General features: G+C 44.1%; 50 protein-coding genes (2 of these 50 only partly in view). 19 read left to right on the forward strand and 31 right to left on the reverse strand.

The genetic code is table 11. From position 1 onward, the window contains the following. A protein-coding gene (smrA, locus tag ACYX4N_RS16545) for a DNA endonuclease SmrA (RefSeq protein WP_474808304.1) crosses the window boundary here: on the forward strand, window positions 1-488 show its 3' portion. The gene continues 100 nt to the left of window position 1, outside the view; only the last 488 of its 588 coding nucleotides appear in the window; the start codon falls outside the window, past its left edge; the stop codon is at window positions 486-488. A 170-nt stretch (window positions 489-658) separates the two neighbouring features. Here the strand turns inward: smrA and ACYX4N_RS16550 are convergent, their stop codons facing one another. Together ACYX4N_RS16550 and purL are read right to left on the reverse strand one after the other, a co-directional pair. After that, on the reverse strand, window positions 659-799 hold the full coding sequence (locus ACYX4N_RS16550; protein WP_162889815.1) for a hypothetical protein: 141 nt from the start codon (window positions 797-799) through the stop codon (window positions 659-661). Window positions 800-1,056: 257 nt separating this feature from the next. After that, window positions 1,057-4,944, reverse strand: a complete 3,888-nt coding sequence (gene purL / locus ACYX4N_RS16555) for a phosphoribosylformylglycinamidine synthase (protein ID WP_476054787.1) — start codon at window positions 4,942-4,944, stop codon at window positions 1,057-1,059. Between the two features lie 176 nt (window positions 4,945-5,120). On the opposite strand from purL, the gene mltF reads away from it, so the two are divergent. Then, window positions 5,121-6,524, forward strand: a complete 1,404-nt coding sequence (gene mltF / locus ACYX4N_RS16560; protein ID WP_476054789.1) for a membrane-bound lytic murein transglycosylase MltF — start codon at window positions 5,121-5,123, stop codon at window positions 6,522-6,524. Window positions 6,525-7,048: 524 nt separating this feature from the next. Here mltF and tadA read toward each other — a convergent pair. Then, on the reverse strand, window positions 7,049-7,588 hold the full coding sequence (gene tadA, locus ACYX4N_RS16565; protein WP_476056463.1) for a tRNA adenosine(34) deaminase TadA: 540 nt from the start codon (window positions 7,586-7,588) through the stop codon (window positions 7,049-7,051). 580 nt (window positions 7,589-8,168) lie between these two features. Between tadA and ACYX4N_RS16570 the strand changes: the two genes are divergently transcribed. Further along, window positions 8,169-8,396 (forward strand): hypothetical protein, encoded by a 228-nt coding sequence (locus tag ACYX4N_RS16570; RefSeq protein WP_476056464.1) that lies wholly within the window; start codon window positions 8,169-8,171, stop codon window positions 8,394-8,396. Between the two features lie 70 nt (window positions 8,397-8,466). Here ACYX4N_RS16570 and ACYX4N_RS16575 read toward each other — a convergent pair whose 3' ends face one another. Further along, entirely contained in the window at window positions 8,467-10,434 is a 1,968-nt protein-coding gene (locus ACYX4N_RS16575; RefSeq protein ID WP_476054791.1) for a monovalent cation:proton antiporter family protein, read from the reverse strand. Between the two features lie 268 nt (window positions 10,435-10,702). Between ACYX4N_RS16575 and ACYX4N_RS16580 the strand changes: the two genes are divergently transcribed. Then, window positions 10,703-11,602 carry a GGDEF domain-containing protein gene (locus ACYX4N_RS16580; protein ID WP_474808311.1) on the forward strand — a complete coding sequence of 300 codons (900 nt, stop codon included), beginning with the start codon at window positions 10,703-10,705 and terminating at the stop codon, window positions 11,600-11,602. Between the two features lie 169 nt (window positions 11,603-11,771). On the opposite strand, the gene tilS is transcribed toward ACYX4N_RS16580, so the two are convergent. The 17 genes from tilS to rpsB all read right to left on the reverse strand — a co-directional run bounded on the left by tilS (window position 11,772) and on the right by rpsB (window position 31,676). After that, window positions 11,772-13,097, reverse strand: coding sequence for a tRNA lysidine(34) synthetase TilS (gene tilS, locus ACYX4N_RS16585; protein WP_476054792.1), 1,326 nt, complete (start codon window positions 13,095-13,097; stop codon window positions 11,772-11,774). Between the two features lie 273 nt (window positions 13,098-13,370). Beyond that, window positions 13,371-14,327 carry an acetyl-CoA carboxylase carboxyl transferase subunit alpha gene (gene accA / locus ACYX4N_RS16590; RefSeq protein WP_012517579.1) on the reverse strand — a complete coding sequence of 319 codons (957 nt, stop codon included), beginning with the start codon at window positions 14,325-14,327 and terminating at the stop codon, window positions 13,371-13,373. Window positions 14,328-14,395: 68 nt separating this feature from the next. Next, on the reverse strand, window positions 14,396-17,860 hold the full coding sequence (gene dnaE, locus ACYX4N_RS16595) for a DNA polymerase III subunit alpha (RefSeq protein ID WP_474808315.1): 3,465 nt from the start codon (window positions 17,858-17,860) through the stop codon (window positions 14,396-14,398). Window positions 17,861-17,864: 4 nt separating this feature from the next. After that, window positions 17,865-18,437: a ribonuclease HII gene (gene rnhB / locus ACYX4N_RS16600; RefSeq protein ID WP_474830434.1), complete on the reverse strand. Its 573-nt coding sequence runs from the start codon at window positions 18,435-18,437 to the stop codon at window positions 17,865-17,867. Continuing rightward, window positions 18,430-19,578 carry a lipid-A-disaccharide synthase gene (gene lpxB / locus ACYX4N_RS16605; RefSeq protein ID WP_476054795.1) on the reverse strand — a complete coding sequence of 383 codons (1,149 nt, stop codon included), beginning with the start codon at window positions 19,576-19,578 and terminating at the stop codon, window positions 18,430-18,432. The genes rnhB and lpxB overlap by 8 nt, the downstream gene beginning before the upstream one ends. Before the next feature lie 2 nt (window positions 19,579-19,580). Beyond that, on the reverse strand, window positions 19,581-20,351 hold the full coding sequence (gene lpxA / locus ACYX4N_RS16610; protein WP_269915916.1) for an acyl-ACP--UDP-N-acetylglucosamine O-acyltransferase: 771 nt from the start codon (window positions 20,349-20,351) through the stop codon (window positions 19,581-19,583). A 1-nt stretch (window position 20,352) separates the two neighbouring features. Further along, on the reverse strand, window positions 20,353-20,802 hold the full coding sequence (fabZ, locus tag ACYX4N_RS16615; RefSeq protein WP_118490056.1) for a 3-hydroxyacyl-ACP dehydratase FabZ: 450 nt from the start codon (window positions 20,800-20,802) through the stop codon (window positions 20,353-20,355). 235 nt (window positions 20,803-21,037) lie between these two features. Beyond that, window positions 21,038-21,553 (reverse strand): OmpH family outer membrane protein, encoded by a 516-nt coding sequence (locus ACYX4N_RS16620; RefSeq protein ID WP_474808322.1) that lies wholly within the window; start codon window positions 21,551-21,553, stop codon window positions 21,038-21,040. Between the two features lie 61 nt (window positions 21,554-21,614). Then, the gene (gene bamA / locus ACYX4N_RS16625) at window positions 21,615-24,092 is read right to left on the reverse strand and encodes an outer membrane protein assembly factor BamA (RefSeq protein ID WP_476054796.1); all 2,478 of its coding nucleotides are present in this window, start codon (window positions 24,090-24,092) and stop codon (window positions 21,615-21,617) included. A gap of 58 nt (window positions 24,093-24,150) precedes the next feature. Continuing rightward, window positions 24,151-25,503 carry a sigma E protease regulator RseP gene (gene rseP, locus ACYX4N_RS16630; RefSeq protein ID WP_476054797.1) on the reverse strand — a complete coding sequence of 451 codons (1,353 nt, stop codon included), beginning with the start codon at window positions 25,501-25,503 and terminating at the stop codon, window positions 24,151-24,153. After that, a complete protein-coding gene (ispC, locus tag ACYX4N_RS16635; protein WP_476054798.1) occupies window positions 25,497-26,684 on the reverse strand; it encodes a 1-deoxy-D-xylulose-5-phosphate reductoisomerase in 1,188 nt (395 codons plus the stop codon). Before ispC ends, rseP begins: the two co-directional genes overlap by 7 nt. Then, window positions 26,684-27,547 carry a phosphatidate cytidylyltransferase gene (locus ACYX4N_RS16640; RefSeq protein ID WP_179982600.1) on the reverse strand — a complete coding sequence of 288 codons (864 nt, stop codon included), beginning with the start codon at window positions 27,545-27,547 and terminating at the stop codon, window positions 26,684-26,686. Before ACYX4N_RS16640 ends, ispC begins: the two co-directional genes overlap by 1 nt. Window positions 27,548-27,601: 54 nt before the next feature. Further along, window positions 27,602-28,384 (reverse strand): polyprenyl diphosphate synthase, encoded by a 783-nt coding sequence (uppS, locus tag ACYX4N_RS16645; protein ID WP_474830419.1) that lies wholly within the window; start codon window positions 28,382-28,384, stop codon window positions 27,602-27,604. A gap of 9 nt (window positions 28,385-28,393) precedes the next feature. Further along, window positions 28,394-28,951 (reverse strand): ribosome recycling factor, encoded by a 558-nt coding sequence (gene frr / locus ACYX4N_RS16650; RefSeq protein WP_476054800.1) that lies wholly within the window; start codon window positions 28,949-28,951, stop codon window positions 28,394-28,396. A 23-nt stretch (window positions 28,952-28,974) separates the two neighbouring features. Then, window positions 28,975-29,712, reverse strand: a complete 738-nt coding sequence (pyrH, locus tag ACYX4N_RS16655) for a UMP kinase (RefSeq protein ID WP_069943865.1) — start codon at window positions 29,710-29,712, stop codon at window positions 28,975-28,977. A 238-nt stretch (window positions 29,713-29,950) separates the two neighbouring features. Next, window positions 29,951-30,823 carry a translation elongation factor Ts gene (gene tsf, locus ACYX4N_RS16660; protein WP_012517564.1) on the reverse strand — a complete coding sequence of 291 codons (873 nt, stop codon included), beginning with the start codon at window positions 30,821-30,823 and terminating at the stop codon, window positions 29,951-29,953. Window positions 30,824-30,944: 121 nt separating this feature from the next. Next, entirely contained in the window at window positions 30,945-31,676 is a 732-nt protein-coding gene (gene rpsB, locus ACYX4N_RS16665) for a 30S ribosomal protein S2 (protein WP_015066407.1), read from the reverse strand. Window positions 31,677-32,087: 411 nt separating this feature from the next. On the opposite strand from rpsB, the gene map reads away from it, so the two are divergent. The 3 genes from map to dapD all read left to right on the forward strand — a co-directional run bounded on the left by map (window position 32,088) and on the right by dapD (window position 36,604). Beyond that, the gene (gene map / locus ACYX4N_RS16670) at window positions 32,088-32,882 is read left to right on the forward strand and encodes a type I methionyl aminopeptidase (protein WP_476054802.1); all 795 of its coding nucleotides are present in this window, start codon (window positions 32,088-32,090) and stop codon (window positions 32,880-32,882) included. A 249-nt stretch (window positions 32,883-33,131) separates the two neighbouring features. After that, window positions 33,132-35,783, forward strand: a complete 2,652-nt coding sequence (gene glnD, locus ACYX4N_RS16675; RefSeq protein ID WP_476054803.1) for a [protein-PII] uridylyltransferase — start codon at window positions 33,132-33,134, stop codon at window positions 35,781-35,783. Next, on the forward strand, window positions 35,780-36,604 hold the full coding sequence (dapD, locus tag ACYX4N_RS16680) for a 2,3,4,5-tetrahydropyridine-2,6-dicarboxylate N-succinyltransferase (RefSeq protein WP_118490066.1): 825 nt from the start codon (window positions 35,780-35,782) through the stop codon (window positions 36,602-36,604). The genes glnD and dapD overlap by 4 nt, the downstream gene beginning before the upstream one ends. 96 nt (window positions 36,605-36,700) lie before the next feature. On the opposite strand, the gene ACYX4N_RS16685 is transcribed toward dapD, so the two are convergent. The 3 genes from ACYX4N_RS16685 to ACYX4N_RS16695 are packed head-to-tail and all read right to left on the reverse strand — an operon-like array spanning window position 36,701 to window position 38,401. After that, window positions 36,701-37,150 carry a flavodoxin domain-containing protein gene (locus ACYX4N_RS16685; protein WP_476054806.1) on the reverse strand — a complete coding sequence of 150 codons (450 nt, stop codon included), beginning with the start codon at window positions 37,148-37,150 and terminating at the stop codon, window positions 36,701-36,703. Window positions 37,151-37,203: 53 nt separating this feature from the next. Continuing rightward, window positions 37,204-38,064, reverse strand: coding sequence for a tRNA pseudouridine(65) synthase TruC (gene truC, locus ACYX4N_RS16690; protein ID WP_476056465.1), 861 nt, complete (start codon window positions 38,062-38,064; stop codon window positions 37,204-37,206). After that, the gene (locus ACYX4N_RS16695; protein WP_476054807.1) at window positions 38,057-38,401 is read right to left on the reverse strand and encodes a YqcC family protein; all 345 of its coding nucleotides are present in this window, start codon (window positions 38,399-38,401) and stop codon (window positions 38,057-38,059) included. The genes truC and ACYX4N_RS16695 overlap by 8 nt, the downstream gene beginning before the upstream one ends. 238 nt (window positions 38,402-38,639) lie before the next feature. Between ACYX4N_RS16695 and ACYX4N_RS16700 the strand changes: the two genes are divergently transcribed. Together ACYX4N_RS16700 and ACYX4N_RS16705 are read left to right on the forward strand one after the other, a co-directional pair. Beyond that, window positions 38,640-39,689 (forward strand): DUF3549 family protein, encoded by a 1,050-nt coding sequence (locus ACYX4N_RS16700; RefSeq protein WP_476054808.1) that lies wholly within the window; start codon window positions 38,640-38,642, stop codon window positions 39,687-39,689. After that, a complete protein-coding gene (locus tag ACYX4N_RS16705; protein WP_474808346.1) occupies window positions 39,690-39,992 on the forward strand; it encodes a DUF3301 domain-containing protein in 303 nt (100 codons plus the stop codon). A gap of 982 nt (window positions 39,993-40,974) precedes the next feature. Here the strand turns inward: ACYX4N_RS16705 and ACYX4N_RS16710 are convergent. Beyond that, a complete protein-coding gene (locus ACYX4N_RS16710; RefSeq protein WP_474808347.1) occupies window positions 40,975-41,622 on the reverse strand; it encodes a GNAT family N-acetyltransferase in 648 nt (215 codons plus the stop codon). Window positions 41,623-41,837: 215 nt separating this feature from the next. Beyond that, a complete protein-coding gene (locus ACYX4N_RS16715; RefSeq protein ID WP_476054811.1) occupies window positions 41,838-42,203 on the reverse strand; it encodes a DUF3192 domain-containing protein in 366 nt (121 codons plus the stop codon). Between the two features lie 374 nt (window positions 42,204-42,577). Here ACYX4N_RS16715 and ACYX4N_RS16720 point away from each other — a divergent pair, with 374 nt between their 5' ends. Next, window positions 42,578-42,889 carry a hypothetical protein gene (locus ACYX4N_RS16720; RefSeq protein ID WP_476054812.1) on the forward strand — a complete coding sequence of 104 codons (312 nt, stop codon included), beginning with the start codon at window positions 42,578-42,580 and terminating at the stop codon, window positions 42,887-42,889. A 62-nt stretch (window positions 42,890-42,951) separates the two neighbouring features. On the opposite strand, the gene syd is transcribed toward ACYX4N_RS16720, so the two are convergent. Next, window positions 42,952-43,494, reverse strand: a complete 543-nt coding sequence (syd, locus tag ACYX4N_RS16725; protein ID WP_476054813.1) for a SecY-interacting protein — start codon at window positions 43,492-43,494, stop codon at window positions 42,952-42,954. 162 nt (window positions 43,495-43,656) lie between these two features. Here syd and queF point away from each other — a divergent pair, with 162 nt between their 5' ends. The 7 genes from queF (at window position 43,657) to ACYX4N_RS16760 (ending at window position 51,739) form a co-directional block, all read left to right on the forward strand. Next, a complete protein-coding gene (gene queF, locus ACYX4N_RS16730; protein ID WP_476054815.1) occupies window positions 43,657-44,517 on the forward strand; it encodes an NADPH-dependent 7-cyano-7-deazaguanine reductase QueF in 861 nt (286 codons plus the stop codon). A 74-nt stretch (window positions 44,518-44,591) separates the two neighbouring features. Beyond that, window positions 44,592-46,148 carry a GGDEF domain-containing protein gene (locus ACYX4N_RS16735; RefSeq protein ID WP_476054817.1) on the forward strand — a complete coding sequence of 519 codons (1,557 nt, stop codon included), beginning with the start codon at window positions 44,592-44,594 and terminating at the stop codon, window positions 46,146-46,148. 10 nt (window positions 46,149-46,158) lie between these two features. Then, window positions 46,159-47,520, forward strand: a complete 1,362-nt coding sequence (ppnN, locus tag ACYX4N_RS16740) for a nucleotide 5'-monophosphate nucleosidase PpnN (protein WP_474853943.1) — start codon at window positions 46,159-46,161, stop codon at window positions 47,518-47,520. Between the two features lie 197 nt (window positions 47,521-47,717). Next, window positions 47,718-48,092 carry a DUF3192 domain-containing protein gene (locus ACYX4N_RS16745; RefSeq protein WP_269918820.1) on the forward strand — a complete coding sequence of 125 codons (375 nt, stop codon included), beginning with the start codon at window positions 47,718-47,720 and terminating at the stop codon, window positions 48,090-48,092. Between the two features lie 11 nt (window positions 48,093-48,103). Then, the gene (locus ACYX4N_RS16750; RefSeq protein WP_474808361.1) at window positions 48,104-49,714 is read left to right on the forward strand and encodes a histidine kinase; all 1,611 of its coding nucleotides are present in this window, start codon (window positions 48,104-48,106) and stop codon (window positions 49,712-49,714) included. Between the two features lie 373 nt (window positions 49,715-50,087). Next, window positions 50,088-51,095 carry an isocitrate dehydrogenase gene (locus tag ACYX4N_RS16755; RefSeq protein WP_012517475.1) on the forward strand — a complete coding sequence of 336 codons (1,008 nt, stop codon included), beginning with the start codon at window positions 50,088-50,090 and terminating at the stop codon, window positions 51,093-51,095. A 332-nt stretch (window positions 51,096-51,427) separates the two neighbouring features. Further along, window positions 51,428-51,739, forward strand: coding sequence for a ComEA family DNA-binding protein (locus tag ACYX4N_RS16760; protein WP_476054819.1), 312 nt, complete (start codon window positions 51,428-51,430; stop codon window positions 51,737-51,739). 133 nt (window positions 51,740-51,872) lie between these two features. On the opposite strand, the gene galU is transcribed toward ACYX4N_RS16760, so the two are convergent. The 4 genes from galU to wecA form a co-directional block, all read right to left on the reverse strand. After that, window positions 51,873-52,766, reverse strand: a complete 894-nt coding sequence (galU, locus tag ACYX4N_RS16765; RefSeq protein ID WP_474853937.1) for a UTP--glucose-1-phosphate uridylyltransferase GalU — start codon at window positions 52,764-52,766, stop codon at window positions 51,873-51,875. 296 nt (window positions 52,767-53,062) lie between these two features. Then, window positions 53,063-53,935 carry a glycosyltransferase family 2 protein gene (locus ACYX4N_RS16770; protein WP_476054821.1) on the reverse strand — a complete coding sequence of 291 codons (873 nt, stop codon included), beginning with the start codon at window positions 53,933-53,935 and terminating at the stop codon, window positions 53,063-53,065. Further along, on the reverse strand, window positions 53,932-54,819 hold the full coding sequence (locus ACYX4N_RS16775) for a glycosyltransferase (protein ID WP_476054822.1): 888 nt from the start codon (window positions 54,817-54,819) through the stop codon (window positions 53,932-53,934). The genes ACYX4N_RS16770 and ACYX4N_RS16775 overlap by 4 nt, the downstream gene beginning before the upstream one ends. Before the next feature lie 113 nt (window positions 54,820-54,932). Further along, window positions 54,933-55,994, reverse strand: a complete 1,062-nt coding sequence (gene wecA / locus ACYX4N_RS16780; protein WP_476054824.1) for a UDP-N-acetylglucosamine--undecaprenyl-phosphate N-acetylglucosaminephosphotransferase — start codon at window positions 55,992-55,994, stop codon at window positions 54,933-54,935. A gap of 519 nt (window positions 55,995-56,513) precedes the next feature. On the opposite strand from wecA, the gene ACYX4N_RS16785 reads away from it, so the two are divergent. Together ACYX4N_RS16785 and ACYX4N_RS16790 are read left to right on the forward strand one after the other, a co-directional pair. Next, window positions 56,514-56,912, forward strand: a complete 399-nt coding sequence (locus ACYX4N_RS16785; RefSeq protein WP_474853929.1) for a hypothetical protein — start codon at window positions 56,514-56,516, stop codon at window positions 56,910-56,912. A gap of 4 nt (window positions 56,913-56,916) precedes the next feature. Further along, window positions 56,917-57,671, forward strand: the 5' portion of a protein-coding gene (locus tag ACYX4N_RS16790) for a polysaccharide biosynthesis/export family protein (protein ID WP_476054826.1). 1,075 nt of this gene lie beyond the right edge of the window; only the first 755 of its 1,830 coding nucleotides appear in the window; it begins with the start codon at window positions 56,917-56,919; its stop codon lies beyond the right edge, outside the window.

Here is a 57,671-nt window from a genome sequence, read left to right on the forward strand (position 1 = left end):
AAAAGGCGCTCGCCGAAAAGCAAAAACGAGCAGCCTTGAAGGTAAGTGTTCGCGACAAGCTTGCTAACCCGTTAAGCATGGAAGGTGTGAAGCCGGTACCGCCTGATGATTTTATACATTTCCAGCAGCCAGGCATACAAGACGGTGTGTTTAAAAAACTGCGTCTTGGCAAATATCCGTTGGAAACCAATGTCACATTATCAGGAAAAAACCTAGAACAAAGCCGCGACCTAATTTATAGCACCATTAAATCAAGTCACGAACGTGGGGTTCGTGCCCTGCTCATTAAACATGGAACGGGTGAAAATAGTAAGCCATTTCCTGCGCTGAAAAAAAGCTACGTAAATCATTGGCTACGTGAACTTGATGAGGTGATTGCCTATCATACAGCACAGCCTATGCACGGCGGATTTGGCGCTACCTATGTGTTGTTGAAAAAGCACCCTCAGCAAAAACTAATAAACAGAGAAAAAAATAAGAAAGGATAAAATGAGAGGCAAGAACTCGTTGAGTCAGCTTTGCTTTTTTGGGCTTCTCTTTAGATATAGCTTTTAGGCTTTTCTCATGAAGCGCTATATGCTGAACGTTTTTATTGTCCCCCAATGATTAACGCCCGTATCAAGTAACTTGATACGGGCGTTAGAATTTTTCTTTCAGACTACTTAACTGAAGACTGCACACTTAGCGTTGTTGGAGCTTCGGCAGATTTCGCAGATGTGCTAAAAACAGCAGTTACGAACATCAGCACTACAGCTACAGCCACTCCGGTTAAGCCAAACCCTTTTGAAGAACGATTCATTGGTCGTCTCTTATTATTAAAACCAGTAAGCGATTGCTAAACACTGGTACAACCCTAACTCAACTCCTGTAACCTAATTGCAATCCTTGCTTGCACTACAATAGATCAGTGACAAACTGATGACAAGGGCAAAAATCAGATTTTTGACACTTTGCCAAAGCTTTGACACCTATTTAAGGTATGCGCATTTATTAAACAGTATTTTTATAGAAAATAAACAGGGGTTTCCCCCTGTTTATCAAGGTCACACTGAAAATTTAACCAACAAACTTACGGGCATTTCTAAAGATACGCATCCACGCACCATCTTCTTGCCAATCGTCCGGGCACCATGAGTTTGCAACGGCTCTAAATACACGTTCAGGGTGAGGCATCATAATAGTGCTGCGCCCATCTACAGACGTTAAACCAGTAATACCTTGCGGTGAACCGTTCGGGTTAGCCGGGTATTGCATTGTTGGCTTGCCATAGTTGTCTACATAACGCATGGCTACCTGACCGCTTACCTGCGATAGCGCGTTTTCATTTGCAAATTCAGCCTGACCTTCCCCGTGCGATACAGCAATCGGCATACGCGAGCCTGCCATACCATCTAGCAGCACAGACTTGGATTCCATCACTTCAACCATTGCAACGCGAGCTTCAAAGCGCGCTGACTGGTTAGTGACAAAGTGCGGCCAGTGCTCAGTGCCAGGAATCAATGATTTTAGGTTCGATAGCATCTGACAACCGTTACACACACCTAAACTGAACGTGTCGTTGCGGTTAAAGAAGCCTTCGAACTGATCACGAGCTATACTATTGAACAATATAGACTTCGCCCAACCTTCACCTGCACCTAATACGTCGCCGTAAGAGAAACCGCCACAAGCAGCAAGACCCGCAAACTGTTCAAGGGTAATGCGACCCGCCAGCACGTCACTCATGTGTACGTCGATAGCATCGAAACCTGCACGTGTAAATGCTGCCGCCATTTCTAGATGTGAATTAACGCCCTGCTCTCTTAAAATCGCCACTTTTGGCTTAACGCCTTTGGCAATATAGGGCGCTGCTACGTCTTCGTTTACATCATAAGACAACGCAGCATGCAAACCTGGGTCGGCAGCATCTTGCTTCGCTGCGTGTTCTTGTTCAGCGCACTCAGGATTATCGCGAAGCTTTTGCATTTCAAAAGTAGTTTGCGCCCAAGTCGTACGCATTGATACACGGCTATCCGCAAGTACAGCTACACCATCGCGATTAAACTCAATCATATCTGTGCTATTGAGCGTACCGATATCGTGAGTCAACTCAGTTAAATTGAACTTAGCCAGTACCGCGTTGACGGCGTCTAGGTCGCTTTCAAGTACTTGAATAACACCGCCTAATTCTTCATTGAATAGTACAGCAATGTCATTACCTTTAAGGCTATCAAGGTTAACGCTCACACCTGTTTTACCGGTAAAGGCCATTTCTGCCACTGTCGTAAATAGGCCGCCGTCTGAACGGTCGTGATAAGCATGCACCAAACCTTTTTCGATAAGCGTTTGCATAGCGTCAAAGAAGGCTTTAAGGCGGGTAGCAGAAACCACATCGGCTGGACTATCGCCAAGCTGTGTATAAACTTGCGCTAAACAGCTAGCGCCTAAGCGATTTTTACCTTCGCCCAAATCTAGTAGCAACAAGCGGCTTGAACCTTTGTCTGTACGTAGCTGAGGCGTTAGCGTTTTGCGAATATCTTTTACTGCACCAAACGCAGAAATAACCAGTGACAGCGGAGAGGTTACTGCTTTATCTTCACCGTTTTCATTCCATGCGGTTTTCATCGACATAGAGTCTTTACCTACAGGAATGGTTAAACCCAGCTCTGGGCATAGCTCCTCACCCACGGCTTTCACCGCTTCGTAAAGACCTGCGTCTTCACCTGGATGTCCAGCTGCTGCCATCCAGTTAGCAGACAGTTTAATACGTTTAATATCACCAATGTTTGCCGCGGCAATGTTGGTTAGCGCTTCACCTACCGCAAGGCGCGCAGACGCACCGTGAGATAAAAGTGCCACCGGGGTGCGCTCACCCATAGTCATCGCTTCACCGTGATAAGTGTCAAATGCCGAAGCGGTTACTGCTACATCAGCCACGGGCACTTGCCATGGCCCAACCATTTGGTCGCGACTTACAAGACCAGTTACCGAGCGATCGCCTATAGTGATAAGAAATGTTTTCTCTGCCACAGTAGGCAATGACAGAATACGCGTCGCTGCATCACTTAAAGTAATGCCTGCGTCGTCTAATGCGGGTGAGCTTACCTTGGTTGAGCTCACGTCGCGATGCATTTTAGGCGGCTTGCCTAAAAGTACATCTAGCGGCATATCAATAGGTTTGTTCTCAAACTGACTGTCATTTAGATTTAGATGCTGTTCGGCTGTCGCTTCCCCCACTACCGCGAATGGCGCGCGTTCGCGGGCGCAAATTGCTTCAAATACCGGCATATTTTCCGGTGCCACAGACATAACATATCGTTCTTGCGATTCGTTACACCAAAGCTCCAGCGGTGTCATACCAGGCTCATCAGACAGCACTTTTCTAAGTTCAAAGTTACCGCCTCGGCCACCATCGTTAACTAGCTCAGGCAACGCGTTTGAAAGACCACCTGCGCCCACATCGTGGATAAACTGAATCGGGTTGTTGTCCCCTAACTGCCAACATGCATCAATCACTTCTTGACAGCGACGCTCCATTTCAGGGTTGTCACGCTGCACTGAAGCAAAGTCTAAATCTTCGTTTGACTGACCAGATGCCATTGATGAGGCTGCACCGCCGCCAAGACCTATGTTCATTGCAGGGCCGCCAAGAACAATAAGCTTAGCGCCTACTGTGATTTCGCCTTTTTCAATATGGTCACGGCGGATGTTGCCTAAACCACCAGCTAGCATAATAGGCTTGTGATAGCCTCTCACCTCTACGCCGTTAAAACTCTTAACTTCTTGCTCGTACGTACGGAAATAACCAAGTAGCGCTGGGCGACCAAATTCGTTATTGAACGCAGCGCCACCTAAAGGGCCTTCAAGCATAATATCTAGAGCGCTCACGATGCGCTGTGGCTTGCCATATTCGGCTTCCCATGGCTGCTCAGCACCAGGAATACGTAAGTTAGATACGGTAAAACCAACTAAACCTGCCTTAGGTTTTGAGCCACGACCTGTAGCACCTTCATCACGAATTTCACCGCCAGAGCCTGTTGCTGCGCCAGGGAACGGTGAAATTGCCGTTGGGTGGTTGTGGGTTTCTACCTTCATTAAAATATCGATATTTTCATGATGGTATTCGTATTGATGGGACTGAGGGTTCGGGAAGAAGCGCCCTGCTTCCCAGCCTTCCATTACCGCTGCGTTATCTTTGTAAGCTGAGTAAACGTGATCAGGTAATAACTCGTAAGTGTTTTTGATCATTTTGAACAGCGATTTTTCTTGTTCTTCGCCGTCAATGGTCCAGCTTGCGTTGAAAATCTTATGGCGACAATGTTCAGAGTTTGCTTGTGCAAACATATAAAGCTCAACGTCGGTCGGGTTTCTGCCTAGCTTGGTAAAGCTATCAAACAGGTAGTCAATCTCATCATCAGCTAATGCAAGGCCTAACGACACGTTTGCATTAACCAGTGCTTCTTTGCCTTCCCCTAATACATCTACACTAGTGAAAGTATTCGCTTCGGTTTGAGCAAATAGCACCGCTGCATCATCAGTATCGGTAAACACTGATTCAGTCATTCTATCGTGTAAGAAGCTAGCGATAAGTGCAAAATCATCGTCACTTATTGTATCTTCTGTTTCGATATAAAACGCGCATCCACGCTCTATACGATTGATACTTTTTAAACTACAGTTGTGAGCGATGTCGGTGGCTTTAGAAGACCAGGGAGAGATAGTGCCGGGGCGAGGAGTAATAAGGAAGAGGGTTCCAGAAGGTGTTTGTGCTTGCCTCGCGGGGCCGTAAGTGAGCAGCTTCTCGAGTATTTCTATTTGCTGCTTAGATAAGTCACCTTGGGAATCGACTAGGTGAACATATTCGCTATATAGGTTTTTAACCCTAACGCCGGATTGACCCAGCTTTGCAATCAGTTTAGTTTGGTTAAACTCTGATAGTGCAGGAGCGCCTCGAAGGACCAACATATTGATTTACCTGGTTTGTTAGAAACAACGACCACCAATGCGACGCGTTGCCTCTTGGATTGATGAGTATTTCGGCGCGGATTATAGAGCAATTATGCACAGTAAGTAACCTCATAACGCGCTAACATGAACTTTTTTTTAAACTTAGACGGTTTAATAACAACAAGTAAAGGTCTATGCAGTCACAAGACTATAAAAAACGATTAAAACTCCAGCTAATAATCATTTTATCTATTGCTGTTATGAGCTGTGGCGTTCCTTCCGTTCCCACTGCCCTTTCCTCATTATTAGAACGAGAAACCATCCGCGTAGGAACCGTATACGGTGCAGGAACCTTTTATAACGGCGCTGAAGGGCCCCAGGGGTTTGAGTATGAGTTGCTGGCAGGGTTCGCCGATTACCTTGGCGTCACTCTCGATTTGTACCCTTTTTACAGCTATGAAGTCATGCTCGAACAATTAGAAGAAGGTAACCTGGACATTGTCGCCACGGGCGATGCGGTGACACCTTCACTAAAAAACCGCTTCACTTATGGCCCTGCTTATCAACATGTCAAACAGCAGCTAGTATTTCAAGCAGGCACATCTAGACCTAGAGACCTTTTAGACCTCGATTCCCCTATAATTGCAGTAGCAGAAAGCAGCCAAGCTCACTTACTTTCTGATCTTTTAAGCGATTTAGGTGACGAAGCAACTGATACTGAAAAAGTAGCGATAAAGACCGAGTTAGTTACCACCGAAGATTCAGATTCTGAAGAACTGTTGCAACAGGTTGCTAATGGTGACATTGCTTATACGGTGGCCGACAGCAATCGCCTAGCGTTACAACGTAGACGCTACCCTAACCTCGCCGTAGCCAAAACACTTAGCGAAGATATGCCGATGGCATGGGCCCTTCCTTTAGATCAAGACGATTCAGTGAAAGCAGCGCTCATTGAGTATTTTGGAACCGTACATCAATCAGGCTGGTTTACGGTGTTAGAAGACAAGTACTTTGGACATATTCGCCAGTTCGATTACGTTGACAGTCGCGCATTTAACTACGCAGCTGAAAGTGCATTAGCTCAATATAAACCGTTGTTCCAACAATATGCCGGTGATTTAGACTGGCGACTACTTGCCGCAATGAGCTACCAAGAAAGCCACTGGGACAGTGATGCTATTTCAAGAACCGGGGTTCGCGGCCTAATGATGTTAACACTGGATACAGCAAGTGATTGGGATGTGGATGACAGAACCAATCCAGAGCAAAGTATTCGCGGGGGCTCACGTTATTTTGCCAGTTTGCTAAGTCGCATACCTGCACGAATCAGCGAGCCAGATAGAACCTGGATGGCTATGGCATCATATAATATTGGGATGGGGCACTTGGAAGATGCAAGGGTGCTTACCGAGCAACAAGGGGGAAACCCTGATTTGTGGGTAGATGTTAAACGACGCTTGCCACAGCTAAGGCAAAAAAAGTATTACCGTACCACCCGCTATGGCTACGCGAGAGGTGATGAGGCTTTGCAATACGTAGAAAATATTCGCCGCTACTACGACAGCCTAGTCTGGTTAGATGAACAAGGAAAAATTTAATCTCGTTCGCTTTGCTTCTCTCTTGAAAACTGTCATTTCGGTGTCATCTTTACTCTGTACCCTTTGAACGAGTTAGTGATTAACTAACTCGCTTTCTCAGAACCTTAATTTTTCTAAAAGATTATTAACTCTAAAAGAACAGTGACTCTCGGAAAATGAGCGCTTAGTTCAAACGACAGAGCACTTTTCTTAATTGGAAGAATGGTCACAACGAGGGGAAAAATAGCCTCGCTGTGAGAAAGGAGAATAAATGAAAAAAAATCGCTTTATGAAAAAAGGAATAAAATTGAAAAACAACAACAGACGCAGACTTATGCTTAAGCGTTGCCACCAGAAAGTACTTCAACGTCGTAAGCTATTTGTAACGAGCGACATGTTCACTCAGTTGACTCGCAAGCCTAGCTAGAATACATATAAGCTGGTTGCTTTTATTGATAGGCATCAATTTATTGAGAACTCTCTTTGCAACCCAGCAAACCAAATAGGCGAATAAAACACCCCCCTTCAAGCCAGCAAAATAAGCATTAGCTTGAAGCATCCCCCTCTAGATGTTTTTTCGCCTTTTTGGCTGCCTTAATCTCTTTCCTGCGCTTGCGAAAAAAATCTGACAGTTTGTTAGCACACTCGTCTGCTAGCACATTAGAACCAATCTCAACCTGATGATTTAGCGCAGGATGTTGTAATAGATTCATAACCGAACCCACAGCACCTGTTTTCGCATCTTTAGCACCAAACACCACCCGCTTTACTCGTGCATGCACAAGCATACCTGCACACATAGAGCAGGGCTCTAAAGTGACATACAAGGTAGCGTCAATAAGCCGGTAGTTTCGCACTTTAGAAGCGGCCTCTTTGACAGCGCGCAACTCTGCATGGGCAGACGGGTCGTTATCCGATATTGGCGTATTGTAGCCTTCTCCGATAAGCTCACCGTTTAATACTACGCAGGCACCTACCGGCACTTCCCCTATGGATTCTGCTTTGTCCGCCAGGGTTAATGCATGCTTCATCCACATCACGTCTTCTTGAGTAACCGTTTCATTAATAAGATTTTCCTGGCTAATGCCCTCTTTAAGAGGGTTCTCTTTGCCTCGGCTCTCTTTAATTGAGTTCTCTTTAATTGCGTTCTCTTGGGGAATGCTTTCTTTTGAAAGGCTTACTTTCGCAAGCTCGTCGGCAGCGGTTAGCACTTTAGGCGCTAACGTTTGCGCTGCGACATGTTCGGTGTTTTGCTCCAGAGCCTGTGTTTTTTCAGTGTCGATCTTTGATGCCAGATGGTCGCTATTTTGGTCACTCATTAGTCAATTTTGCTACTTTATTTAGTGAAATTAGTTAACAACAATTCTGCATAAACCTAGGTAAACATTCTAACTTACTAGAAAGTAATGACTTTTGTCACTTGGCAACCTACTTGCAATTTTTCATTATAACACTGCTGGTGTTAAGGGCTTAACTGGTTACACTTTTTATAGAAAACTTAGCGTAATAACCGTTATAGTACTCCAAGCGCAGCAGTTATTTTACTAATAAGTATTTAGCCTCTGTTTATTAGATGTGGAAACTAAATACTGGGTGAATTAGGCAACTGACCACATTTTCACCTAAACTCTTTTTAAACCATTTGTGAGGGATACCACCGTGGACATGACAGCGATTGCAATAGTAGCTATTTGTGCTTGGGCGTTAGTTACCATTGTCGAAAGTGCGAAAGACAAAAGCAAAAAGAAGCTTAGTAACAAAGAAACTGAAGCGTATAAACAAGAAATTGCAAATTTGAAAGAGCGCGTATCTGTACTCGAAAAAATTGTAACTGATGAACGCTACGACCTAAAAAAGCAGTTTGCCGATTTAGAGAAAGACCGCGTTGCTTAAGTTTAGTGAACTTAATTCCTCTGCCAGCGCAACCTATGCCTAAAGCTTAACCTGCGCTGGCAGTTAAACATCAACTCCCTTCTAAGAGTTTGCGTTCAGCCCGCTCTACTCGTCGGGGTTTACCTGCGATTACTAGTACATCATGGGCCTGTAGAATAGCGTCTTGGTCTGGGTCTTTCACTTCATTACCGTTACGTCTTAAACCTTTAATAGCGACACGCATTCTTGTGAAGTCGATATCTTTTATTGCTTTTCCAATGCAAGAGGCGCGTTCAGATAATACTACTGCATGAATAAACTCTAGCTTATCTTCCGTCCCGTAAGTGATTTCTGTCGTTTCTCCCGGGTAAAAGCCGTGCATATGATCATAACGGCCTTTTCGCTCGGCCCGCACCCGCTTTAAAATACGTGACATAGGTACACCGGCGTAATGCAACACTTGCGAGACCAGCATCAAACTGCCTTCTTGTAGCTCGGGCACCACTTGGTTTGCTCCTGCGCTGTACAGGCTTTCTAACTGGTAGTCGCGTTTGGTACGTACCATAACATCTGTAGTGCTCGTTATACTTCGTGTCTGCGTTATCACTTGTTTCGCCTTATCGACCTGATCAAATGTTACAAGCACAAGCTTCGCATTTTCTACATTAGCACTGCTCAGAATATCTTTTTGACTGGCATCGCCGAATATTACGGGTTCACCCGCATTTCGGCTTTCATGCACCCTGACAGGGTCCATATCTATAGCGACAAAATGAATACCTTCCATTTTGAGCATGCGCGCTACCGACTGTCCCACCCGTCCAAATCCACAAATAATGACATGGTTAGTCAGCTGCCCGACATTGCCAAAGCTAGCGTTATCATCAAAGGAGATATCATTATTCACAATGCGTTTAGCGATAGTCACACTGTTGTTCATAAGCCAAGGCGTTAACGCCATACTTATCACACCCATACACACTATTAGCGATGATTGCTCGGTGGTTAATACGCCATGCGTTGTGGCAAGCGCTGCGATAACGAAACTAAACTCCCCTATTTGGCAAAGTTTTACGCCTGCGGACCAGCCGTCAATGGCGTCAGTTTTGACCAACATGGATGCGGCTCTTACCAAGATAACTTTAACTATCATTAACGCAAAAACGCCAAATACGATTTCAAACAAGCTGTTCCAGAGCACGGTAAGTTCCAACTGCATACCTACGGTCACAAAGAACAAGCCCATTAAAATATCGCGAAACGGGCGGATGTCGGCTTCAAGTTGATATTTGTATTGGCTTTCTCCTAACATCATCCCAGCTAAGAAGGCACCTAGCGCCATGGACAGCCCGAAGTAATAAGTTAACCCTCCGGCCAATAGGGCTATTAAAATAGTGGTCAGAACAAACAGCTCATCAGTCCTTGTTCTTGCGATTTCTCTAAACACCCAAGGTAGTAACCACTTACCTACTGACATAAGAAATGCAATAACAAACACACCTTTTAGCAATGCTTCGCCTAAAGCCAGCGCGATACTTACCTCGCCAGTCTGGGCTAAAAGAGGAATAGCGATAAGAAACGGGACCACGGCTAAGTCTTGAAAGAGCAAGATACTGATGGCGAGTTGTGTACGCCTGTTATTGAGAATACCCATTTCGGTTGCTTGCTTTATAACAATAGCGGTAGAGCTTAGCGCCAGCGTACCGCCAATAATAATTGATGCACTAATCGGGATCCCCAAAAAAAGCGGTACGCAGGTAAATATCGCTGTTGTAAACGCCATTTGCCCTAATCCCACACCAAACACCAAAGAGCGCATAGCCAACAATTTAGGAAGGGAGAATTCTAGTCCAAGGGAAAAGAGTAGAAAAACAATCCCCACTTCGGCCAATAAGTGCATTTCTTCGGGGTGAGCAAACACAGATAGCAGCTGTGGGCCAGCGAGTACACCGGCAAAGAGATAAGCAAGGATAGGTGGAAGATGAATTCGTTTAAATAGGGCGACTGCGCATACCGATATGAACATCAATATCACGATATTTAAAAAACTCGTCCCCACATAACCTCCTAGAGCAACATCAACTTACGATTGTTAAATAAGCACAGTAATCAACTCTGCTTAACACTTAAACTAAAGACTAATGCGACAGATATCTTGTTGGCATTCAGTTTGCAAAATCCCCTATGTAAATGCAGATCCGGCAAGTTTTGCCGCTGTGATCGTCATAAATTTCGCGAAAATGCGATTATGACCACAGAAACGTCAGAGCTTTGACACTGGTTTCATTTCTGCGGCATATCAACGCATTTTGTATAGGGGCACTACTGTGGATTTTTCAACGTCAGTCTACGATAGCACACAACACAACAATTTTTATCCTGCTGAGAGCACAGGTAAATCACTTTCTTTTAGTGAATTATCGGGCTTTGTAACACAGCTCCTGACTACGCTTGAACTTCAAGAGTTAGGAGGCGTGTATTTTCAGCAGCTTAATATGCTATTGCCTGTTGTCGGATTCAGTTTATCTGACTTCGACTCTCGTTGGGTCTACGGTAACGCAAAGATATCGTCAACGCTGATTGATTTACCACTACAAGGGGCGCGCTCTGTTAATGGCGAGCAAGCCCATGTCTATTATTACATTAGTTCACCCTTGTCGTTATCGCAACGGGAGAGCCTATTCCAACTTCATGATTTATTTGGAAAACAAGTAAAACACGCGTTATCTTTAATGCGTGTTCAGCAAATGGCAACCAAAGACGTGTTGACGAGTTTAGGCAATCGTGCGGGATTTCAGCAGTCTATGACAAGACAACTGGGGTGGGCGCAACGACACGATGAACCATTTGCACTTTTAGTTATCGACCTAGACAACTTCAAATATGTGAACGATAACTTTGGGCACGGTGAGGGCGACAAAGTACTGGTTCACGTGGCAACACATCTTGAAAATGTACTGCGCGATGAAGACGAAGCATTTCGCTATGGCGGAGATGAATTCTGCTGTTTACTAGACTGCCAAACACAGCAGCAATTAGCATGTGCTGCTCAGCGAATTCAGATGAGTATAAATAGCTCTGCTTACTTATCACGATTAGGTGTATCGGCAAGTCTCGGTGGCGCGATTTATCGAGACGGTGACAGTGTTGATAGTTTATTTAACCGCGCTGATAACGCGCTATATCGGGTGAAAAACTCAGGCAAAAACAGCTATGACGCTGCCTAACTAATCCCTTTTACTTGTTTCCAAAAAAAGCGGCAATTCGATGCCGCTTTATCAATACATTCTGCCGAAAAAAATTGAAAACTCTAATGACTGGCTTTTCTACGCCGACTGATAAAGTGTTTTTGGCACTTTAAATCTTGTACATAGTAATGGTAAGACTAATTAGCGATTAAATTGGTTTAAAGGCTATATTGATACGCTCAACTTTTGGTTGTAGATAAACAACTTTCTCATCAATGATGATTGCCACAGGTGTTTCATTTAAAAAGATAGTAGGTACGCCATTTCGTTTCCATCTAGGTACACGCCATACTTTAAACCACTCTTTCAATAGCTTTGATACATTGGCGCCTTCAGGTTTCATTCGCAAATTACGCGCATTGGTTTGCAAAGAGACTGTATCGTTATTTTCTTCTTTCGTTACTGTTACCCTCACCTGCCCGTGTAACCAAGGAAGAGAATTGTACTGGTCTAACACTAACGCAAGACGATCTGGGATCTCGCACGTATCATTAACAACCCAGTAAAGGTCGTGGTCAAAACGTATAACCCTGCCCCACTTAAAGTTTACTTCAGGGGTAGCATCATGTTTCGCCCCCAGCATAGCAAGTACTTGGTCTGTCTGCGCTTTTGAAGGTGCAAGCTGTCCCTGCGCTTTGAACCAGGCGCGAATTACCATAGCCTGCCAAGGGATAGACAATGCAGCAAGCTTTTGTCCATCTAACCTGATATCAGCACGTTTACAGTCTTCGAAGTATTGCTGTGCAGATTCGCTGACTAGCTCACTTTGCTCTGCACAAAGCTCAGCGCTTCGCCCCACTGTCTTAGTTAACTGGGGCCACCGCTCAAGCAAATGAGGTATTATCTCGTTTCTCAAGAAATTCCTGTCAAAGCTGTTTTGCTGGTTAGATTCATCCTCGACCCACTGCAACATTTCCTCTTCGGCATAAGCGATAATGTCGCTTTTCTCAAGAGCTAGCATAGGTCGCATTATTAACGTATCGCCGCGGTACTGCACTTCGCCCATACCCGCTAATCCCTGAGGGCCAGCACCGCGTTTGAGCTGAAGCAATACAGTTTCAAGCTGATCTTCGGCATGTTGCCCCAAAAGCAGTACACCGCCAATTTGTTCGCACACTTCTAATAGTGCGCTGTATCGAACTTTACGCGCCTCAGCTTCTAAGCTCTTTCTAGAGCTGGTATCAACGGCAACACGATATTGATGAAACTCAACATCTTCAAGACGGCACTGCAGTTCACAGTGGCGGGCCCAGTCATCCGCATTTTCGCTTAAACCGTGATGTACATGTACAGCATGTATCGGGCTATCAAACTGCTCCCTATACGCGACGACGGCTTGAAGCAGTACGGTGGAGTCCACGCCACCGCTGTAAGCAACGACGAGTGGCGTTTGAAGTGGTTGCTTTACATTAGTCAGTGACGTGGCTATGCGGTTGACGATATGTTCAATAGTGGGGGATTGTAGAGGGGTCACAGACCAGTAATACCTTATTGTTTCAACTTTATGTTTTATTAGGGTTCAGCTTTGTATCTGCTGGTTACTCGTTTTCTAATAACGCAAAAGGGTTGGTTACCAATGGTAAACAACCCCCTTGAACTAATCTGAATCGACATGCACTAAGCGAAGACTTAATAAACTTTTACAACAAGCATTTTTGCTAATCGTACACCGCTTCGCCTAATCGTACACCGCTTCGTATCATGACGTGACTATTCGCAGTTTTCGAACTCGTAGCCCTAACTAGAATTAGCAATACCCGAACGACATTAAACGCTCGTAGCGTTCTTCCATTAGCTTTGTTTTATCAAGCTCTTTAAGTTGATTAAGCTGCTGCTTAATAACGGCTTTCAAATTAGCCGCCATGCCGTTGTGATCGCGATGCGCACCGCCTAATGGCTCTTCAACAATGCTGTTAATTAGACCCAGTTCTTTAATTTGTGGCGCACTTACGCCCATCGCTTCAGCAGCTAATGGGGCTTTTTCTGCACTTTTCCACAAAATAGACGCACAACCTTCCGGTGAAATAACCGAGTAGGTAGAATATTGAAGCATATTAACGCGGTCGCCAACACCAATAGCTAATGCACCACCTGAACCACCTTCACCAATTACGGTACACACGATTGGAACAGTAAGCTCAGCCATTTCGAATAAATTTTTCGCGATTGCTTCACTTTGGCCGCGCTCTTCAGCGCCCACACCTGGGTATGCTCCTGGCGTGTCGATAAAGGTAATAATAGGCATGTTAAAGCGCTCAGCCATCTTCATAAGACGCAAGGCTTTACGGTAGCCTTCTGGTTTAGGCATACCGAAGTTACGCTTAATTTTTTCGTTAGTGTCTCGGCCTTTTTGATGACCTATAATCATCACAGGCTGATCGTCTAGCATCGCTGGACCACCAACAATTGCCTTATCGTCTGCAAACGCGCGGTCGCCAGCAAGCTCGTCGAATTCTGTAAAAATACGAGGAATGTAATCTAGCGTGTATGGACGCATTGGGTGACGTGCAAGTTGAGAAACTTGCCATGCGCCAAGATCAGAAAAGATCTTTTTAGTTAGCTCCGCGCTTTTGCCGCGAAGCTTATTGATTTCTTCTTCAATACCAACGTCAAACTCGCCACCTTGATTCACCAACCTAAGCTCTTCAATTTTTGCTTCTAGTTCGGCTATTGGCTGTTCAAAGTCCAAAAACTGTATACTCATTTCATGTCCTATTCGTACTACGCTCGTCTATGCAAACGCGAGATGTCCAATCTATCGAACTCTTAACCCTAATGGTAGAGAATTGAAACGGCTTTGTCTCCCAAACATTGCTTGAGATCGTGTAAAAGTTGGTCTTCAGGGGTAACGTACCATCTTGCGCCACACGCCAAAGTTACTTCAGCGTCTGGATGGGTTACCGCTAACTGAACAGGACAACTTCCACCGTTAAATGCCTGCAGGATAGATTGCATCTGACTCATTTTCTTCGGTTCAAGCAACTGGGTATCAATATTAAGTGCCAGCGCTCTCGCGTTTTTCTCTCGTGCCTGAACAATGTCCATTACATCACGGGCGGTGATTGTATTGCCCCCAGAGAAATCATCAAAGCTGACCTGTCCCTTTATAAGCAATATTCTGTCAGTTTCTAACACACTTTCGAACTGTTCGTACATATCGGGGAAGAAACGTACGTCTATTCTGGCACTCTTATCATCCAGTGTCACTATAGCCCAGCGGCGCCCACGTTTATTCGTCATAACACGCACGCCAAGCACCAATCCTACTGCACTGGCCATTTGATCTTTGTTCGTTGGTTTTAAATCAACTAAACGCCCGTCAGTATAGTAACGTAGTTCTTCAGCGTACTGATTGATGGGGTGACCTGTTAAATACAAGCCTAGGGTATCTTTTTCACCTTCTAGCCACACTTTCTCAGGCCATTCAGGCACGTCAGCAAATGCTTGCTTCACGTCTTCAGGCTCGGTAGTCAGTAGGCCAAACATATCTGACTGACCAAATGACTCAGCTTTTGCGTGCTGCCCAGCGGCGGCAAGGGCTTCGGGTAAACTCGCCATAAGGCTAGCGCGATGCGGACCTAAATTGTCCATTGCACCCGCTAACACTAGCTTTTCAAGTACCCGTTTGTTTACGCGCTTAATGTCTATCTTGGCGCAGAAATCAAAAAGATCTTTAAATGCACCCTGGGTCTCCCGCGCTTCAATAATCGCTTCAATTGGGCCTTCACCTACCCCTTTAATCGCACCGATACCGTAAACAATGCGACCTTCGCTATCGACGGTAAATTTGTATTTACCCGCATTTAAATCTGGCGGCAGTATTTCGATGCCCATGCGCTCACATTCATCGACAAGCGTCACGATTTTATCGGTGTTGTCCATATCCGCCGACATTACCGCAGCCATGAATTCCGCTGGATAATGTACTTTCAGCCAAAGGGTTTGGTAAGACACCAAGGCATAGGCTGCCGAGTGAGATTTGTTAAAGCCGTAGCCTGCGAACTTTTCCACCAAATCGAAGATTTTCATCGCAAGGTCCGGGTCAATATTATTGCCCTTCGCACCCTCAGCAAAGGTACCGCGCTGCTTCGCCATTTCTTCAGGCTTTTTCTTACCCATCGCACGACGTAGTAAGTCAGCGCCACCTAGCGAGTAACCTGCCATTTCCTGAGCAATCTGCATTACCTGTTCCTGATACAAGATAATGCCGTAGGTAGGCTCTAGTATTTCTTTCAAACACTCATGCTGGTATTCAGCGTCTGGGTAGGAAATTTCTTCACGTCCGTGCTTACGGTCGATAAAGTTATCTACCATGCCTGACTGCAATGGACCTGGGCGGAATAGGGCCACCAGTGCGATGATATCTTCAAAACAGTCTGGTTTAAGGCGTTTAATCAGCTCTTTCATGCCGCGAGATTCCAGCTGGAATACAGCAGTTGTCTCGGCGTTTTGAAGGGTTCTGAAACTCTTAGGATCTTCAAGAGGAATAGCGCTGATATCGACATCAACGTTCTTCCCTTCCTTGATCATATCTATCGCCCACTGAATGATCGTCAGCGTACGAAGACCTAGGAAGTCAAATTTTACAAGCCCAGCGGTTTCAACGTCGTTTTTGTCAAACTGTGTTACCGGGTTATTACCTTCGTCATCACAATACAGCGGCGAGAAATCAGTAATAGTGGTTGGCGCAATAACAACACCACCGGCGTGTTTACCCGCATTTCGGGTGACCCCTTCAAGAATACGCGCCATATCGATAAGGTCTTTCACTTCCTCATCGCTTTCATAAACTTCTGGCAGCTGAGGTTCGGCTTTAAACGCCTTTTCTAACGTCATGCCAGGGTCAGGTGGTATTAGCTTTGAAATTCTGTCTACAAAACCGTAGGGGTGACCAAGTACTCGACCCACGTCACGTACTACCGCTTTTGCCGCCATAGTTCCGAAGGTAATGATCTGAGATACCGCTTGTCGCCCGTAGAGCTCTGCAACGTGATCAATTACCTCATCTCGTCTATCCATACAGAAGTCGACGTCGAAATCGGGCATTGATACACGTTCTGGGTTCAGGAAACGTTCGAATAGCAAGTCGAATTCAAGCGGATCTAGGTCGGTAATTTTTAAGGCATAGGCCACCAGTGAGCCCGCACCTGAACCACGCCCTGGCCCTACCGGAATTCCGTTATCTTTACTCCACTGGATAAACTCCATAACGATAAGGAAATAGCCCGGGAACCCCATTTGGTTGATAACTTCAAGCTCAATGCGAAGTCGGTCATCGTACTCTGGGCGTTTTGCCTTGCGCACTTCCTCATCGGGGAATAGAAACTCTAGACGTTCTTCCAAGCCTTCCTCAGACACCTTAACCAAGAAGTCTTCGGTGGTCATACCGCCGGTTGGAAACTGAGGCAAGAAATATTCATTTAGCCGGACAGTAACGTTACAGCGCTTGGCTATTTCAACCGTATTTTCTATGGCTTCGGGGATATCGCTAAATAACTCAACCATTTCCTCGGCAGTGCGTAGATATTGCTGATCGCTGTAGCGCTTAGGGCGACGGTTATCATCTAAGGTATAGCCATCGTGAATACACACACGAATTTCGTGCGCGTCGAAACCCTCTTGGTCAATAAAGCATACTTCATTAGTGGCAACCACGGGTAAACCGCGCTGCTCAGCAAGCTCTACGGCATGGTGTAAATAATCTTCTTCGCCTTGTCTACCGGTTCTAATCAGCTCTAAATAAAAACGGTCGGGAAAATGGGTTTGATAAAACTCAAGCGCATCTTCAAGAAGCTTGGCGTTATTTTTCATTAAACCTACGCCGATATCGCCGTGCTGTGCGCCCGATAAAACAATAACGCCTTCGCTATGCTCTGCTAACCATGCTTGATCAATGACTGCGCGGTGCGCCAAGTGTCCGCGAAGGTAAGCCTTGGAGATAAGAATAGTAATATTCTTATACCCTTCGTTGTTCATCGCAATGAGGGTAAGTCTGAAAGGTTCATCGCCAAAAGCTTCATTAGTCACCCAAAAATCGGTGCCAATTATGGGCTTGATACCTAAATTATGTGCCTCCGAATAGAATTTTACCAAGCCACACATATTCATTTGATCTGTGATTGCCACGGCAGGCATGCCAAGCGCGGCCACTTTACCTAAAATAGGCTTAACCTTATTCAGGCCGTCCATCATCGAAAAGTCGCTGTGAACACGTAAATGAATAAATGGCGATGACATGATGTTATTTCTCTTCGAGTAGCGCTTTTACGGGTTTAAAACTTTTGCGATAGCAATCTAAGATGCCATATTCGGCGATAGCTTCAAAGTGTGCTTTTGTGGGGTAACCTTTGTGCCCGGCAAAGTTATATTGTGGGTAGGCCTCATGCAACGAAATCATATCGTTATCTCGCTCTACTTTGGCAATGATTGATGCTGCTGAAATTTCAGCGTGTAGGCTGTCACCTTTCACTACCGCTTCAGAGTCAAAATTCCAAGCTGGGACGCGGTTGCCGTCTACACGCACAAAGTCAGGTTTTACAGGTAAACCTTCCACTGCGCGGATCATAGCGAGCATGGTAGCGTGCAGTATATTAAGCTTGTCTATTTCTTCAGGGCTTGCTCTACCGATATTCCAGTAAAGCGCCTTCTCACGAATCTCTTGCGCGAGGGCTACGCGCTTTTTTTCACTCAGTTTTTTAGAGTCGGTTAGCCCTTCAATAGGGTTTTCTGGGTCTAGTATAACCGCAGCAGTAACCACATCTCCAACTAAAGGGCCACGCCCTACTTCATCAACACCGGCAATTAACTTATGCAAACAATTCCTCCACGACAGCTTTTGCTGCTGTTTTATCAGCATTGCATTTTAGCGTATGGTGGAGATCGGTGAAACGGGAAATAAGCGCTGAATTATCACTTTCGAAAAAGTTAAGTAGCTGATTGCTCATATTCTCTGCGTTTACCTCTTCTTGGAGTAACTCAGGAATAATTGCCTCGTTAGCCAAGAGGTTTGGCAACGTAAAGTAAGGCGCTTTGTACAAGCGCTGCATGATTTTGTAGGTAAGCGGCGCGAGTAAATAAGCGGCTACCATTGGGCGCTTACACAACATAGCTTCTAACGTCGCTGTACCTGATGCGAGCAAGATAACATCGCTTGCTATCATGGCATCACGAGAAGTGCCTTGGGTGACCTGAATGGGTAAGCGTGCTTCAGCATTATCAGCTTCAAGCAAGAGTGCTTTAATTTGCGCAAGACGATGCTCATTTGCCGCAGGGATAAGAAATTGAATGTCGCTGCGTTTAGCATGAATAGCTTCTATGGTCTTCAGAAACACGGGAAGCAACGTATCCACTTCGCCTCTTCTTGAGCCGGGTAGTACAGCCAGTATGGGAGCATTGCAATCTACACCTAATGCCTGCCTTGCCGCATTTTGGTCGGGCTCAATGGCTATAGCGTCAGCCATAGTATGCCCCACAAAGGTGTAGGGAACGTTATATTTATCGTAAACCTGCTGTTCGAAAGGGAACAACCCCAGTACGCGATTAGCCGCTTTCGCTATCTTATGAATGCGTTTCTCACGCCACGCCCACACCGTAGGACTTACATAGTGCATGGTTTTGATACCGCGGGCTTTGAGGGCTTTCTCTACTCTCAAATTAAAATCAGGCGCGTCAATGCCTACGAAAATATCTGGCGGATTTTGCTCAAAATGAGCAAGAAGCTGCTTTTTAACTTTTAAGATGGCTGGAAGGTGGGATAGGACTTCCACAAGCCCCATAACCGACAAGGTTTCCATATCGAATAGACTATGGAAACCCGCTTTTATCATGTTTGGACCACCAATACCTTCGATAATAGCATCTGGGTATTGGCGTTTTAACTCGGCAACCATTCCAGCGGCAAGGATATCACCAGAGGGCTCTCCGGCAACCATGCCGATACGAATTGGTTTAGACATAATTAGCGAATAATGCCTCGCTTGGAGTCTTGTAAGAATTGAACCATTAGCGCCACACCATCAAACTTTTGTGCTGGTTCAGCAAGCTTGTCGACTGCTTCGTCAATAGTATTACCTTCACGATAAATCGCTTTATAGGCGCGCTTGATTTCAAGCACTTCTTCTTTTGAGAAACCACGGCGTTTCAAGCCTTCAGAGTTGATCCCCTGAGGAATATTCTTCTGACCACTCACCATAACAAAAGGCGGGACGTCGCGCAGAATAATACCGCCTGCCCCTAAAAATGCATGAGCGCCGATTTTGCAGAACTGGTGGATACCTGTAGCACCGCCAATAATAACGAAATCATCAATATGAACATGGCCAGCCACAGCCACATTGTTGGCAATTATGATGTCATCGCCAAGAACGCAGTCATGGGCAACGTGTGCATTAGCCATAAATAAACCACGAGAACCGATAATTGTTATGCCGTTGTCTTGTACCGTGCCACGATGAACGGTTACCCCTTCTCTAAACTCATTATCATCTCCGATAACGAGTTCGGTAGGCTCACCCGCATATTTTTTATCTTGGCAGTCTTCACCAATTGAAGAAAACTGATAAAACTTGTTGTTTTTACCGATACGCGTCGGGCCGCGTACCACCACATGTGATTTCAGAATACAGCCGTCGCCTATGGTGACGTTGTCGTCTACCACACAAAATGGACCTATGGTGACATTTTCACCAATCGTTGCACTTTCTGAAATTACCGCAGTAGGATGGATCACGTTACGCTATCTCTCTCATCGCACACATAAACTCTGCACTACAAGCAATATCGCCATCGACACTTGCAGTACCTTTAAATTTCCAAATCCCTCTGCGCTCTTTTACCAGAGCAACATCAAACTCAAGCTTATCACCCGGAACAACTGGACGTTTAAAGCGTGCGTTATCAATCCCTGCATACAAGTATAACTTATCATTGTTGCCCATGGTCTTAAAACCTAAAACACCGGCAGCTTGCGCCATGGCTTCTAGAATTAAAACACCCGGAAAAATTGGCTGTCCAGGGAAATGCCCCATGAAACATGGCTCATTGATCGTAATATTTTTGTAAGCCTTTACAGACTCACCCAGTACATAATCAGTAACACGATCAACAAGTAGGAAAGGATATCTGTGTGGTAGCAGTTCCAATATTTCCTGGATTTCGATGGTATTTAGTGAATTGGCCAAAAACTTTCTCCTGTATACAAGCATGACCTTTAGCTATTTCATACCAATACAGATGATACATTGGTACTTGGGTCAAACTCGCCGTAAAAACTAAAAACGGCGGCAACCATACGCTGTTAAGCGCGAAAAACAAATCAGACCAACACCTTTAGAGGGGTTGGTCTGACAAATTTTATAACTGACCAGCGCCTGCTGAACTTTGATGAACAGCGAAGGCCGACAGGTCTTAAGTTAATTAGTTAGTTTTGCTTACTTGCTGAAGTACCTGCTCAGATAAGTCGTGCTCTTCTTTAGCAAAAGCAACTGCACCCGCATTAAGTACTAAGTCGTAACCTTGCTTTGATGCAACAGAGTCGATAGCTTGCTTGATAAGGCCAAGCAGCTTGTTACGCTCTTCGTTGCTACGACGCTGAATGTTTTGTTGTAAAGGCTGACCTTTCTTAGATAGCTCTTCACGAACTGACAAGATTTTTTGTTCTAGTTCTTTCTTCTCGGTATCGCTCATTGTAGCTGCATCACGCTGAAGACGCTCTGCGTAGAACTGACCGTCACGCTGCAGTTGATTCACTTCTTCAAGCTGGTCTTTAAACTCAGCTTGAATAGCATTTTGAATCTCAGCCGCTTGAGGCATCGCTTGAAAAATACCTTGCACATCAACAACAGCCACTTTCTGTTCTGCCATTACAGATGTACTTACTAAAGCGCTACCCAACATTGCTCCTGCAACGATATGTTTAACCAACTGTTTCAAAGGGAACTCCTTTTGTGAATCTTATTATAGAGCGCGGTTAAAACGCGCTCGTTTTAATGTCTTAGAAAGTTTGACCAATATTGAAAGTGAAGAATCTAGCATCATCACCATCACGTTGCTGTATCGCTTTCGAGAAGCTAAATACCATCGGCCCCATTGGTGAAATCCACTGAACCGATATACCTGCCGAACTACGATACAGACTCCAGTCAGAATAGTCCAATAGCTCACCATTTTGAGTAGATGCTATATCAAACTGACGGTAGTAGTCATAATCAAACTCAGTATCCCATACGTTACCCACATCCACAAACAAACTTGTGCGAACAGAGTTATCCATTTCTTCTTCAACAAACGGCGTAGGAACGATTAGCTCAATACCACCGAGTGCCATGGCATTACCACCTAGGCTTCGCGTTGACCAAGAAAGTGCAGCGTCAGCTGGGTCCGCCGGGAATAATTCCCCATCAGGGCCTGAAATGGTGCCAGTGTTACCGAGGAAAATACCTCGAGGGCCAACCGTATTATTCTCAAACCCACGCAGTGAATCTGAACCACCTGCGGTAAAGTTCTCAGTGAACGGCAATATTTGTTCGTTGCCATTGATATCACCGTAACCGTTACCGTATCCGAGACGAATTCGCGTTAGGAACGACCAGCGTTGGTCACGTGATAATGGGAAATACCATTTACCATCGAATACGGTTTTAAAGTAGTTGACGTCTGAGTTTGGCGTAGTAATGCTAAAGGATGCACGTTGAGACGAGCCCGCCGTAGGGAATAGACCACGGTTTAGCGTGCTTCTACTCCAGCTTACGCTTGCTAGATAGCTATCGTATTTAATAGCAGCATCCGGATCTTCGCCATTGGTAAACTGGTTATAGAACTGCTCTGTTTGCTCATAATAACCACGGTTAAATAGCTCTACATTGCTATAGGTTAAACCGAAGTTGATACGATTAAACTCGTTAATTGGATAACCGATGTTCGCACCAATTGACCAACGTTTAGAGTTGTACTGGATTACATTAAAGTCAGAGCCGTCGAACTCGCTATAACCAATGCTTCCACCCAAGCTGATACCATCAATAGTAAAGTAAGGGTCGTTATAGGTGATTTGCGCACTGCGCTGATACGAAACCGTACTTAGGTTAAGACCAACGCGTTTACCTGTACCCAAGAAATTATCTTGTTGGATACCCGCCTGTAAGCTTAATTTGGTTCTGTCACCGTAACCGATACCTGCGTTAAACGAGCCCGAAGGCTGCTCTTTAACATTATAGTTAACATCAACCTTATCTTCAGAGCCTGGAATACGTACAGTTTCAAACTCTACTTCTTCCATGTAGGTAAGACGAGAAAGCTGATTTTTTGAAGACTCTAGCAAATTATTAGACAACCAGGTGCCTTCCATCTGACTTACGTTTTGACGAAGTACACTGTCGGCGGTTACCACGTTACCGTTAAACTTAATACGGTTAACGTAAATACGCTTACCCGGGTCTACAGATAGCGTCAGCTTAACCGTTTTATCTTCGTCATTAATTTCAGGTACTGTGGTTACCGTTGGATAAGCATAGCCGAAGCGACCTAGATATTTACTAATAAACTCTTCTGTGTAGGTGACTTCCGCTTGGTTGTATAGCTCGCCTTCTGTTAGCGGCAGTACGCGCTCGATGTATTCTTCATGGCCAAGTACATCACCTACGAGTTCTACTTCAGAAATGGTGTATTGCTCACCTTCTGATACGTTCATAGCAATGTAGATACCGGACTTTTCAGGGGTCATCGACACTTGAGTAGAGTCAACGTTAAATCGTAGGTAACCACGATTTAAATAGTGGTTACGCAAGGTTTCCATGTCACCTTGTAACGTTTGTTGCTGATAGCGAGTCTCTGATAGAAAGTCCCACCAAGGCGTATCGTATTGTAGCTCAAACGCTTCCATCAGCTCTTCGTCTGAGAAAATTTCGTTACCTACAATATTAATTTGCTCGATTTCAGCGGCATCGCCTTCTTCAAAAAGTAGCTTCAAATCGACACGGTTACGCGGTAACGGCGTAATAATAGCCGTTACGTCAGCATTGTACTTACCTATGCTGTAAAAGAAGTCTTTAAGGCCATTCTCAATAGAGGTTAGTACGGTCTTATCAAGTGGCTCACCGATGCGAACACCATTGCCATCCAAACTTTCTTGAAGCTGCTCATCTTTAATATCATCATTGCCGTCAAAAATAATATTACTGATGGTTGGACGCTCCGCCACACGAACCACAAGGGTATTGCCGTCGCGAAGAATTTCTACATTTTCAAAGTGAGTTGAAGAGTAAAGCGAGCGAATAAGCTGCGTTACCCTGAATGTATTAAGCTCGTCGCCAACTTGAACGGGCAAGTAGGTTAAGGCTGCACCAAGTGCAACACGTTGCAAACCCTCTACGCGAATGTCTTCAACAACAAATTCACTGTCTTGCGCCGCAGCATTGGCAAAGCTAGCACTGGAAAAAATGGCTCCGGCTGCTACTAACTGTTTTAACTTCATCTATTTTTCTTTTCCTGGCCGCGTTTTGTATTAGCTGTTTTGTACTTCCTGATTTGTATCAGGTTATGCGAGCGATATCGTTAAAAATTGCGATACCCATGATCATAAACAGAAGCACGCCACCTATTTTGTAACCCCATTCTTGCACCGCTTCAGGCACAGGCTTACCAGTGATCCACTCCACAATGAAAAACATGAGGTGGCCACCGTCAAGCATGGGCAAGGGTAATAAATTTATTATGCCTAAATTTACGCTTATTAAGGCAAGAAAACTCAAAAAGTACGCAAGTCCATACCCAGCACTTGTTCCCGCACCTTGAGCAATTGAGATAGGACCGCTCAAATTCTTCACCGATACATCGCCGGTGATAAGCTTTCCTATCATTTCGACACTCAGTGTCATTAGACGCCACGTTTTGTCTAGCGCCTTCCCAATAGCCTCTATAATGCCATATTGATGAGTAAACACATACCCTTCAGGCCAAGGCTCGAATGTTGGGCTCACACCTAAATAACCACTTTGCCCTTGTGGTGTATCGCGGCGCGCTATCGTGGCATTTAACGTTAGTTGCTGTCCATCCCTTTGTATATCAAGAGAGATACTTTCACCGGGGCTTTCAACAATAACGTCAACCAAACCTTCCCACGACGTCAATTTAGCGCCATTTAGTGCGACAAGTTCATCACCGGGTTTCAACCCTGCTTCCTGCGCCGCACTTCCCTCACCAACAAACCCAACAGTTAACGTTGCATCCGGTCGGTATGGGGTTAGGCCTAAGCTGCTTAATGGAGACTCGCTATCTGGGTCAAAGTTCCAAGAACCCAGTGTAAATGTCAGTTCTTTTTCGATATTTGATGCATTTTTAACCGTAACAGTGGTTTTTTCTGACCCTATGTTAGAGACAACTTCTAAATTAACCGCTTCCCAGTCCGGTGTAATTCTGTCGCCGACCTTAATGATTTCATCACCAGGTTGAACGCCTGCTACAGCTGCAACACTTTGTGGCTCGACAGCTTTAACAACGGGTTTAACGGTTTCTAAACCGACAAGGTACATTAGCCAAAGTGCAAAAAATGCGAATATGAAGTTTACGCCAGGGCCCGCTGCAATTACCGCCATGCGCTGCAATACAGGTTTTTTATTGAAGGCTTTATCTTCTAACTCAGGCGGTACGTCATCAATACGCCCATCGAGCATGCGAACGTAACCACCAAGGGGAATCATAGCGATAACATATTCTGTACCGGACTTACTTAACTTTCGCCAAATTGGCTTGCCAAATCCAATTGAGAAACGCTCTACCTGTACACCGCATTTGCGAGCAACGTAAAAGTGCCCCCATTCATGTACGGCTACCAAAATACCTAAGGCGACAATGAATGCCCCAAGGCTCCATAAAAATGCTAGCACTGAAATTTACCTCGAATAATCTCGTTAGCTTTGGTTCTTGCTAGTGCGTCTTGTTCTAATATTTGTTGAATAGAACTTACCGATACGTGCGGCATAGCATTGAGCGTAGCGTCGTTTACTTTAGCAATATCACAAAATTGAATTTTGCCCTCTAAAAAAGCTTCTACAGCCACTTCATTTGACGCATTGACTCTTGTCGTTGCGCATTGCCCTTCCTTACATGCATCAATAGCCAACTTCAAATTAGGGTAACGCTCAAAACAAGGGGTCTGGAAACTGAAATTAGCCATATCCGAAAAGTCGAGGGGCTTCACACCTGCTTCAATTCGATCTGGGTGAGCCAAACCATATGCAATAGGTGTTCGCATATCTGGGTTACCCATTTGCGCTATTACAGAGCCATCAATGTACTGCACCATAGAATGGATTATGCTTTGTGGATGTATAACAACATCAATGTCTTCTGCGCCGGCACCAAATAACCAACAGGCTTCTATGAACTCTAACCCCTTGTTCATCATAGTTGCCGAATCAATTGTTATTTTTCGGCCCATTGACCAGTTAGGGTGAGTACTGGCCTCATCGATGGTAATTGACGAAAAGCTATTAAGTGGCCTTTCTCTGAAGGGGCCGCCAGAACCCGTTAATAAGATTTTGCGAATACCTGAAGCAGTAAAGTTTCCATATTCGTAATCGTGCGGGAGACACTGGAATATGGCGTTGTGTTCGCTGTCGATAGGAAGGATTTCAGCGCCGCTTTGGTTCGCAGCCTCTATAAATAAAGCGCCAGACATAACCAAGGCTTCTTTATTAGCAAGCAAAACTCGTTTTCCTGCCTTAACCGCCGCCATTGTAGGCAAAAGACCTGCTGCCCCTACAATTGCAGCCATGACAGCGTCAACTTCAGGTGCGCTTGATACCTCTTCCAATGCTTTGGTGCCTGAAAGAATTTCAGCATCTACACCGTATTGAGAAGCTAACTCGCAGGCGGCTTTATAGTGAGCATCGTTGGCGATCACTACATAACGGGGCGCGCATTTTTGCGCTTGCTCCATAAGCAGTTCAAGCTGAGAGTTACCAGTAATAGCAAAAACGCGGTATTTGTCTGGGTGGCGATTTATAACGTCGAGTGTATTACAACCAATGGAGCCTGTGGCCCCTAACACTGTTACTGTTTGCATTACGCCATCCAAGTTACATAGCAGAAGGCAAATACTGGAAATGCTGCAGTTAGGCTATCAATTCTATCTAGCACACCACCATGGCCCGGTAGTATCTTACCACTGTCTTTAATACCAGCGCAGCGCTTCAGCATGCTCTCGTTCAAATCACCAAGCGCAGAAACAGCAACGGTTATACCGCCAATTGCAAGGTGTAGCCAAATGCGCGACGGCTCAACCTGATAGTGCAGTGCAGCAAAAGCAATAATAGCGAACGAGGCAGCAATACCGCCTAACAAACCTTCTAAACTTTTACCTGGAGATACGTTAGGGCGTAACTTGTGTCGACCAAATTTAACGCCTACGAAGAATGCGCCTATATCAGCTGCCCAAACGATACCCAATACATAAAAAATCAGCGATGCGCCATAAAATGGATCAACATCATGCAGGCTAGTGCGAAGTGCAACTACGGCTACCCATGTTGGTATAAGCGTAAGTGCGCCAAATACGGTTCTTACGCTGCGACTGTCTTTCCAGAATCGTGAGTATTTCGGATAGGCAAGCACCATAAATAAAGAGGCTATCCACCACAACACAGCGATGGTTAAAATTGCGCGATACAGGCCATGCAATTGGCCCTGATACCAAATGGTGCTGGCATCAACGGTAAGCGATAGAGCAATACATATTGCAAAGGCTCCCGCCATGTAAATAAGTTTTTTAGGACGCTCGCACACGCCTGACATATTCGCCCACTCATAGGCACCAATACCGACAACACCGGCTATGGCTATTTCAAACCAGAAAATAGGAAGAAAAAGAATAGCGTAGAGCGCCAGCGGCGCGAGAATTAATGCAGTTATTATCCGTTGTTTTAGCATAATTTGCCCTTGGCTTTGGTTACCAGGGCTAGCCTGATAATTGCCTGCATGGTATTAACCATCGGCTGTGACTACCTGTTCACCGGTTAGACCGAATCTTCGTTGACGAACATTGAAATCATCTACGGCTAATTGAAACACGTCTTCATTGAAGTCGGGCCATAGTACATCGGTGAAATACAATTCGGCATAAGCACACTGCCATAGTAAGAAATTACTAATTCGGTGCTCGCCACCAGTGCGAATAAGAAGATCTAACTCTGGAAGGTTAGCTGTAGAAATGTGCGAACCAAGAGCTTCTTCACTGATGTTATCTACATCAAGCTCGCCGCTTTTCACCTGCGATGCGAGTTGCTTGGCCGCATTTACGATGTCCCATCTACCGCCATAGTTTGCTGCGATATTTAAGACCAAATCTTTGTTGTCTTTAGTCATGTCTTCGGCTTTGCGAATTTTTTCGACTAGCTTGGCGTCGAAAGCCTCAACATCACCAATAACCTGCAAGCGTACACCATTTTTGTGTAAGCGTTTTGCTTCACTATTGAGGACGAGATTAAACAACTCCATAAGGACGCTGACTTCTTCCTCAGGACGTTTCCAGTTTTCACTTGAAAACGCGAATAGCGTTAGTGATTCGATACCGTTTTGACGTGCAAAGCGCACAACAGAACGTACAGACTCTACCCCGGCTTTGTGACCGAAGGTACGAATTTTCCCTTTCTTTTGCGCCCATCGACCATTGCCATCCATAATGATTGCAACATGCTTCGGGCCAGCAGACTCTGCTGGCACCTCGGCTTTTTTCGATTTGGCTGCGCTTAAACGCTTTCCAATCATAATACTTACTTATACTTCCATTAGTTCTTTTTCTTTGTCAGCAAGCATGCTGTCAACTTTCTTAATGAAATCGTTAGTAATAGATTGAATGTTCTCTTCCGCTGCGCGGCTCTCATCTTCACTGATTTTTTTTTCTTTTAGAAGATCTTTGATGTCACCGTTAGCGTCGCGACGAATATTGCGGATAGCAACACGACCACCTTCCGCTTCGTTGCGTACAACGCGGATAAGGTCTTTACGACGCTCTTCTGTAAGCGGCGGAAGAGGAATGCGAATTGAACCGCCCGCACTCATTGGGTTCAACCCTAGGTCAGACTGCATAATCGCCTTTTCAACTGCTTGGATAGCGCTTTTATCGAAAACAGTTAACGCTAGAGTACGGCTGTCTTCCGCAACGACGTTAGCGACTTGCTTTAGCGGCGTGTCTACACCGTAATAAGGTACCATGATGCCATCTAGAAGGCTTGGATGCGCACGACCAGTGCGGATTTTGCTGAATTGGCCTTTTAGAGAAACTAGGCTTTTTTCCATGCGCTCTTGCGCATCTAATTCAATTTCATCAATCACGTTTTGTATCCTATTGTTCTTAATTAATCGTTGTCAGCGTGGCAAATGACGGTACCTTCTTTTTCACCCATCACAACACGCTTAAGGCAACCCGGCTTATTCATGTTGAATACGCGAATTGGTAAGCTGTGATCTCGTGCTAAAGTGAAAGCTGACAAGTCCATTACTTTTAATTCTTTTTCCAGAACTTCCTGGTAAGACAATTGATCATACAATGTCGCTTCAGGATTTTTTACTGGGTCATCACTGTATACGCCGTCTACTTTAGTGGCTTTAAGCACAGCATCGGCTTCAATTTCGATACCCCGTAAGCATGCCGCTGAGTCGGTAGTGAAGAAAGGGTTGCCAGTACCGGCAGAAAAGATAACAACGCGGCCCGACTTAAGAAGGCTAATAGCTTCTGCCCAGTTGTAAGCATCGCACACGCCGTTTAATGGGATAGCAGACATCATACGCGCGTTTACAAATGCACGATGAAGCGCGTCGCGCATAGCTAGGCCGTTCATTACCGTAGCCAACATGCCCATGTGGTCGCCAACAACACGGTTCATTCCCGCTTTTGCTAGGCCTTCGCCACGGAACAAGTTACCACCACCGATAACAAGACCAACTTGAACACCAAGTTCAACCAGCTCTTTTATTTCTTGTGCCATTCTATCTAGCACTTTAGGGTCTATGCCAAAGCCTTCTTCGCCCATTAGGGCTTCACCACTAAGCTTTAACAGAATGCGTCGATATGCTGATTTTGGTGTGATACTCATAGTTTGAATTGTCCTCGTAAACCCGTTTTGTCCTATGTCTTTCAATAAAGCAATGACGTAAAAAACATAGGACAAAGCGCTTTCGTTTGTTTGGCAGGCGCACGCTTGTAACTCGCCCAGCTTCACACTTGCGCACTGCATTAGCAATACTAAAGATATGCAGCTATAAAAAAGCACCTCCTAAGAGGTGCTTTGTAGTTTATCTAACTATTGCGTAATGCAAAAGATAAACGCTCAATTATTTCTTAGCAGCTTCCATTTGAGCAGCTACTTCAGCAGCGAAGTCTTCAGTCTTCTTCTCGATACCTTCGCCAACTTCGAAACGTACGAAGTTGATTACGTCTGCGCTGTTGTTCTTAAGAAGCTCAGCTACAGAGATTGAAGGATCTTTAACGAAAGGCTGACCAGTCAAGCTCACTTCGCCAGTGAACTTCTTCATGCGGCCTGCAACCATTTTCTCAGCAATTTCAGCTGGCTTACCAGACTGAATAGCGATTTCGATTTGGATTTCTTTCTCTTTCTCTACAACTTCAGCCGGAACATTCTCTGGCTTAACAAACTGCGGGCTAGCAGCTGCAACGTGCATTGCTACGTCTTTTGCTAGCTCTTCGTCGCCACCAGTAAGGATAGAGATAACACCAATACGGCCGCCGTGTACGTATGCACCTAGCGTGTCGCCTTCAACGTTGATAACGCGACGAGGAGAGATGTTTTCACCGATTTTAGCAACAAGTGCGTCACGAACTTCGCTTACTTTAGAACCGTTAAGTTCTGCATCGTTAAGTGCGTCGATGTCGTTGATGTTGTTAGCCGCTGCTACTTCTAGAAGCTCGTTACCGAACTTAAGGAAACCTTCGTCACGTGCTACGAAGTCAGTTTCACAGTTTAGTTCAAGCATGGTCGCGCGACCACCTTCAACTTTAGTAAGGATAACACCTTCAGCTGCGATACGACCTGCTTTTTTAGCCGCTTTCGCTTGGCCTGATTTGCGCATATTTTCAATGGCTAACTCAATGTCACCATCCGTTTCAACCAGGGCTTTTTTACAATCCAGCATACCTGCGCCAGTACGTTCGCGCAGTTCTTTAACTAGTGCTGCAGTCACTGCCATTTTTCAATTCCTCAGCATTAAATATAAATTCGTTAGGTAAAAGGGGCGATATCGCCCCTCTCAATACGTTTCGTATTGTAGTACCGCCATATTATCTAGATATGACAGTAAGCAATCAGAATTACTCTGCCGCTTCTACGAAGTCGTCTTGCTCAGCTTGTACTTCAAGGTTGCTTTCGCGACCTGAGTTGATAGCGTTTGCAGCAGCATCCAAGTAAAGTTGGATAGCGCGGATAGCATCGTCGTTACCAGGGATGATGTAATCAACACCGTCTGGGTTAGAGTTAGTATCAACAACACCAACAACAGGAATACCTAGGTTACGAGCTTCTGTTACAGCAATGTGCTCGTGATCTGCGTCGATAACAAAGATTGCGTCTGGAAGACCGCCCATGTCTTTGATACCGCCAAGGCTGTTTTCAAGCTTGTCCATTTCGCGCTGAAGCATAAGTGCTTCTTTCTTAGTTAGCTTCTCAAACGTACCGTCTTGAGCTTGTTGCTCTAGATCTTTAAGACGCTTGATTGACTGACGTACTGTTTTCCAGTTAGTCAGCATACCACCTAACCAACGCTTGTTTACGTAGTACTGGTCGCACTTAAGAGCAGCATCTTTTACTGCTTCGCCAGCGGCGCGCTTAGTACCAACGAAAAGGATTTTACCTTTCTTAGACGCAACACCTGAAAGGTAGTTAAGTGCGTTGTTGAAAAGTGGAACCGTTTTTTCAAGGTTGATGATATGAACTTTATTACGAGCACCGAAGATGAAAGGCTTCATCTTTGGGTTCCAGTAACGAGTTTGGTGACCGAAATGCACACCTGCTTTCAGCATGTCACGCATAGAAACATTAGCCATTTTATTTTCCTCTTGGGGTTAGGCCTCCATATACCCCTTGTATCGATTCAGGCCAACTTACGTTGAACTGAACACCCCGATACGAAGTGTCGGTATATGTGTGTTTTAATAAAATAAATTTACCCTCTAAAACGGTGCTTGTTGCACATAGCAAAATGAGCTTTCCGTCAGGGCGCGCGCTTTATATCACAATACCACCACAGCCTCAAGTTTTAGCGTTAAAAAGCCAGGCTTTTAAGTATTTTTACCAACCTTTATTAAAACGACCCACCCCATTGCTATCAGCCTTGGAAATCACCAATTAAAAACCATGAATATCAGCACCTTACTAAGAATGACCTGAATAGTGTTATACTGCGTAAGTAATTTAAATTCTTCACCAAACTAGTTTCAAACGATTTGAGAGGCGCTGTGACAGCTATTATCAAAACCCCAGAAGAAATCGAAAAAATGCGCGTAGCCGGTAAACTGGCTGCCGAAGTACTTACTATGATCGGGCCTTATGTGAAAAAAGGCGTAACCACCGATGAACTGAATACTATTTGTCACGACTATATAGTAAACGAGCAAAAGTCAGTGCCCGCTCCGCTAAACTATGGTCACCCACCATTTCCAAAGTCTATTTGTACTTCGGTGAACCATTGTATATGTCACGGCATTCCTTCTGACAAGAAGCTAAAAGACGGTGACATCATCAACATTGATGTAACTGTTATAAAAGACGGTTATCACGGTGATACTTCGAAGATGTTCGTTGTAGGTAAACCATCTATTCTTGCCGAGCGCCTTATTCGCGTTACGCAAGAGTGCCTATATAAAGCAATTGAACAAGTGAAGCCGGGCATGCGTCTTGGCGACATTGGTCATATTTGTCAAACCCATGCTGAAGCGCATAACTATTCAATAGTACGTGAATACTGCGGTCACGGCATTGGTGCAAGCTTCCACGAAGAACCGCAAATTGTTCACTATGGAAAGCCAGGTACAGGCGACGTTTTAGAGCCTGGAATGTGCTTTACCATCGAACCTATGGTTAACGCAGGCAAACGTTACTCAAAAGTTTTGCCAGATCAATGGACTGTTGTGACTAAAGACAGAAGTTTAAGTGCCCAATGGGAGCACACTCTTTTAGTTACTGAGACCGGCGTTGAAATTCTAACGCTTCGCGAGGAAGAAAGCTTAGAGCGTGTTATTTCACACGGATAATTTTCATATTGCGGCTGTTAAGCTTACAGCCGCTTTGTTTGCCCCTTTGCCTCATTCAAAACCGCACACTAAGTCTTTATTTTTAATTCTCATACAATGAGCCTATTTTACGGGCTACACACCTATAACAAAAAACCATAAATATTCACAATTCAACCTAACTTATGCATAAATTTGCTACTGCGAACTACTATCAATTCATGCTATTGTTCTTAGCGTTTTAATAGAAGTCTATTTCAAAGGTGCATTTTGACGCTGCAATCACTGATAAAGAATATCGACACAATTAACTCTGTTGATGAAATCCCCGTCATTAAATCATGCGTGGAAGCCAGTTACACTTGGATAACAGAGTCTTTCGACGCTACGCCAGTTAATCAGCTCGTTACCGGTCGTGCACAGTTTGTCGACGCATTACTTTGTCACCTTTGGCAACTTTACGGCTTAGATACCGTGGACGAGCTTTCTCTTTGTGCGGTGGGCGGATACGGTCGCGGCCATTTACAACCCCACTCAGACATCGATTTGCTCATTGTCAGTAAGAAGAAGCTAAAGCCTGAAGTGCAAGAAAAAATTGGCATGTTCATCACCCTTTTATGGGATATCAAGCTAGATGTTGGACAGTCGGTACGCACCATTAAAGAAACGGTTAAACTGGCGAAAGACGATATTACGATTGCGACGAATCTCGTTGAAAGCCGTCTGCTTTGTGGCAGTGAAACTACATTCGACAAACTGTGGGATGAGGTAAACGGTCGCAATTCATGGTCGAGTAAATCTTTCTTCTCGGCTAAATATGACGAGCAAAAGAAGCGCCACGCCAAGTTTAACGGCACCGCTTACAACCTTGAACCAAACATTAAAGAAAACCCAGGATGTTTGCGAGACATTCAATCTATCGGTTGGGTAGCGAAAAAGCACTTTAAAGAGTATGACGGATGGAACTTGGTGGGTCATGGTTACTTCACCGAGCAAGAACACAGTGAGTTAATCGCCTGTCGTATGCACCTGTGGAAAATGCGTTGTGCGCTGCACTTGGTTGCTGGCAGAAGCGAAAACCGACTGCTTTTCGACTATCAACCGGATGTCGCACAAATGATGGGATACGGTGAAGAAGGTAAAGCGTCTGTGGAAAAAATGATGCGTGACTTTTTCCGCACCGTAGCGCGCGTCTCTGAACTGAACCAAATGCTGCTTCAGCGCTTCAAGTACGACATGCTGAATCAAAGCGTGCAAAAAAGCGTAATCATAAACGAAGATTTTGAACTGCTCGACAATATGATTTCGCCACGTCACGAAACCGTATTTTCATCACCAGAGGCAATTTTAGACTTTTTACATTTGGTGGCAAACACGCCAGAAGTAAAAGGCTTAAGCACTATCTGTATTCGACAATTGCGTAACGCGCACCGGGCCTTTGAGGCCGAATATTACGTAGAACGTCCTCTATGCCGCGATAAATTTATGCGATTAATGAAGCAGCCTGAATTTTTCGATTTTGGTTGGGACATTATGCACCAGTACGGTATTTTACAAGCCTACCTTCCAGAATGGGATACCATTGTAGGTATGATGCAATTTGACTTGTTTCATGCATACACTGTGGACGAACACACTCACCGATTAGTAAAGCATGTAAACTACTTTTTCTCGAAAGAGAACAAAGATTTTCCACGCTGCGGCCGAATTTGCCGAAACCTAGACAAACCTGAAATACTTTACATTGCTGCAATTTTCCACGACATCGCGAAAGGTCGTAATGGCGACCACTCCACCCTAGGCGCGCAAGATGTCGCCAAGTTCTGTGCACAGCACGACGTACCCAGTAAAGATGCAGAATTGATTGCATGGCTAGTAGAAAACCACCTGCTTATGTCAGTGGTTGCCCAACGCCGTGACATTTACGATCCTGATGTGATTAGTGAGTTTGCTGGAGCGGTAAGAAGCCACAACCACCTCAATTTACTTTATACGCTGACACTTGCCGATATTCGCGCAACCAACGATAACCTTTGGAATGATTGGAAAGCGTCTTTGCTTCGCGAACTGTATTTAATGACGCAGAAAGCGTTAGATAATGGGCTACAGTGTCAAGTTACACTCAACGAGCGAGTAACCACTCACAAACACCAGGCAAGACAGATCCTGCAAGAGCGCGCTATAGACCCTATAGCCATTGATGCGCTGTGGGCAAGACTTGATGATGATTACTTTGTTCGCTTTAAGCCTACACAAATTGCATGGCATACCGATGAAATTATCAAAGCCCAAGATGAGTGGCTTACGCCAGAACATGATGGCCTATTAGTAAAGGCTAACGATAACAGCGCTAAAGGCGGCACTGAAGTCTTTGTATATGGCAAAGATAGAAAAGCCCTGTTTGCTCAAGTCGCATCTGTACTCGATAGCCGTAACTGTTCAATTCACGACGCCCACGTTACCGTCACTAAAGATAGCTATGTGTTTGACAGTATGCTTATTCTTGAAAATGATGGCAGTCGTATAAGCTCAGAGTCGCGCATTGCATCTATTGAAAATGCTATTTCTGCCCAATTAGAAAAGCCGGGACGCTCTCACGAAAACAAACGAAAGTTACCGCGCCAAATGAAACAATTAGACGTGCCAACCAAGGTTCGTTTTTTCAATATCAACGATGAAGCCACGCTTATCGAGTTAGAAGCCCTAGACGCACCGGGCATTTTAGCTAAAATTGGTCATGCATTCGTTGATACTAATATGACACTTAAGCTTGCAAAAATTGCCACCATTGGCGAGCGAGCCGAAGATATTTTTATCGTCAGCAATGAGGCTGGCATCGCATTAACCCAAGAACAACAGGTAAACCTTAAAAAGCGTATCCTGTTTAAACTCGACCAACTTGAAGATATCACAATACCATGAATGAATTGAAAGCCATTATTGAAGACGCCTTCGAAAATCGCGACAGCATTAGCCCGTCATCAGCACCTGATGAAGTAAGAGATGCGGTAGCGCAAGCTATCGACCTACTTAATAGCGGAAAAGGCCGCGTTGCAGAAAAAATTGCTGGCGAATGGGTAGTACACCAGTGGCTGAAAAAAGCGGTTCTACTTTTCTTCCGTCTTCACAACAACGATGTGATTGAAGGCGCTGAAAGCAAGTTTTATGACAAAGTACCACTTAAGTACACTAACTACACAGCTGAACAATTTGCGGCTGACGGCGCACGTATTGTTCCGCCAGCGGCAGTACGTACAGGTACTTTCGTAGGTAAGAACGCGGTTGTTATGCCTTCTTACGTAAACATTGGTGCATTTGTAGACGAAGGCACAATGGTTGATACATGGGCTACGGTAGGCTCGTGTGCACAGATTGGTAAGAATGTTCACCTTTCTGGTGGCGTGGGCATCGGCGGCGTATTAGAGCCACTTCAGGCAAACCCTACCATTATCGAAGATAACTGTTTTATCGGTGCGCGATCTGAAATCGTAGAAGGTGTTATCGTTGAAGAAGGGTCAGTAATTTCAATGGGCGTTTACATTGGTCAGAGCACGCGTATCTATGACCGTGAGACCGGTGAAGTTCACTACGGCCGTGTTCCAGCGGGCTCTGTAGTTGTTGCGGGTAACCTGCCTAGCGCAGATGGTAAGTACAGCCTCTACGCAGCAATCATCGTGAAAAAAGTTGATGCAAAAACCCGCGCTAAAGTAGGTATTAACGCTCTACTTCGCGGCGTTGAGTAATAACTTATGCGTCGTTAGGTAACTAACGACGTTCGCAGATACAAAAAGAGGCGTCTTAGCGCCTCTTTTTATTTTTAACCCATAAGTCATCAACGCTTAAGACAAAAGCTTGTCCTTGATGGTGTTAACCCACTCTACCACGTCTTTTTCTGGCTCTAGGGTTTCAATAGCATCAACTTCTAGCATATTAGCAATTGCGTTACCTTGCAGTTCAGTAAGTAATTCTTGAAATTGTTTACCTGCTCCACAAAAGCTTTCGCCATAACTGCTATCACCTAGCGCTGCAACAGCGAAAGGCTTGCCCGTTAGCATAGGTGATTCGTCTTTTAAATCTGAAAACACAAACTCTAGGTTAGGTGGAACATCGCCCTGACCTGTCGTTGAGGTAATAATTAGCAGTGCATCAGCATCAGTAAAATCGGCTACTGATGGGTCGCTTTCCAGTGAGCAATCTACTCCCTGCTCAGCTAAATTTTCTTCCACCTGCTCAGCTACGTGTTGCGCGTTACCGTATACTGTACCCGCAATAATTTTCAATGTTGCCATTTTTACCTCTTAAACCAATGATCTTCGCCCATGTCGACAGGCGGAAAGTATTTCTATCTTATCAAGCTAAACGGTTTTAACCTGTTTACGAATTGTTGCATTTCATTGTGCATCTCACCATTAATCGTTATCCATTTACCGCTAACAGGATGAGAAAAGCCCATATGAGTACAACTTAAGGCCAAATTATTAAAATTAAAGTGCTGTTTAGCGAATTTGTTTTGCTTCCCATCGCCGTGAGTTGTATCGCCAACAATGGGGTGACGAATGTGTACCATGTGTCTTCGAAGCTGGTGCTTACGCCCAGTGCTCGGAGAAAGTTTTACTAACGAATATCTAGCACTTTGGTATCTACCTACAGGCTCGGGCACTTCAAACTTTTCGAGTGACTCATACATGGTGGACGCTGGCTGAGGTGCTTGCTGTGGCCTTTTGTGTTTATCTGCAATTTTGTCATAACGATACTTAAGCGCATAATCAATAAAGCCGGTATGGTTGACGAAGCCTCTCACCACAGCGTGATAACCCTTAACCACCTGCTTGTCCATCATCTGCTGGCCAAGCTTTGCTGCAATTTCTGAGCTAAAGCTAAACACCAGCACACCTGATGTGGGTCGGTCTAATCGGTGAGCTGGGTAAACGTGCTGACCTATTTGATCTCGAAGAGTCTGCACCGCAAAAACGGTTTCGTGTCTATCAATCGGGCTTCTATGCACTAATAGGCCTGGCGGCTTCTCAATCGCAATAATGTGTTCATCTTGGTACAACACAGGTAAATGAAGAGCGTTAACGCTATCTTCCTCAACACTGTCTTCCTCACCAATGTCTACCTTTCCTATTATTTGCTCATCTGAATGCACAGTTAATTGGCCTTTTAAATCGTTCTTCATAGTGCGTTGTGTTTGCTCACCCAATGTTTCCACTGGCAATGTTATCAATTCTTTGTAGCTGAGACAGGGTGCGCTGATTCGCTGATGATAGGTATATTTCTGCTGCTGGCGTAATTTGCATAGGCGGTAGAGGCTGTTCCTGTGTCAACAAAACGCGCATTTTTGGAATAAAAATAAAAGCCAACCAACTCTCAAACGCTAAACAGTCGACCGCAAAAGGAACCGCACTTTCCATAGCATTTTTTAGGTCGTGTTCCGCAGGCTCTTCATTTGGCCAAATGCCATCCTGATACATGTCGGTTTCTAATTGTAACAATGCTTTACTTAATGCTATGTGATGAGTGCTATTCGTTTTAATCACATCCTCTTCCCAATTCACAAACGCTTTAATTTTGAAGCGCGCAGTATATCAGGGGCTTAAGGTCAACATAAGTCTGCGTGTTTTATCGTTGAAATTCTTCTGCTGTGATACCATTAATGAGGTTTGCTGATGGCACAGAGCAAATATAAGTACACCTTAAATGCGGTTGATCTTTGCTGAACATCGACGGCCGACGGGCCTAGCAACATTTAATTAAAGCAGTATTTTGGAACGAGTTATGAGCGCTAACAGTATCAATTCTATCAGTGAGTTTTTGTTACACGCAGGCACTGAATATCATGTTTTTGATTTAGGTCGACGTATTGAACCCACAGATAATCAAACGTTTCTAGAAATAGAAAATGGCAGTGCTTACGCGCCCTACCCTCGTCAACAACATGCGTGGTTCGGTATTGTTTTTTGGAACAAAAATGCATCTTCGCAACACTATATTTGGTTTGTAAAGCTGCCACTTGATGAGCAAGGCTTGGTTGTTGCCGCTGCTAGAAATCATTTTCTAGAGATTATTGTGGATGCATTAGGGAAGTCGATTGCTGAAGATACCGAAAATGCACGGCAATTGCCCGACAACCCTTACTCCTTCGTTCCGAACCAATCGCAACTTGCTCAGTTTAACGCGCTAGTTAAAAGCACCTTAAACCACGCCTTAAGCGAAGAAGTGCAGAAAGTTGAAGCTTACATTCAAGCCCCGCAGCTTGTGGATTGGCAACAAATATCTATGCAAAGCGTGGCCGATTTTATACATGGTTTCAGCATGCACCCAAAGCGAGATGTGTTAGAAGAAGCAATTAAAGCCAATGTAGCACTTTACTCAGATGTGTTTGTTAATACGCTAATGGAGACAAGCGAGAGCGTTTCTCTGTCAGATAATTTATTAGCGATATATTTGAGCAAAATTGATGATGGAGACGACATCAATCTAGCGGCTTTGAGGGGCTCCTCTGAAGGAAACTTCAACCCAACGATAAATAGTAAGCTACTAGATTTATTGAACGATGAGAAAACGCAGCGCCTCGATATTTTAAGTGTTATTGCGGCACGGCATTTCGAGCAAATGGAACCGCTATTGCTGAGCATCTTTTTAGAACAAGCTGCAAAAGTTGATGAAAAAGAAGGTCATCAGGGTGCCTTATTTGCTGGTTTCTTTTCTGATTTAGTCCAAATCCCGAAGTTGCGGAGACAAGTACTTACGCTGCTGCACTCGGATGCTAACTCGGATATTCTCAGCAAGGCATTTCAGCGATTATTTGCGCAGGCGAGAAAGTAGATGACGTTACTTGAATTAGTCATATGGTTAACGATTGGTTTTACCGGCTATCAATTTTGGCGTATTCGGGCTATTTCAGAACGAACAAATGCTTATCTAAAGCAATATTGCGATAAGCATGGTTTGCAGCTGTTAAGTGTGGCTAGGGCAAAAACTCGGTTCTCATTTAAGTTTGGCAAACCGGACTGGCACAGCTTATTTAATTTTGAGTTTTCAAGTAATGGTGAAGACAGGTATACCGGCGAAGTCGAGTTGATAGGCGTGAGAGTTATGCGAACCGAAGTGCCGCCGCATAGGGTGTAAATGCTTACGCCCGGGGTTTTACAGGCTTTTTAGTACTAAGAAATAATTCTGAGAAAGCTGAAAATTAGGTTCCCCAAAACCACCAAAAAAAAAGGGGAACCTGACGGCTCCCCTTTTTCCTGGAATTTTGAGTATCCTTCTCCGCGATCCTTTGCGACTAAAATCTTCCCGATTAAAATCCGTATACACCCCTTTCCATCTACTCTCGCGACTTCCTGTGCGAGCTACACTTCCATGCGTAGGTCCCTTTCCTTTTCTCCTTTATTACTGCACATCCTTCATGCAGTGTTCCTCATCCTGAGGCTGTCCTTGTCAGTCTCCGCTGACCTTCCCTTCCTTCGTCCTTTGTTCGCTGCACATCCTGCTACAGCTTTGCTAATCCTTTAGCATGTCCCTCTTTCATCCTTGGTTTGCTCGTCCATGCAAACTAGAAATTCCTTAAAGGCCGCCTTGCCCTTGGCTCCTTGCCACTAGCTCCCTGCTAGCTTTGTCCTTATCCATGCTACGTCCTGTCTGTGACATTCCTATCACACGTGCCATCCATGAAATCCGTTCGTTCCCTTCAGTCCTTTGTCACTTCCTTGTTTCGCAATTCCCTACTGCGTCCCTTCCTTTTACTCACAACCTTATGAGAATCTCTTCCTTAAGTTGTCCTAATTCATTCCTTTAATGAATTCCTGACTCAATCCGTGACTCGTCGTGTTTCCTTGTGACATGTTCATAGTATCCCTTCCAAATATTACCGCCATATTGAATTACAGAGATTTAAGAAAAGTTTTTGTACGACTTTTGGCTAACAAGAAAAAATCCTTAAAAAACAAAGGTAGTATACTTTAGTATGACTAATTCTTTCAGAATTTAGGTAAGATCACTCACAGCATTTGTAGGACATGTCTTACAAGCGCTGTAGTAAATTTGGCGTAAAGATTGGAACTGTTTTTGGCGATGTTCTGATAGGTACATTTTTTTGAATAAAAAAGCGTCACTTCTGTCTGAACATGACTTCCCCCTGAACATGGGAAAGGCTTAGTTGTCCGACAACCTGATAGTTATCATCGTTAAAAAAAGTACGATGTTTATCTACAGTCACAAATACCGAAACGCCTTCGCTTTTGTCGTCTTCTTCGACAACACTATCGATGGCGCCTAGCAATATATGCCCGAGACCGTGGTGTTGATAATCAGGATGCACCGCAATAAAACTCAGCATATGGAAATTATCTGCAGGTACTAGCGCTCTTACTTTCTCTTCTTTTTCCAGCATTTGTTTGGTGCCGAACAAACCTGCGGTTAGCAGCATTCTCAATCGCCAGTGCCAGTAACGCCCTGCACCAAAAGCCGCATCCGGTGCGGTAAGGCATGCCACCGCAATCAATCTATCGTCGTCGAATAAACCAATCATGGGCTGCTCTGCTACCCAAAATGCGTTAAGTTCCTCGCGAATGGCTGACCGAAGGCGACTTTCATAACCTTCTTTTTCCGCCTGAAAGATATCGATGAATAGGGGGTCATCTACATACGCATTGTAAAGTATAGATGCGGCAACTTTGAGATCGTCGACTGAAAGGTAAATCGCTTTGACAGTGTCTTGCAAGGGGGCTAACGCGTTGTTGTGGGCATCGGTGTTCATAGGGGCTCCATGTACGCAAAGCTGTTTAGTTACTCATACCTAGTACGGTAAAATAAGAAAAAGTGGGCAGTGGGGCACTCGCTTTATTTTCGCGCCCCACACACCCTGTCTAAACTTTAGCCTACTTGAAAACCCCTATCATGTTAACTTTTAATTAACATTTAGCTTTTTGACAAATTATCCATCGCTATACATTTGCCAGATCACACATTAAATTAATTCATCAGGCTGTATGCGCTATCGCCCCAACCTACTAAGCTGCTATTTCTAAAAACAAGAGGCGTACACTCATCTTTCGTCGTTATACCATCGCCCATTGTTTTTTGGGTGCGGTAATACAGTACGCGATATGTACCGTCTTGCTTTTCAAACAATTCGTTAAAGTCTGCAACGCCCATTTTTCTTAAAACACTTTCATAGCTCGCGCCAGTCTCAAGATTTGCGATATGTTTGCGATTATTAAACTCTCTGTCTTCCCAATCAGCGCCATAGTGGCTATCTGACCCGCCCCCTACAGATACGACACAGCCAGAAAGTAAAACAGAAGATGCTAAAGCTACAGAAAGAAGAACCGTTTTCATGTGAATTCCTTAAATATTGTGTGTTGTTTTTTATTTTTAAATTAAGAGCCTGATGGCCTTTCAGTTGCAAACCTTACAAATGCAAACATTGTCGATACTTATAACCATGTAGAGTATTACGCCTACTATGTGAATCGACACTGAATGCAATGCACTGTCTATGTTTCATCCACTTAATGGTGTGAAAAAACGTGATGCAAAACTAAATAAACAAGAATAGTACCAAAAGCATATCCTTCTGATTTTTATAAACTTTATTTAACACTCAACTTTTGAACATTTGAAAAATAGTGAAATCAGCAACTTATTAGTGAAATTGACTATGTGAACAAGCTACACTAGCTATATTCGCGATCTACAAAAATTTTACTCTTATGTCTAATTCGAACTTACAGCAACTGCACGTTTTATGTCTTCAAATGTATCAAGAGGGCAAAACGCCAACAGTAGGCATTTTAAGGTCTAAAGCCCCATTTAAGGTGTCAGTAACAGAAGCTATCGAAGCAATTAAGCGTTTCAATGCACATAAGCCTCAGCTTGACGCCACGGGCAAAGAAGCCCAATCTGCACAAAGTACTTCGTTAAATACACGCCGACCAGACAGCCTTCAAGCGCGTGTGGAAACATTAGAAAAGGAAGTCGCTGAATTAAAACAGGCACTACTTAAATTGATGGATGCTCAGTAAACACTAATGCGAACAAAGAAAGTAGTGACTGTTTGTAGGTAGGCTATATAAAGGCGCTATTTTCAAGCACGAGGAGTGAGTTGCTCAAGAAATTCGGCTAGAGACGGGGCAAGTATTTTAGCAGGCTCTCTTCCTACTTGTTCTAATGCCACTTCACCGCTTTCGTTCACAACCGTTAATATAAAATCCTCTTCGTCTGTTAACCCGAAAAACAACGTAGGTGCTTGTTTTAGCCTTTGCTTCATTAACAAGTGGCCGATTAAATTCTGTTGTAGCCTTTCAAAGTCTTCGCTATTAAACACTTGAAGCAATTCGCAGTTACCTTGAGGTGCCACTGCCTTTAAATTGTCACTGTAATAACGAGTGAAAAACTGACAATAATCTGGATTGAGCGTTAAGGTCAGTGCTTCTTCAACATTATCGAAAGAGTGTGGAGGAGATTGCAGCACGGGAGCCCAACTGACGAGCTCACCGTCATTCGCACTATTTTTATAGCAAGGCGATGGCCACTCGCTGTCAAATGCGATTTCTAATCCCTTACCTTCAGCTTGTTCGACATAAGATGATACAAATTTATCTAATTGTGCAGGAATTGTTAGAGCCATTTTGACGTTACCCTCGTATTTTTGGGGTACACTATACAACTAAACAGTTAAGTCAATACTCGGCTTGCTTAGGCTGTGCTGCTAGTTCATAACGTACCCTTGTAAAATTACGCTGTAGCAGCACACCGGTTAGCACTTTAAGTAGATAGATGAAAGGTTCTTATGTCGACTGACAATTCTCCTCAAAAAATTATTATCTCCGCACCTGATGACCTATCTCTGGGCAAACAGGTTGACTATGAATTTGAATACAACCCAAGCTTATTGCAAGGGGTACCTCGCAGTTTAAGCCGAGATACGTTATCCCTTAACGATTCTGAATTACCGTTTGACGGAATAGACACTTGGACGGGATATGAACTTTCTTGGCTTAACGAAAAAGGGAAGCCTAATGTGGCAATTTTGGAGTGTCACGTTCCAATTACTTCCCCAAACCTTATTGAATCAAAATCGTTCAAGCTATATTTGAACAGTTTCAACCAATCAAAGCTTGCTTCACCAGAAGAGGTTCAAAAAGTTCTTCAAGCTGATTTATCTAAATGTGCAGGGGAGCCGGTTCAGGTAAAACTCATTCTTCCTCAACAGTTTACCGCATTGCAGTTTAAGGAATTCGAGGGAATTTTATTAGATAACCTTGATGTGGAAATCGAGCAATACTCACCTAACACACAATATTTAGCGGTTACCGAGAATAATGTCGATACCAAGGAGACTTTGGTTTCTCATTTACTTAAATCTAATTGTTTAATCACAAGTCAGCCAGATTGGGCTAGTATTCAGATTAGATATGAAGGAAAAGCCATTGATCACGAAGGGCTTTTAAAATATCTGATTAGCTTTAGGCAGCACAATGAATTTCATGAGCAATGCGTTGAGCGTATTTACAACGATATTATGCAGCATTGTAAGCCCGCTAAATTAACAGTGTGTGCCCGTTATACCCGACGTGGGGGGTTAGACATCAACCCTTTCCGTTCGAATTTCGAAGCACCTTATGCTAACCATCGTCAGGCGCGTCAGTAATACAGCGATGAAGCACACAAACAAAAGCGAACTAAATCGCAACGGTAATTGCGAATTAGAACAAAGACGAGATTATGGAAGCAAAACAACTACAAGCCCTAAAACAAAATAACGCGCTTCTTTGTCAATTTATCGTGAGGCTCTCAGCATTCTATGAGGGCTTTTCCGATAAAATAGATTCCGAACTCAAAGTGCTGCGCGGTCATCTTTCAGGTACGCCTAATTTTAGCCTTGCCGCTGTAAGCATCGAAAAGCTTAACAAATCTCTTCAGCGTCAAGAAATTACGTTAAGAAAGTACAGTATTGACACCGTTTCGACGCTAGAAGATGCAATGAAACAGCTGCAAAAAGTTGTTTTTGAAGACAATGAATTGAAAGGCCTTACTACACAAGAGCTAATTAAACTTAACCAACCTGTAGGCGATATCTTCAGTATCTATAAGCTTTACGCCAAAGCCATTGCTCTTCATCGCATTGCGCTGAATAAAGAAATGATAGGCCTTGAGCCACCTGAACCAGTAGAAGCAAAACCAGAAAACAAAGAAAGCGCTACAGTTGGCTCAATTAAAGATGAAAACCCTCACTACCGTTCTATTTTAGTCGAGCTTAACCACCTAATTACTTCTTATGCTCAGAAAAAGCCGAGTGATCAGCAGCTCAATGATATCAAGCAACGCCTCGATGAAGGTATGGATAAAGAGCAGCTACTTAGGAGCTGCGTTGTAATTTTACGCATGATCGTGCAAGACGCAATGTCAGAGGCGAGCTTAACAGGGAAAGTGATTCAAAGCCTTCATCGCTCGCTAGGCGAAATCAGTAACGACGTAAATATAACCATTGAGGGTAGCCAAGCACAGTTTGAGCAGCGGAAAGCCGGTACAGAGCAGATAAAACGACACATTAGTCATATCGAAGAAACCGTATCAGAGAGTGACTCATTAGAATCACTGAAAGAGCAAACCCAACTTCGCGTAGAAAAACTTGTAGCAACCTTAAGCGAGCAGCAAGATAACGATGAACAAGGGCAAGAAGCGCTTTTGGCGTTGCTATCGTCCATGCAATCGCGCATAGACACGTTGCAACAGCAAACCAGCGCTTATAAAAAGAAACTGGCAGAGCAAGCAATGCAGAGCCGCACCGATCCACTCACTCGCCTACCAAATAGACAGGCTTATAACGAGAAATTGGAAGCCGCTTTTGCTGACTACAAGGAAAGTGGAACAACACTCGCCGTTGCCGTTTTAGATATTGACCATTTTAAATCGATCAACGATAGATTTGGTCACGCTGCCGGTGACAAAACCCTTCAAGTAGTAAGTAAGTTTTTGAAGCAGAACCTTTCTGAAAACGAATTTATCGCACGGTGGGGAGGCGAGGAGTTCGTGATGCTACTGCCTGAATCGCAAATGACAGAAATTGACGAAAAGCTTAATGAAATTAGAACTAAACTGGCTGCTATGCCGTTTAAGTTTAAGCAAGAAAAAGTCAAAATTACTGCTTCATTTGGCGCGACCTGCTTTGGTAAAGAAGACACGACAGAAACAGTTTTCGAACGCGCGGATGAATACCTCTACAAAGCGAAGCGAAACGGCCGCAATCTTGTAGTAACTGATTTAAGCACTGACTTATAAGGTGTGAAGTATGAAGAAAGTTCAGCTTAATCCCGTTGGCTCAATGAGTCAGCTTTCGCAAGTGGAAGTCTCTCGCCTCCAAGATGCAACAAATAGCGAGCTCTTCTCTATGTTTAGAAACTGCAGCCTTGCAGTATTGAACAGCGGAGTGGATGAAGACAATTTTGAAGCGCTTTTCGCCCCTTTTGAGAATTTTGAAATTAAACTCATCCGCCGTGAGCGAGGCGTAAAGATCGAACTTGTTAATCCGCCAGAAGTCGCATTCGTAGACGAAAAACTTGTTCGCGGTGTTCATGAACACTTGTTTGCTGTACTGCGTGATTTACTTTACATGGGCAACAAGTATGCATTTCTTCATCAGACAGCGCCTGCTGAAGGAAGTGAGATCACCGATATGGTGTTTGACATGCTACGCCACGCAAAAGCCCTTGAAGGCAACGATAGCGTGAATACTATAGTGTGCTGGGGCGGTCACTCTATCAATCAAGTCGAGTATAAATACACCAAAGAAGTAGGCTATCAGTTAGGCCTGCGCGATATGAATATTTGTACTGGCTGCGGACCGGGCGCAATGAAAGGCCCAATGAAAGGAGCGACTATAGGTCATGCCAAGCAGCGTCACAAATCAGGTCGATACATAGGTATTTCTGAACCTAGCATTATTGCCGCAGAACCACCTAATGCGATTGTGAACGAGCTTATTATCATGCCGGATATTGAAAAGCGTTTAGAAGCCTTCGTTAGATTAGGGCACGGTATCATTGTATTTCCAGGCGGCGTAGGAACTGCTGAAGAACTGCTTTATTTACTTGGCATATTGATGAATGAGCGCAATGCGCAACAACCATTTCCTTTTATATTAACCGGTCCTGCAGGCAGCGAAGAATATTTCGAAGCCATAGATACCTTCGTAGGGGCAACGTTAGGCGCCCAAGCTCAATCAAAATATCAGATTATCGTGGATGACCCTGAAGAAGTCGCCCGTACTATGAGCAAACACCTTGAAAAAGTCAGAAAATTTAGAGGGGCAATGGGTGATGCTTTCAGCTTTAACTGGTCACTTAAAATTGAACAGGACTTCCAACAACCTTTCATTCCCACTCATGAAAGCATGGCAGCACTACAGCTTCATCTAGATCAAAGTAAAAGCGATCTTGCTGCAAATTTGCGTAAAGCATTTTCAGGCATCGTTGCTGGAAATGTAAAGGCCGAAGGCATCGCACAAATCAAAGAACACGGTCCCTTCGAGCTTACCGGCGATAGTACACTTATGGACAAAGTGGATACATTATTAGAATCATTCGTAAAACAGCACAGAATGAAGCTTCCTGGCAGTGCCTACGAGCCTTGTTATGTTGTAAAAAATGGCTAATTAAGCAAAATGAAAAGGTGACGCATTTGCTTACGTTTACTACTTATGTTTAATAGGCGTTTTAAGGTACACTTGCCTAGAGTATTGTTAAACAGAAAAATGTTACGGGCTGCAAGTTTACCTTGTTAAATGGTCATGCTTTTGGGCACTAATGTCCATCATTAACATTTTAGTATAGAAAACGAGAAGTAACGGTCATGAATACCAAGGTTATTCGTCTAATATTAGCTGGCGTTGCGTTATACGCGGTGTTTGTTTTTATGGTTATCGCCTTTTACCCTGATAAACCTGAAAATATGGATTGGAAAGACCGTGAAGAGTACAACCGCGTTCAAATTACTAAATTGAAATTGGGCAGTACTAGAGAAGAGGTACTTGCTTTACTGGGCTCGCCTGACATTACAGAAGCAAAACGGCAAGGTGCTACAGCAATTCAAGTTATGTTTTTTAGAACTCAACATGTACGCGCAGACGGACTAACAACACAAGATGAGTGCACACCTTTGCTGTTCGAAAACGATAAGCTTATAGCTTGGGGTGAAGGGGCTTACTCTAGCTATCAAAAAAGTTAAAAGGATGGGGAGTGACCGACATCATTTCCACACTTAAACGCCTTGTTCATATAGGCGAAGCAGAGTTATCAGTCGAGCAGCGTATTAATCATTGGTTAAAAAACGCAAAACGGATATTGACGTTAGTTAATGCAAACCCAGCCCTAGCTGCGGCCACGCTTCATATTGATAACGACTTACCTAAAGACACGCAACAACTTTTGCTGCTGGCACTATTCGGCAAGCTGTGTCGATTCAACGATCATTATTTACAGCACGTTCTTGCGTCTTTACTTGCCACTTTTTGGCTATCAAGCGCTAAAACACCACGAGATAGCATTCCTGAAGTCATTCGCTTTTTGCGTAAACATAATCTGGCCATTTGGCAAGATACGGTAAAATTGCAAAAAGCCTTTCAGACGGGAAAATACATTAACTTTATTGCAGATAACCGACTAAATTTAGCGCAGAGGCTCAGTCTTCTCTCGGGTGTTTTCGCCTCAAACGCAAAAAAAGCCGATTACCAAACGGTGTTTACTCACATAGCCTGTCGCCTGCCTGCCCATCATCGCCATCATATCGCACCGCTTATTCAGCTATTCGAAGGTTTGCTTCCTGGAGCAAAAGTTTTTGCTAAGGGTGTACCCGGCGCTTTGGTAGATGTGCAGCAAAATCACGGGTATGTATTTACGCTCAGCAAGGATGACGAAGATGGCAAATGGCTTCCTTTATCGGCTATTCAAGCTCCGGTGCCTTTATCATTACCCTTTGAGCATTTCATAGCGCTGTATACAGACACCGCCAATGCCAGAGTGAACCAAGGCGGCACACCATACTTGCCTTCAACATTCGCTATCCAGCATCCTCCCAAAGCGCTTACTACCATTATCGATGAATTGCAAAAGCAAGATGTCGTGATTGAACAGCTGTGTGAAAAAATTGAAAAAGTCCCTACTTTTAACCACTTTTTGATGCACACAGCGAGTCAAGACAACAGGCTGCAACTGCCAGTGAAAAGTATCAAACAGGCAGTATTAACCTATGGTATAGAACGGGTGGGCGACATGCTTATTCAGTTTGCACTTTTAGAGCGGCTGACGCAGAATCACTTTCCACTGATGGGAATGTGTAAGCAAATAACCTTACTAGCGTGCTCATTTTCTAGCTACTTTGCACAAATTGTAGATTCGAAATTTACGCCGCAGTCGGCAGCCTTAACGATGACCTTCGTTTGCACGCCGCTATTTACTCTTCCAGGTTTCAAAGTATCAAAATCCTTGCCTGTCGACCTCGACAAAACCGTATCTATTAATAACGCGTTTAAAGTGAAGTCCGACACGCCTTGGCTAGCAATAGCGTCGGAACTCGCTGGTAGTTGGCATCAAAGTTCTACCTGGCGCGCGGTAATACATCAATGCGGAAAAGCGAGTACTGAGGTTCCAAAATCGATTCAAAAAGAACAGGCGATTTTAGTATTAAGTTTTGCTCTCGCGAAAGCATGTCTATTTCACCAAGATGTCTATTCATTACTTCATGATATTAATGTGAAAACGCTCATCAGCATTTTAAATATACAACCTAATGATGTTCATAATGCACTTGAGTCCAATGGACAGCTGCTCTATTGCCCTCTTTATCTTTAGTTACAAATAAGAACTTTTAACCACACTCAAATCAATAAAAATGCTTTATTAGCCCTTGGTCTAGCAAGTGTGAAATAGTACACGTATCCGACTTATTAACTTATACCCTATGCCCGCTTCAATATTATTTAATAACTGGATCTGCGCGTAACGACAGATTAATCGCCCTATCACCTTAATTTATCTTTACGAATGGCTATAACTTGCGCCGGCTATCGTATAAAATACGGCAACTTTTGCGGTGCTTTATCCTTTTTCCCTACAATTTCAATTATAATAAGTAAGCAAGCAGAACTTGGCACCTCACGCGCCAAACCAAAAATTGAATAAACCTAACGATTTTGATAACAGAATTACCAGAGGATCCCTCCACATGACTCAGCAACGTATTACAGTCATTCGCGGTGACGGCATTGGCCCGGACATTATCGATGCGACCACAAAAATTCTAGATAAGGTTGGCTGTGACTTTGCCTATGACTATGCCGATGCGGGCTTAGTTGCACTGGAAGAACATGGCGAGCTTCTACCTCAAGAAACACTAGACCTTATCGCAAAAAATAAAGTTGCGCTTAAAGGCCCTTTAACTACGCCAGTTGGTGAAGGCTTTACGTCTATCAACGTTAGTCTTCGCAAGCAGTTTAAACTGTACGCTAACCTTCGCCCGGTAATGTCTTTTAAAGGCACAAAAGCACGTTACGAAGATATTGATATCATCACTGTACGTGAAAACACGCAGGGTATGTACTCTGGTCTTGGGCAAGTTGTTTCAGAAGACGGAAACGAAGCTGAAGCAATGAGTAAAATTACTCGTGACGGCGCTGAGAAGATCGTAACTTTTGCTTATGAGCTAGCACGTCGCGAAGGCCGTAAGAAAGTAACAGCGGTACACAAAGCAAACATTCTTAAATCGACGTCAGGTCTATTCCTAAAAGTTGCTCGTGAAGTTGGCGAGCGTTACCCAGACATCGAATCTGCTGAGATGATTGTAGATAATTGCTGTATGCAGCTTGTGATGAACCCTCACCAGTTTGACGTTATCGTAACCACTAACCTTTTCGGTGACATCCTTTCAGACCTGTGTGCGGGTCTTGTTGGTGGTCTTGGTATGGCACCAGGCGCAAACATTGGTGAAGACTGTGCGATCTTTGAAGCGGTTCATGGCTCTGCACCAGATATCGCGGGTAAAAACCTTGCGAACCCAACGTCTGTAGTACTTGCTGCAGCGCAAATGCTTGAATACCTAAACATGGGTGATAAAGCAGAGAAAATTCGCGCAGCATTGAAAGACGTTATTGAATCTGGCGACCGCACCACTCGCGACCTAGGTGGTGAAGCCGGTACTACAGAATTTACCCAAGCGCTTCTTGACCGTCTATAAACGCTTTGTGCTTTAGCACTGATATTATTTGAAAACGGGCTTTCTAGCCCGTTTTTTTATACATTACTTTCCGACTAAAAACTGTACTAAAACTGGACTACCGCTTTTTCAACCCGCCCCTATTATCTTGTTTGTACACACTAAAGTGCTTTGCGCTTTGTTACTAATCGCTACATCGAATAGAGTCTAATAGTTATGGACGAGTTACTTTCGATAGTACTAAGACTAGAAAAAGTCAGTGCACTCTGGGTACATAAATTTAATCCCATTTAGCTAAGACGTAATGCCTCAAAATTGGGTAGCGTACTTAGCAACACTTACAAGGAAAGATGATGAAAAAATTAATATCTGGCTTACTCGTTCTATCAGCGTTAGCTATTCAAGCTCCTGTGGTTCATGCTGAAGTAGAAAGTATTAAGCAAACACAGCATAAAGAAACAAACCTGCAACAGCGCATCGACTTAAACTCAGCGACTGTGGAGCAGTTAATTTCGCTACCAGGTGTTGGTCAGTCTAAAGCAAAAGCGATTATTCAGTACCGTGAAGAAGTGGGACCGTTTCTTGAAGTCGCGCAGCTAACCCAAGTAAAAGGCATTGGCGAAAAAATGCTAAGCAAGATAGAAGGTCATGTGCGTGTTAAGTAGATGACATTAGCTTAACGGCTTTGGACAACAACTTAATGGTTTGTCTAGCAGCGTACAAAAAAAGTGGTTAAAAAACAAAAATGCGCCAATATTGGCGCATTTTGATAAGCAGTTGTACTTGAGAAATACTTTGTTATTTCACTACAGACGCTAGGTATTCTTTAAACTCATCACCTAAAGAAGGATGGCGCAATGCGTATTCCACATTAGCTTTCATGTAGCCTAGTTTGCTTCCGCAATCATGGCTCTTACCTTTCATGTAGTAAGCATCTACTTGTTCAAGCTTCATCAATGCATCAATAGCATCGGTAAGTTGAACTTCGCCGCCCGCACCTGGTGGTGTGAACTCTAGCAAATCCCAAATTTTTTCTGAAAGCACATATCTACCTACTACAGCTAGGTCTGATGGCGCTTCGTCACGAGGTGGCTTTTCAACCATTGCGTGAATTTTCGCTGAATCACCTGGAGTGATAGCTGCGCCATCTAGATCAGCAATACCAAACTTCGAAATATCTTCTTCTGGTACCTGCTCAACCATAACTTGGCTTACACGGCTGGTATTGAATTTAGCAACCATATCAGCAAGGTTATCTTTTTTCGGGTTACTCGCTGCATCATCAATAATTACGTCAGGAAGCACTACAGCAAAAGGAGCATCACCGATTAACGGGCGTGCACACAATACGGCGTGGCCTAATCCGTTAGCTACGCCTTGACGAATGTGCATGATAGTTACATCTTTCGGACAAATTGACTGAACTTCTTCTAAAAGTTGACGCTTAACACGCTTTTCAAGCGTAGCTTCAAGCTCAAATGAAGTATCAAAGTGGTTCTCGATGCTGTTCTTACTAGCGTGAGTTACTAGAATAATTTCCTTTACACCAGCCGCAACACATTCACTAACAACGTATTGAATTAGTGGCTTATCAACCACAGGCAACATCTCTTTAGGGATAGCCTTCGTTGCCGGAAGCATTCTCGTACCAAGACCTGCTACAGGAATTACCGCTTTTTTAACCTGACTCATAAGTTAATATCCTTTTTTAAAATCCTAGTTACTCGCTCAAGTCGGCGCCTTGCCGTCAGTTATTTCTTAAGCTTATCTATATTCGCTATTATACAAAAGAGTAATGCAATCGATGTTCCAATTACCCTTTTAGAGCATTTATGTCTTGAAAATGGGCATTACGGTTATTTTTCGCTCATTAATGCACAAAATTTGGGATAAATAATATCTAATGCACCAATTCAGTGAAAGAGCAGTGAGTATATTTTTCACTTTACTTACGATCCAATCGGTTAGAAGTAGCTGATTAGCGACGCTTATTTAGCCCACTTGTTTGATCGAATAGGACCGCCGTTACGCATAAAACCATCTTTTAACCCGTGAAGCATATATTGACCTCTCGCTTTTCCCTGCCCAAAGCAAAATCGATTAACAAGATACCTTACGGGTATTGCACAAACATGACGGAGCTTCCAATAAAGCGGAACGTAGCTACGTCGGGCAAGAATAAGTACGTTGCGAAACTGATAGTAGAGTCTAATGGGAGCACCTTGCTTAAACATAACACCACATACCTTCACTCTATCGTCGCCTTGACGATGAGGCATACAAGCGCTCAACGACTGGTAAATGACCATACCCTTAGCTCGCGCTCGCCAGCACCATTCATGATCGACACCATCTATGAAAAGTGCCTCTTCTTTTCCGCCCACTTTCTCAAAAGCACGACGAGAGATAAGCATGCCTGAGGCAATAATTTGTTTCACTTCCTTCAAGCTATCGGAGACCTTTTTACCCTTTTGAAGCACACCCTGATCAACACAATCAGAAAATTGACAGTAAATAGAGGGACCTATAGCGGCGATAGGCACTTCTTGCTCCAAAGTAGTAAATTGGCCTAATAATTCATTGGCAATGCTAGGTGTAAACTGGCTATCTTGGTCGAGCAGGAAAGCGTATTCAACAGCTTTATCAAAAAGCTTTTCCAAACCTATATTTTGAGCTTTAGCAATACCCAGATTGGTTCCACAATGAATGTAAGTGCAGCTAGATGTATTCAAACCTTCATTAGCATTAGCTGAATTATCAACTAGCACTAAATCCCATTCTGGAGCCGAAAAAGCCTGAATCACATTAGTAAGGTGGTCAATATCGGGGTTATAAAGTATTACGACAATCCCTGTTTTCAATGCTTACCAAACCTCTCTAACAAATGTCTGTCGAGCTTGTATGCTAATTTGACCACTTTCCCTGGCATCAATCGCAGTGATAAGACACCGCAAGCATAAAAAAAGTTATAGGGTGAAAACTGTTTTAATTTAGTGATCGCAAAGATGCGCGCTCTAAACTCATTGAGAGACTTGCTCAGCCCACGCCGCTTATAGAAGTTATTCACTCTTCTAAACTTTAATAATCTGTCCTTCAGGTTTCTAAAGATATAACCTTGTGAAGCTAGTGAAACCCAGAAAAAATAATCTTGTGTGTTAAGTAAGTCGCCATTGTATCTGTGTCCATCATGAAACACGTTGTAACGAATCACCACTGTAGGGTGATTTAGCGAGCAGCGCCTAGGTAGTATTCGGGTTATTTGTTTGTGTGAAGCAGGCATTACTCTCGCTCCGACTTTTTTCCCGCTTTCATTTATTTCAGTGAGCGCTGAGCCTAGAACCGAAATATTGCTATGCCGATTTAGGTAAGTGATTTGGCGCAAAAGTCTGTGTTCTTCGGATATATCGTCTGCGTCCATTCTCACAAAATAAGAGGGGGTATACTGCAAGCCAAAATCGATGGCAGAATTCATACTACTTGCAAGACCGATATTTTGGCTATTTTGCGCCAATATAATTCTATCGTCATTTTTTGCAGCGTGTTGAAGTACTTGAGTAATGGGCCCTGGAACCGGCCCGTCGATAACAATGATAAAGAGAAAATCGGTATAAGTTTGGCCTGTTATACTCTCGATAGCCTCTCGCAACCATTTCGCATTGTCAGCTTGATAAACGGCCATTGCGACAATCGATTCAACATGCTTCTTTTTGTTTTGGTTGTGAATGACGGAGAATTGATTTATCAAGAATTATTTACCAGCAATAAAAGTAACAGAGGAAATAAAAGCGCTTTTACGCGCTTCTTTTTCGACAGTATGTTACAGAGATTTTATGCAACCTGCTATGGGTTTTACCGAATCTAGGTCCTGACTTGCTTAATAAAGCGAAGTACGCTCCATATATGCTGAATCACAAGACTATAGACGACTAGAAGCCCAATAAAACCATAGAACATAAACGCTTCAGGTACTTGATAAACTTCGCCTAATATACCGATAAGGCAATAGCACGCGCCTAGACACAATATTGCAACCAGTGACTGCCTACTGCTTAACCCTGCTCGCATGAAAATGTTGTGAAGGTGCTGCCTGTCTGGTTTCAACATAGACTGCCCCTTGCGCGCTCGACGGTACATGATTGCAGCCATATCCATCAAGGGAAGCCCAACAAGCCACACCGCCGTTATAGGTCTAAACGCAGCCGTTTCACCTTGGGTGTGATCAACAAGTAGCCATACAATGGTGAGGCCGACAAACATACTGCCTGCATCGCCCATAAATATCTTGTTCCCTTTGAACCCTTTCCAACTCAGGTTAAACGCCAAGAAAGGAACAATAGCAGCCACAATAATAAGTGGCTCCATAATAGAGACGCCATTGCCAGTGAAAATTAAAAAACCTGCCACGGTAAGCAATATAACCAAGCTCATACCGCCTGCAAGACCATCAATGCCGTCTATCATGTTAAATGCATTGATAACACCGACAACACAAATGATGGTGAAGAAATAGCCGCCGAGGTCGAAAAGCACCTCGCCAGTGCCAAAGATATTGCCTAACGACGTAATATAATTTTGCGCGCTCCATGCCATAATGGCGGCCACGCCAAATTGACACATAAGGCGACCTTTCGCACTTAAGTCAAAGCGGTCGTCCAGCATACCAAGCAAAACTACAAAAGCAGATGCGGTAAAAAATAGCGGGTTATTTTTCATCCACACATCGGTGGCGACGCTTGCAACAAGTACAGCCATAAATATAGCCACGCCCCCTGTTAAAGGGACAATACCTGCGTGGCGCTTACGTGCTGTAGGTTGATCAACTAAACCAAACTGATGCGCTAGAGGCGTCATCACCACTAAAAGAATTAGGGCTACGAAAAATGCAGTAAAAAGCGGGACGAACTGCAAGTACGCTAGCATAAAACACACAACCTCTCGTCACCGGTTACCGAAACACGCGAGCTTTCCAGCCTGACCAATGCACTTGTAAATTTGTTTAAAAAGCTCAATATCGATTCCATATTTGTACAACTTCCATTTCTTCCAGCGCGGTGAGGGTTTATCGTTATAACTATGCGGGTCGAAAGCTGCCATATGATATAAAACATTTGTTTAAGTAACCACCCCAATCGAAAAATTATCGTTTCAAAACATTTCGTAATAGTTACAGTTTTAACTGCGCTTACCACGCACAAATATTACGCTAACTGCCACATGAAGCCGTTTCGTGACATCTCAGTTACTCGCAAATACAAAATGTAGACGTACCACAAGCGCAATTATTTCACTAACTATTAAATTTCCTACTCATTGTGAACTTTCCAATAACAATATAGTCATTTTGAAGTCTTAAAACTTAGCGCCACTGCGATAGCAAACATGCTTTTTTTGAAACTTATGTTATCCTAGCGCGAAATTGCTATATGGATATGAAAGCTAATGTTCAAACAATTCCAACGTTTAATTTTGCCGTTCGCATTAATTGTGAGCGCCGCAGGTTGTACTAACTCGCCTACAGTTACCGAAGCTGACATACCCTTGGTGCACTCTTCTCTTGCATATTCCCTAGCACCGGAAAAAGAGTCTGCAATAAATATTCCAAAAGCCAACATTTATTTCGATAAAAAAGAATCTTTTTCAATACGTTTTGGTGACTATGATTACGCAGCCACCAAACACTACATTTCAGCCACCGGCAATAAGTGTATCCGCTTTTCTTTACAAGACAGTGACTCGGTTCCGACGGGCGCGCAGCGCAAAGTAACCACTTGCCAGCGGGATGGGCGATGGAAAGTCGTTTCTCCTCTCGTAGTTTCGGCAACCGCGCAAGGTGAATAAGTTAATGAAGTTTATGGATATAAAAAACACAATCAAAACGCTTTCAGTAACAGCATGTTCAGCAGTAGTTGGCTGCCTTCTTTTGCAACCTGTTTTCGCACAAAGTGTCGAACAACTACAGCAGCTAAGAGAAAGGGCTCAACAATCGCAAAGCGGAGGCGCTGCGCAGTCAGTCTCTCCTCTTAGTATCTCGACACAGCGAACTCTGCCGGGCGCCACAGGTACTGCAAACTCGATGGGGCAATTTTCCACTCAGCCGCGAAACGGTGTAAATTTACCTGGAGAACCTACTATTGAAACGGTTTTTCCTGCCCAACCCCCTATGGAGAATCCTCCATTTGCTGCGAACCTCTTTATAGGTGGTTTTGAGTCAGAGCGCAGTTCAGGTTTAAACGACAATTATTTAGTTGCACCGGGTGATAAAATAAATATTTGGTTATGGGGCGCGGTCAATTTCTCGAGCGTAGTTACCGTCGACAACCAAGGCAATATCTTTATTCCTAACATCGGCCCTATCCGCGTTGCGAATACACCGGCAGGTAGTGTAAACCAGACAGTTACTGCAAAAATTAGGCAAGTCTACACAAACGATGTGAACGTCTACGTAAACCTACTGACATCGACACCAGTGTCTATATTTGTATCAGGGCCAGTATTGCGACCCGGTCAATACGCCGGCCTTGCTTCAGATAGTGTGCTCTATTATTTGAAACGTGCAGGCGGCATTGACTTCCAGCGCGGCAGTTTTAGGCAAATAGA

It is taken from the genome of Alteromonas sp. ABH4_452, assembly GCF_056311825.1.

What these genes read in the sequence shown, in the direction of transcription:
- queF (WP_476054815.1), top strand. Translation starts at nt 43,657, where the DNA reads ATGTCGACTGACAATTCTCCTCAAAAAATTATTATCTCCGCACCTGAT.
- purL (WP_476054787.1), bottom strand. Translation starts at nt 4,944, where the DNA reads ATGTTGGTCCTTCGAGGCGCTCCTGCACTATCAGAGTTTAACCAAACT.
- bamA (WP_476054796.1), bottom strand. Translation starts at nt 24,092, where the DNA reads ATGAAGTTAAAACAGTTAGTAGCAGCCGGAGCCATTTTTTCCAGTGCT.
- ispC (WP_476054798.1), bottom strand. Translation starts at nt 26,684, where the DNA reads ATGCAAACAGTAACAGTGTTAGGGGCCACAGGCTCCATTGGTTGTAAT.
- ACYX4N_RS16720 (WP_476054812.1), top strand. Translation starts at nt 42,578, where the DNA reads ATGTCTAATTCGAACTTACAGCAACTGCACGTTTTATGTCTTCAAATG.
- ACYX4N_RS16710 (WP_474808347.1), bottom strand. Translation starts at nt 41,622, where the DNA reads ATGAACACCGATGCCCACAACAACGCGTTAGCCCCCTTGCAAGACACT.
- syd (WP_476054813.1), bottom strand. Translation starts at nt 43,494, where the DNA reads ATGGCTCTAACAATTCCTGCACAATTAGATAAATTTGTATCATCTTAT.
- ACYX4N_RS16705 (WP_474808346.1), top strand. Translation starts at nt 39,690, where the DNA reads ATGACGTTACTTGAATTAGTCATATGGTTAACGATTGGTTTTACCGGC.
- ACYX4N_RS16760 (WP_476054819.1), top strand. Translation starts at nt 51,428, where the DNA reads ATGAAAAAATTAATATCTGGCTTACTCGTTCTATCAGCGTTAGCTATT.
- ppnN (WP_474853943.1), top strand. Translation starts at nt 46,159, where the DNA reads ATGAAGAAAGTTCAGCTTAATCCCGTTGGCTCAATGAGTCAGCTTTCG.
- mltF (WP_476054789.1), top strand. Translation starts at nt 5,121, where the DNA reads ATGCAGTCACAAGACTATAAAAAACGATTAAAACTCCAGCTAATAATC.
- wecA (WP_476054824.1), bottom strand. Translation starts at nt 55,994, where the DNA reads ATGCTAGCGTACTTGCAGTTCGTCCCGCTTTTTACTGCATTTTTCGTA.
- galU (WP_474853937.1), bottom strand. Translation starts at nt 52,766, where the DNA reads ATGAGTCAGGTTAAAAAAGCGGTAATTCCTGTAGCAGGTCTTGGTACG.
- ACYX4N_RS16640 (WP_179982600.1), bottom strand. Translation starts at nt 27,547, where the DNA reads ATGCTAAAACAACGGATAATAACTGCATTAATTCTCGCGCCGCTGGCG.
- tsf (WP_012517564.1), bottom strand. Translation starts at nt 30,823, where the DNA reads ATGGCAGTGACTGCAGCACTAGTTAAAGAACTGCGCGAACGTACTGGC.
- uppS (WP_474830419.1), bottom strand. Translation starts at nt 28,384, where the DNA reads ATGATTGGAAAGCGTTTAAGCGCAGCCAAATCGAAAAAAGCCGAGGTG.
- lpxB (WP_476054795.1), bottom strand. Translation starts at nt 19,578, where the DNA reads ATGTCTAAACCAATTCGTATCGGCATGGTTGCCGGAGAGCCCTCTGGT.
- dnaE (WP_474808315.1), bottom strand. Translation starts at nt 17,860, where the DNA reads ATGTCATCGCCATTTATTCATTTACGTGTTCACAGCGACTTTTCGATG.
- ACYX4N_RS16755 (WP_012517475.1), top strand. Translation starts at nt 50,088, where the DNA reads ATGACTCAGCAACGTATTACAGTCATTCGCGGTGACGGCATTGGCCCG.
- ACYX4N_RS16785 (WP_474853929.1), top strand. Translation starts at nt 56,514, where the DNA reads ATGTTCAAACAATTCCAACGTTTAATTTTGCCGTTCGCATTAATTGTG.
- ACYX4N_RS16735 (WP_476054817.1), top strand. Translation starts at nt 44,592, where the DNA reads ATGGAAGCAAAACAACTACAAGCCCTAAAACAAAATAACGCGCTTCTT.
- ACYX4N_RS16700 (WP_476054808.1), top strand. Translation starts at nt 38,640, where the DNA reads ATGAGCGCTAACAGTATCAATTCTATCAGTGAGTTTTTGTTACACGCA.
- ACYX4N_RS16715 (WP_476054811.1), bottom strand. Translation starts at nt 42,203, where the DNA reads ATGAAAACGGTTCTTCTTTCTGTAGCTTTAGCATCTTCTGTTTTACTT.
- dapD (WP_118490066.1), top strand. Translation starts at nt 35,780, where the DNA reads ATGAATGAATTGAAAGCCATTATTGAAGACGCCTTCGAAAATCGCGAC.
- ACYX4N_RS16570 (WP_476056464.1), top strand. Translation starts at nt 8,169, where the DNA reads ATGACAGCGATTGCAATAGTAGCTATTTGTGCTTGGGCGTTAGTTACC.
- rpsB (WP_015066407.1), bottom strand. Translation starts at nt 31,676, where the DNA reads ATGGCTAATGTTTCTATGCGTGACATGCTGAAAGCAGGTGTGCATTTC.
- ACYX4N_RS16685 (WP_476054806.1), bottom strand. Translation starts at nt 37,150, where the DNA reads ATGGCAACATTGAAAATTATTGCGGGTACAGTATACGGTAACGCGCAA.
- ACYX4N_RS16550 (WP_162889815.1), bottom strand. Translation starts at nt 799, where the DNA reads ATGAATCGTTCTTCAAAAGGGTTTGGCTTAACCGGAGTGGCTGTAGCT.
- accA (WP_012517579.1), bottom strand. Translation starts at nt 14,327, where the DNA reads ATGAGTATACAGTTTTTGGACTTTGAACAGCCAATAGCCGAACTAGAA.
- ACYX4N_RS16745 (WP_269918820.1), top strand. Translation starts at nt 47,718, where the DNA reads ATGAATACCAAGGTTATTCGTCTAATATTAGCTGGCGTTGCGTTATAC.
- pyrH (WP_069943865.1), bottom strand. Translation starts at nt 29,712, where the DNA reads ATGAGTATCACACCAAAATCAGCATATCGACGCATTCTGTTAAAGCTT.